This window comes from Pseudomonas sp. Tri1, from assembly GCF_017968885.1.
GTDB lineage: Bacteria > Pseudomonadota > Gammaproteobacteria > Pseudomonadales > Pseudomonadaceae > Aquipseudomonas.
This window is the reverse complement of record NZ_CP072913.1, coordinates 1078358-1135065: the sequence shown is the minus strand read 5'-3', so window position 1 is coordinate 1135065 and position 56708 is coordinate 1078358. Positions and strand designations below refer to the sequence as shown.

Here is a 56708-nt window from a genome sequence, read left to right as displayed (position 1 = left end):
ACGGTAGCGACCGGCGATACTCAGCTCCTTGGTGATCTTGTAGCCCAGGCGCATGCCCAGTTTGTAGGTGGTCGACTCTTCGTCGCTCTCCATGGCGAACGAGGGCGTCAGCGTCCAGCGGTCATCAATCTTGTGCTGGTAGTTGACGGTAAATTCATGGCCGCTGCCGACGGTGTTGTCGAAGGCGACGTCTTCGCGATCACCGGCGGTCTTGTATTTGAGTTCACCTTCCAGCCCCACGCCATTGTCCAGCCGCATGCCGAACTTGGCGCGGTCGGCGTGCATGCGGGTTTGTTCCGCATACTGATGGCGTACGTTGATATAGCCGGTATCGGCCACAGCAACGACTGAAGTGAACAAGGAAGCGAGGGACAGAACGACGAGTGTCTTTTTCATGTTTTTATTCTTGTTAGTTGAATGATTAGTTGGGTTGAACGCCAAATCACAGGCGAGCGCGTGCGCGGCATTGAAACCTGCGGTTCAACGTCTTCTTCGGGTTAAAACAAGTGCAACAAACTCATCACTTCAGACAGCAATAGGTATTCGCTGTATGTCCCGACTGGCCTGCACCAGCAAACGGGTGTACCCATGGGTGGCGCCATCGCTCGTCAGGAGATGACTGTCGAGCGTTTCCACCACCCTGCCCTGCTGCATTACCGCCAGCCGATCACACAAATGCGCCACCACCGCCAGGTCATGGGTGACCATCAGGTAGGTCAGCCCTTCCTGGCGGCGCAAGTCGGCCAGCAGATTGAGGATTTCCGCCTGCACCGAGACATCCAGTGCCGAGGTCGGCTCATCCAGCAGCAGCACCCGGGGACGCAGGATCAGCGCACGGGCAATCGCCACACGCTGACGCTGGCCACCGGATAACTGATGGGGGTAACGGAAGCGGAAGCTGTCGTTCAAGCCGACCTTGCGCAGAATCTCGCTGACCTTCTGGGTACGCCCGTCGATGCCGTGGATGCGCAGCGGCTCCTGCAACGCGGCATCGACGGTGTAGCGCGGATGCAACGAGGCATACGGGTCCTGGAACACCATCTGCACGGTGCGGTAGTGGTTCAGCGGCAAGTTGCGGGTCACGGCTTGGCCGGCGACCTGAAGTTGTCCGCTCCAATGCTGGTACTGCCCGGCCAGGCAGCGCAACACGGTGGTCTTGCCCGAACCGGACTCCCCCACCAGGCCGAATGCCTCGCCTTCGGCCACGCTCAAATCGACGTCGTGCAGTACCGCGTTCAGTGCCGCGCCGGTGCCAAAACTGAGGTTCAGGCCGGCGATTTCAATCATGCTCATGACAGGCTCCTCAAGCATTCAACCACTGTGGGTCACGCTGCAACACCGGCAGCGTGGCGCGCGGATGGTCCAGGCTCGGCAATGCGGCCAATAGGCCTTGGGTGTAGGGATGGGTGGCGTTATCCAGGTCGGCGGCGGCAATCGACTCGACCACGCGGCCGGCGTACATCACCAGCACGCGGTCACAGAAATGCCGCACCAGGTTCAAATCGTGGCTGATGAAAATCAGCCCCAAGTCGCGCTCGCTGACCAATTCCTCCAGCACATTGAGCACCTGACGGCGCACCGACACGTCCAGGGCCGAGGTCGGTTCATCGGCGATGATCACCTGGGGATCGGTGATCACCATCATGGCGATCATGATCCGCTGGCCCATGCCACCCGAGACTTCGTGGGGGTACAGGTCATAAACCCGCCGGGGGTCGCGAATGTGCACCTTGGCGAGCATGTCCAAGGCGCGTTCGCGGGCTTCGCGATGGGGCACCTTGTGATGGGCCAGATAGGCCTCGGCGATTTGTTCACCGACCCGCACCACCGGGTTCAGCGAGTACTTGGGGTCTTGCATGATCATCGACATGCGCGCGCCGCGAATCGCCTGGATCTGCTTTTCGCTGGCAGCCAACAGGTCGATATCGGCGAAGCGCAACGTCTTGGCGGTGACCCGCGCCGTCGGAGGATGCAGACGCAAAAGGCTGCGACCCACGGTGGATTTGCCCGAGCCGGATTCACCGACAATGGCGAGTTTTTCCCGGCCCAGGGTGAACGACACATCACGCACGGCCAGGGAAGTTTTGCCGGCGTTGCGGAATTCCACACACAAGTCCTGTACGGCAAGTTTTATCTCAGTCACGGGGCTGCTCCTCAGGATTGGCTGCGCGGGTCGAGGACGTCGCGCAAGCCGTCGCCCAACAGGTTGAAGGCCAGGCTGACCAGCATGATCGCTGCACCGGGCGCCGCCACCAGCCACCAGCTTTCGAGCATGTAGCGCCGCCCGGTGGAGATCATCGCGCCCCACTCCGGCAGCGGTGCCTGGGCGCCGAGGCCGAGGAAGCCCAGGGCGGCAGCGGTGAGGATGATGCTCGCCATGTTCATGGTCAGGCGGATGATCACCGACGACAGGCACATCGGAATGATGTGGCGCAGAATGACCCGGGTACTCGACGCGCCCTGAAGCTGCACCGCGACGACAAAGTCAGCGTTGCGCAGCGGCAGGGTTTCGGCGCGGGCGAGCCGGGCAATCGGTGGCCAGGCAGTCAGTGCAATGGCGATCACCGCATGCTCCAGGCCCGGGCCGAGGGCGGCGATGAACGCCAACGCCAGGACCAGGCTGGGGAACGAGATGAAGATGTCGGTGATGCGCATGAACAGGCTGTCGACCCAACCGCCGAAGTAGCCGGACACCGTGCCGACCAACAGGCCGATAGGACCGACAATCACCGTCACCAGCAAGACGATGTACAGCGTGATGCGCGAGCCATACACCAGCCGGGCGAAGACATCGCGCCCGTATTCGTCAGTGCCGAACCAGTGCGCGCTGCTCGGCGCCTGCAACGCGCCGGCAAGGTTCTGCAACAGCGGATCGTGGCCAGCGATCCAAGGCGCGAAAGCCGCGACCAGCATCAGGGTCGAGACGACGACCAGGCCAGCGAAGGTCATCGGGTTGCGCAGCAGGAAACGCAGCAGGCGCAGGGTGCTGGCGGCCATCGCTGCGGTACTGGAAGCGGGCAGCGCGGCGGCGCCGGGTGCGCTGGAAGCCAGGGGCAGGTTCATTAGCGAGTCCTCGGGTCGAAGATCTTGTACAGCGCGTCGCTGATCAGGTTCAGCGTCACGAAGATGAGGCCGATCAGCAGCACGCAAGCCATCACCGCGTTCATGTCACCGAGCAGCAAACTGCTGGTCAGGTACTGGCCGAAGCCCGGCCAGGCAAACACCGTTTCGATCAACACCGCGCCCTCCAGCAGACCGCCGTAGGCCAGCGCGACGATGGTCAACAACTGCACGCGGATGTTGCCGAAGGCGTGGCCCCAGACAATGCGCCGCTGGGACAAACCCTTGACCCGGGCGGTGATGATGTACTCCTGGGACAGTTGCTCGAGCATGAAGCTGCGGGTCATGCGGCTGATGTAGGCCACCGAGTTGAAACTGAGGATCACCGCCGGCAGCAGGATGTGGCGCAACGCACTGCGAAAGGCCTCCCAGTCGCCGGACCAGGCCGTGTCGATCAACAACAGCCCGGTGTGTTTCGGGATCAGCCCGTCATAGGCCAGGCCGATCCGCCCGACGCCACCGGCCCAACCCAGCCAGGCGTAGAACACCAGGAAAGCCATCATGCCGATCCAGAAAATCGGCGTGGAATAACCGAACAGGGTGATCAGTCGCGCAATATGGTCCCCGGCGCGGCCCTGGTGGGTGGCGGCGTAGACACCCAGCGGCAAGCCAGCCAGCACACCGAACAGAATCGCCAGGGTGGCCAGTTCCAAAGTGGCCGGGAAGACCCGGGCGATGTCGGTGATGACCGGATTGCCGGTCAGCAAGGCCATGCCGAAATCACCGTGCAGCAGGTCGCCGAGGTAGATCGCGAACTGCGTCCACAACGGTTTATCCAGGCCCAGTTCTTGGTACACCTGGGCATAGGCCGAGGCGTCGGCGTCCGGGCCGACGATGGCCAGCACCGGGTCCAGGGGCATGACGCGACCGATGAAAAAGGTCAGTAGCAGCAACCCCAGCAGCGTCACCGCCACCGAGCCACCGCGCCGGGTCGCCGAAGCGGCCCGGGTGGTCCAGATTGAAAAGGATGCAGTCGACATGTTCTTTCCTGCCTTGGCCCTGTGGCCGTCGATTTCAGCGCTGCTTGTAGACGTCCCGAAGACGTGTGGTGGCGGCGGTGTGGCCGATGTAGTTGCGCACATCCGCATGGATCACCACCTCGTCGACCATCTGTGAGACCGGCATGATCGCCCCGGCCTGTTGGTCGTAGAGGGTCTGGATCTGCGCGTAGATCTCGCGCTGGCGTTCAGGGTCACGCTCACGCTCGGCCTGCTCGATCAGTTGATTGAGCTGCGGATTGAAGAACGAAGTGCGCCAGCCCTGGAAGTTGCTCAGCTTGGCTTCGGTGCGGTTGTCCGGGTTGTAGACCAGGGCGCGCAGGCTCGAATGCGGATGACGCTCCGCCCCGCCACCGCCGCGACCGACGAGGATGTCGAACTGGCGGTCGCGCATCGCTCCATAGATCTGGTTGCCGGTGCCGGTGATGATCGTCGCCTGGATACCGGCCTGAGCCAGTGTCGCTTGCAGGCTGGTGGCGATGTTGATGAACGGCGGATCGGTCAGCGAACGGATGCTCACCTTGAAGCCTTCGGCATGCCCCGCCGCCGCCAGCAGCCGCTTGGCCTCGGCCACGTCCAGGCGATAACCCGGATCGTCCAGGCGCGCCGGCAGCCCCAGTTGCAGCGGCCGCTGATTGATCACGCCGTAGTGCGGCATCACCACATCATTGATGCCTTGGTAGTCGATCAGCAGGCGGATGGCCTGACGCACGCGGATGTCCTGGAACAACGGTTGCTGCATGCTCATCGCCACGTAGTACAGCGTACCCCGGGCGATGCTCTGGATGCGCACCTCATCGACCTTGCCCAACGCTTTGATGTCGGTGGCGGCCATGCCCCGGGCGACGTCCAGGTCACCGCGCTCGACCATCAGACGCAGCGCCTGGGACTCGGTCATGTTGCGCATGATCACCCGCCGCAACTTCGCAGGGCCGCGCCAATAGTCGTCATGACGACTCATCAGAATCACGTCGTTGGCGCGCCAGATGTCGAGCTTGAAGGCGCCGGAGCCAGCCGTGTGAGTCGCCAGCCACGCCGCGCCCTGGTCGTCGCCGACCTGATGCTGCAACGCGACGCTGCGATCGATGATGAAGGCGCTGGGAGAGGTCGCCAGGGTATTGAGTACCAGCGTCGGGTCGGTGCTGCGCGGCAGGTCCATGACAAAGGTGTGCGGCCCTTCGGCGCGCATCAATTTGACGACGTTGTCGGCGGTGAAACCGTAGGCTTTCCAGGTCGAAGCCAGGGCGCGGTTGAGGGTGACCACACGCTGCAATGACCAAGCCACGTCTTGTGCAGTGAGTGGAGCTCCGGAGTGAAAACGCACGTCATCGCGCAACTGGAAGGTCAGGCGCATGCGGTCGGGGCTGACTTCCCAGGTTTTCGCCAGGGCGGGGATCAGCGTGTCTGGCTGCGCCGCGTCCTGCTCCAGGAGCATGTCATAGACGTTGGCGTTGACTTCGGCGACCTCCAGGCCGGTCGCCGCGGCGGGGTCCAGGGACAGCAGGTTGATCATGCTCATGCCCACCACCAATTGGTCGGCGGGCGTTTCGCCTTGGGCCAGGCTGACGGGCACCTGCGCTATGCACAGGGCCACGGTGACACACAGCAGCCTGGTCAGGCGCTTGGGCCAGAGATTCATGGTTCAGTCCTTTCTTATATTTATAAAGACTTTGTCGCCCGGGTAGATATCACCTTCAGGCGTGGCGCGCGATCAATGTCGAGACAGGGTGTTGGCTTCGATGTACGCGAAGTTGATGTCCTCGCCCAAACCAGGCCGATCGGACAGGTGCACAAAACCGTCGGCATCCATTGGATCGACGATGCTATTGAGGTGCGCCGGGACTTCTTCGTAGTCAAGGAACGGGTGCAGCAGGCCGCGCTCGTACCAACGACAGTTGCTGATGGCACCGACCACCGCCAGGTTCGCAGCGCCATTGCCGTGGACTTCGCAATCCATGCCGAACGACTCGGCCAAGTGCGCCACCTTCAGGCACGGCCCGATCCCACCGACCCCAGCCACGCCGGCACGCAGGATGTCACAGGACTTTTGCGTCACCCAACTGGCGCGGCTGTGGAACTTGCCGGCGATGCTTTCCGGGCCCAGCACCGGAATGTCCAGGTTGGCCGCCAGCCAGGCATAGGACTCTGCCGAGTCTTCCATCATCGGTTCTTCGAACCAGGCGAAATTCAATTCCTGTAGCGCCTTGCCGATGGTCAGCGCGTCCATGCGGCTGTACCAGTGGTAGCCGTCGAGCATCAACGCGATGTCGGGCCCGACCGCCTCACGCACGGCGGCGCAGGCCTGGATGTCCATTTGTGGATTCGGGGCGAAGGAAATCGGCGGCATCCAGGTGTGCAACTTGATGGCCTTGTAGCCGCGCTGGACCAGTTTCTCGGCGAACTGAGCGTACTCGTCCGGCGTGGACAAGCCGCCCGGCAAGTCATCGCCGCACATCGTCGAGCCGTACGCCGGGACCTTGTCGCGATAGCCGCCAATCAACTTGTGCACCGGCAACTTGAGCTTACGCCCGGCCAAGTCCCACAACGCCTGCTCCACCAGCGCCAGCGCCCGGTCGGTGAACTGCCCCGCACTGCCGCGCTGCCAGTGCGCCAGGTCTTGCCAGATGCTTTCGCGGTCCATCGGGTCGCGACCGATCAGCACTTTGCGCACGAAGGATTCGATGATGTGCGGACGAATCAACTCAGGCGGGCCGAAGGCATAACCCTCGGAGCCATCGTCGCAACCGATTCGCAGCAAAGCCACCTTGATCATGACCTCATCGCCTGGATGGGCATGGCCGGCGCTGTCCTGGGCACGGCGCGAAGGGGTGGAAAAAACTTCGACGTGAACGCCTGTGATTCTCATGGGGAGGAACACCAATGTTGTTATTGTTTATTTGTATGTCGTCATACAACGTAACGGATTATTCTGACGTTTCCAGCGAACTGTCAACCCCTGTCGCGCAATAAACCGTGCAAACCCATGGGGTTTCTTGAGGAGGGAGGTTATTTTTGCGAGGAGATAATCAAAAAGTCGTCATACCACGCGACAGGAAGTGATACCACTTGCCCCCAAGCGGGCGCAGTCACTCGTAGGGCTGGAATGCAGGACTGTGGGAGCGAGCTTGCTCGCGATAGCGGTCTGTCTGGAACGGTGATGCTGGCTGTGCCACCGCCATCGCGAGCAAGCTCGCTCCTACAGGGGGCTGTGGCAGATGCGAACTTGTGGACAACTGCGATCAAAACGGTGGGAGCGAGCCTGCTCGCGATAGCGGTCTGTCTGGAACGGTGATGCCGGCTGTGCCGCCGTCATCGCGAGCAGGGGATTGGCGGTGGACTTGGACTTTTTGAATACCGCCAGGAAGCGGGTCAGGTCAGGAGATGTCTGGAGATCACCTTGGAGATTTCAACAATGCCCGTCTTGCCGGTGAATTCGAATTTCACCTTGCCCAGGGATGAGAAGTAAATCTCCAGTTCGGAGTCCAGGTCGAAGGTGCCGGAGGTTTCGACCGAGTAGGCGACGATGTTTTTGTAAGGCAGGGAGGTGAAGTCTTTTTTACTGCCGGTGATGCCTTGCACGTTCACCGCGATGATGCGCTTGTTGGTAAAGACCACGCCGTCGCGCATGGATTTGTAGGCGTCGATGACCTGCTCGCCGTCCAGCAGGAGGGCCGTGACGCGTTCGGCGTATTCGTCGTTTTGCTTGAGTTTGAAGAAGCCTTTGTTGTTGAAATCGATCATCGGTAAGTCCCTGTAGAGAAGATGATGGGGTTGCCTGCAGCTCAGCGGGAGGAGATGGACGCAGTAGTGGCACTTCAGTAGCATTCGCCAACTTTATCGATCCTTCAAGGATGACCCATGCTCACCCTGCCCAGCCGCCCTACCCCGTTGTTAGCATTGTCCGCGTTGTTTGTATTGCTCGGCGGTTGCAGCGTCAACGGCAGTTATCCCGACGCTATCGAACCGGACGCCGCCAAGTTGCGGTTCGTCGCCAATACCAGCAACGCCACGCTGGATTATTTCGATGCAGCCCATTGCGACGGGCAGACCACGGGCATTCTCAACAACCTGCTGTTGAGCGATACCGCACGGCGGGTGGGAATGAGCGTTCCCGCGCCCACGGACGCCAAGGGCTATCTGGAGGTAAAGCTCAAGCCCGGCGAGCAGATTTACCTGCGCACCAACATGAACACCGGTTATGCCGTGTGCGGCAAGGGCTTCAACTTTACGCCCGAGGCCAATGCGGAGTACGAGGTGACCTTCAAGTCCGAGAAGAACTTTTGCCTGACTCAGTTGCAACGCTTGCAACGGATCGACGGCAAGGACGTGCGCACGCCGATTCCGGTCTTGAAAAAAGACTTCCCCGCCTGCGCCGGTCGCAGTCCGCTGTTTCCCAAGACCTACCCGGACACCCCCCATCGCCTGGAACTGATGAACCGGGTCATCGATAAAAGCCTGGTCGTCACCGTGAAGACTGATCCGGCCAAGGAAAAAGTCGAGAGTTATTCGCCAGAGAAACTGGACACGTTGATCAGCGAACGCAAGGCCAAGCTCGGCTTCGAGCTGCCGGCGGACTACTGGACGCTGTACCGGGAAAACCTGAAGACGTTTGGCGATGACATGGCACAGAACAAAGCGCGCTCGATGGAACGCTTCAAGGACGAATACCAGACCCGCCTGCGCCAGTTGAAGGACGAGCAGTTGGAACTGTGGGCACTGCCCAAGACCGCCAATGCCAAGCCAGAGAAAGCCGAGATTGATCTGGACGTCGCGATGATGGTGGAGTACTTCCGGATCGGGAATGGGGTGACGGTCGAAGCGGTAGGTCATCACCTGGAGAGGATGGCGCAGATGGATGAGCGCTACGGGGTATGTGCGCGGTTTGCCGAGTGCTGGAAGCGCAACTAGCAAGAGGATGGGCCACCGTCATCGCGAGCAGGCTCGCTCCCACAGGAAGGCGGTGGCTGCGGAAGGTGAACGCCCTGTCAAAGGTTGTGTGCAGACTTTGGCTGCCTGGCTAGATCCGAGGTTTGCGCCGTCGTCTCCAGACAATGCCCACCGCCGCAGCCACGACCGCCACCCCGACATTGCCAAACAACCAGATCGCAAAGTTGCGGCTCTGGTCTGCTTCGCTCTCGTAGAACGGCCCGAAATAACTACCAACGGCCATGAACGCCAAATTGAATGCGCCGACCGCCAACACGATGATCAGGAGAACGAACAAAGTTTCCTTGATGACGTTCATATGACTTTCCAGAACCAGATGTCCTTGGAATCGTGAAAGTCCGAGAACGTGCCTTCGATCGAAAAACCCATTTGTATACGTGGGTAGCTCAGCCAATCCGTCAGGCGACGGCCATTCCACAGATCGATGTGATCGCCGCTGCGGTTGGCTGTGGTTTCGTTTGCCCGACGCCAGAAGTCCTTGAAGAAAATAACGCCCTGCTGCCCGCTCAGCGTCTCTTCGAATTCTTCGCTTTTAATGGTCTTCATGGCCTGCAAGCCAGGGATCTTGGCGCGACTCAAGGCCTTGGCGAGTTCTTCGGCGGCCAATATATGCCCGTCACTCTTGGGGTGTTGCCAGCAATGTCGCACGCTTTTGAGCTGGCTCATGTCTGCACCCGCGCGACGCAGGGCCACGCCGAGGTTGATCGCGCATTGGTCACTGAAGTTCTTGGCGCCATTGGTTCTGCAGGGCGCAGCATCACCAAATATCTGCGGATGGCTTTTCCACAACGTGTCGAATGTAAACATCTGCCCTCTCCATGAGGTTTTTATCCTGGACGCATAGCCTAGCAGACCCCCTCGCCCCATGGATTCGACAAGCGCTGGCGTGAGATTGAGAGCCAGTAGCCATCATCGCCCTTTACGGTTTTCTGCCCCAGGCACGGTTATTGACGGAAACCTTTCGAAATGACCCGTTCTGGATGTTTCAGCCCGACGCAAGGAGGGCTCTAGCGCAACCAGTCGGGATGTACAGCCAAAGGACAGTTTTCCTGTTAACCGCACTCGACAAGTTGTTTTTCTGCCTAGACTCATCATTGTTCCGCCGTGCGCTGTGTTTTGAATGAGCCCGCACGAAAATACTAAAAACAAGAGGAAAACCCGTAATGTTCAAACCTATCTGGAAAGCGCTCGCTTGCACATTGGCCCTTAGTGCGATGAGCACGGCCATGGCGGCAGATCCGGTGGTGATCAAGTTCTCCCATGTGGTCGCCGAACAAACACCAAAAGGCCAAGGCGCGCTGCTGTTCAAGAAGCTGGTGGAAGAACGGCTGAAAGACAAAGTGAAGGTGGAGGTGTACCCCAACTCTTCGCTGTTTGGCGATGGCAAGGAGATGGAAGCCCTGTTGCTGGGGGATGTGCAGATCATCGCGCCGTCGTTGGCCAAGTTCGAGCAATACACCAAGACCGTGCAGCTGTTCGACTTGCCGTTCCTGTTCGATGACATTTCCGCGGTGGACCGTTTCCAGCTGAGCCCCGAAGGCCAGAAACTGCTCAAGTCCATGGAAAGCAAGAACATCACTGGCCTGGCTTATTGGCACAACGGGATGAAACAGTTGTCGGCCAACAAACCACTGCGCGAACCCAAGGACGCCCGTGGCTTGAAGTTCCGGGTGCAGGCCTCGGCAGTACTGGAAGAACAATTCAAGGCGGTGAATGCCAACCCGCGCAAGATGAGTTTTGCCGAGGTGTATCAGGGTTTGCAGACCGGCGTGGTCAATGGTGCGGAAAACCCCTACTCGAACATCTACAGCCAGAAACTGCATGAAGTGCAGAAGTACATCACCGAATCCAACCACGGTGTACTGGACTACATGCTGATCACCAACACCACCTTCTGGAACGGTCTGCCGCCGGATATCCGCAGCGAACTGGAAAAGATCGTCGTGGAAGTCACCACCCACGTAAACCAGGAAGCGGCCCAACTGAACCAGCACGACAAGCAACGCATCCTCGATGCCAAGACCACCGAGATCATTACCCTCACGCCTGAAGAGCGCAACGCCTGGCGCGACAAGATGAAACCCGTATGGAGTAAGTTCGAAGGTGATATCGGCGCAGACCTGATCAAAGCCGCCGAAGCCTCCAACAAGGCCCAGTGATGGGTTGGCCGGCGCGACCTCCTGGTAGCGCCGGCCAGTCGTCCCCCTACAGGAGATGTCGTCCATGAACGCCTTTCGGCGCATTTGGGAACACTTCGAGGAAGGTTTCATTGCCTTCCTTCTGGCCGCCATGACGCTGGTCACCTTCGTCTACGTGGTGCTCAACAACCTCTACAGCGTGTTCTATAGCCTTGGCGACCATTGGTCGGCCGCCAGCGAGACGCTGTTCGCCGCGGGCGACAACATCATGGCCATGGCCCAAGCCATGACCTGGAGCAATTCGCTGACCAAGGCGCTGTTTGGCTGGCTGATTTTCTTCGGTCTGTCGTACGGGGTGCGCACAGCCGGGCATATCGGCGTCGATGCGCTGGTGAAACTGGCGAGCAAACCGGTGCAGCGCCTCATTGGCGCCATCGCTTGCCTGTGTTGCCTTGCCTACGCCGGGCTGTTGGGGGTGGCGAGTTTCGAATGGATCAACACCCTGATGATCGCCCAGATCGGTGCCGAGGATCTCGGCCATTTCGGCATCATGCAATGGCACATCGGCTTGATCGTACCGGTCGGTTTTGCCCTGGTTTTTATCCGCTTCGCGGAAATTCTCGTGCGAATCCTGCGCAATCGCCAGACAGGCCTGGGCCTGGCCGATGAAGCCGCCGAAGCCATCAAATTGACCGAACACGAGGAAGACAAGCCATGACCATTGCCTTCCTGTTCATCGCACTGTTCGTGCTGATGTTCATCGGCGTGCCCATCGCCATATCGCTGGGGTTGGCCGGTTCGCTGACCATCATTTTCTTCAGCCCCGACTCGGTACGTTCCCTGGCGATCAAGCTGTTCGAGACCTCCGAGCATTACACGTTGCTGGCGATTCCGTTCTTCCTGCTGGCCGGTGCGTTCATGACCACTGGCGGCGTGGCGCGACGGCTGATCGACTTCGCCAACGCTTGCGTCGGGCATATTCGTGGCGGCCTGGCGATTGCGGCAGTACTGGCGTGCATGCTGTTTGCCGCGCTGTCCGGCTCGAGTCCGGCGACGGTGGCGGCAGTTGGCTCCATCGCCATTGCCGGGATGGTGCGTTCGGGTTATCCACAGGCATTTGGCGCGGGCATCGTATGTAATGCCGGCACCCTGGGCATTCTGATCCCGCCTTCGATCGTGATGGTGGTCTACGCCGCGGCGACCGAAACGTCAGTGGGCAAGTTGTTCATGGCCGGCGTAGTGCCGGGCCTGCTGCTGGGGTGCTCACTGATGGTGGCGATTTACATCGTGGCCGTGAAGAAGAACCTGCCGGCGCTGCCCCGGGCGACATTCCGTGAATGGTTGACCACCGCGCGCAGGGCGATCTGGGGCCTGCTGCTGATGTTCATCATCCTCGGCGGGATCTACTCCGGAATGTTCACCCCCACCGAAGCGGCGGCGGTGGCAGCGGTGTATTCGGCCTTCATTGCGTTGTTCGTCTACAAGGACCTCACTTTCCGGGAGACACCGAAGGTGCTGCTGGAGTCGGCCAAGCTGAGCATCATGCTGATGTTCATCATCGCCAACGCCATGCTCTTTGCCCATGTATTGACCACCGAGCAATTGCCGCAGCAAATCACCGCATGGGTGATCGACGCCGGGTTGACGCCGATGACCTTCCTGCTGGTGGTGAACATCGTGCTGCTGATCGCCGGCGCGTTCATGGAGCCTTCGGCGATCATCCTGATCCTGGCGCCAATCCTGTTCCCCATCGCCATGAAGCTGGGTATCGACCCGATCCACCTGGGCATCATCATGGTGGTGAACCTGGAGATTGGCCTGATCACACCACCGGTGGGGCTGAACCTGTTCGTCACCTCGGCGGTAACCGGCATGTCCCTCACCGCCACCATCCGCGCAGCCATGCCGTGGTTGATGATTCTGCTGGCGTTCCTGGTGCTGATTACCTATGTACCGTGGATCTCGCTGGTGCTACCGAACTGGCTGGGGATGAGTTAAACCCGACAAACGCATGCTCCGTGGTGCAGGCCCCATTTGCCTGGCCACGAAAGTGTTTGGCCAGGCACTGGCTTGGCGTCTTCGAATACTAAAGGGAAGTTCTGCAATGCTAAAACCTCTATGGAAAGCGCTCGCTTGTACCCTGAGCCTCAGCCTGTTCGCCACAGCCATGGCGGCTGAGCCGATCGTGATCAAATTTTCCCATGTGGTGGGCGAGCAAACACCCAAAGGCCTGGGTGCGATGATGTTCAAGAAGTTGGTGGACGAACGGCTGCCGGGCAAGGTCCGGGTCGAGGTGTATCCCAATTCCACGTTGTATGGCGACGATAAGGAAATGGAAGCGCTGCTGTTGGGTGACGTGCAGATCATTGCGCGGTCACTGGCCAAGTTCGACCAGTACACCAAGTCGGTGCAGTTATTCGACTTGCCTTTCTTGTTTGACGACATCGCCGCCGTGGACCGTTTCCAGCAAAGCCCCGCGGGCCAGAAGCTGCTCAAGTCCATGGAAAGCAAGAACGTCACCGGCCTGGCTTATTGGCATAACGGCATGAAGCAATTGTCGGCCAACAAGCCACTGCGGATGCCCGAGGATGCTCAAGGCCTGACGTTCCGGGTGCAAACCTCCGCCGTATTGGAGGAGCAGTTCAAGGCAGTGGACGCCAAAGGGCAGAAGATGATTTTTTCGGTGGTGTATCAGGGGTTGCGCACCGGTCTGGTCGACGGTACGGAAAACACTTACTCGAACTTCTACAACCAGAAGTTGCACGAGGTGCAGAAGTACGTCACTGAATCCAACCACGGCATCCTCGACTACATGCTGATCACCACCTCCGATTTCTGGAACAGCCTGCCGCCGGATATCCGCACGGAGCTGGACAAGATCGTCGCCGAATCGACTATCTATGCAAATCAGCAAGCCGAGCAGTTGAACCAGGAAGACAGGCAGCATGTGCTCGACGCCAAGACCACCGAGATCATCGCCCTCACACCGCAGGAACGTGCTGCATGGCGCGACAAAATGAAGCCAGTGTGGGTGAAGTTTGAAAAGGAGATTGGCCCGGATTTGATCAAGGCGGCTGAGGCTTCCAACAAAACCCAGTGATGTGACAGGGGCGGGATCAACGCCCCTTATTCCACCCTCCCCTGCGACAAAGCACATTGCGTTATGATCCCCGCCTCTCCCTGAACAGAGCTTTTCCCTGCGAATGCTGCCGTCCACTCCCGACACCACCACCCTCCCCTCTGTCCTGGCCGGCCCGATATTGCGGCGGCTGGAGCCCACCCGGCTGGTGATGTGGCTGGTGGGCACGCGAGCATTGGCATTGACGTTGCGCCTGGACGGCGTGGGCGATCTTGAGCTCAATGCACAGCGCTGCACGGTAGTGCCGGTGGGGCAACAGGCGTTTGTGCATCTGATCGATGTGCGGCTCGACAGCCCCCTGCCCCAAGATGTCTCGATTGACTACGACTTGCTGGTGGACGGCGTCCCCATCGCTGAATGGGCACCACATCTGTTGTATGGCGAGGCGCGGTGTCCGAACTTCGTGCTGCATGCGCGCATCGATCAGTTAGTCCACGGTTCCTGCCGCAAACCTCATTACCCGGCCAACGACGGTTTGCTCTGCATCGATCGGCTGTTGGCCCAGGAGCCGACACAGCGGCCGGCGCTGTTGATGATGAGCGGCGACCAGGTCTATGCCGACGATGTTGCCGGGCCAATGTTGCGAGCCATTCACGCATTGATCGAGCACCTGGGGTTGTTCGAGGAATGCCTGGATGGCGCGGTGGTGGAGGACAGCGCCAAGCTGTATCGGCACCCCGCCAGTTATTATCACCGAGCCGATTTGTTACCCGCGCTTGAGAGCAACGAAACCCTGCGCGAGCGATTTTTCGGCGGCGCGCGTAAGCCGATTTTCACCAGCAGCAGCGCCGACAATCACCTGGTGACCTTCGCTGAAGTCATGGCGATGTACCTGCTGGTGTGGTCGCCGGTGCCGTGGACATTGATCGCCCCGCAACCGCCGGAACTGACCGCTGAGCGACGCCAGCGCTACGACCTGGAACAGCAACGCATCGAGGGCTTCAAGGCTGGGCTGGACGGTGTGGCGCGGGTGTTTGCGCACCTGTCGTGCCTGATGATTTTCGACGATCACGATATTACCGATGACTGGAATCTTTCCGCGCAGTGGGAGGAAACGGCCTACGGCCATCCGTTCTCCAAGCGCATCATCGGCAATGCATTGATTGCCTACATGCTCTGCCAGGGTTGGGGTAACAACCCGGATGTCTTTGCCGACGTGATCGAGCAAACCGTGGCCCTGAGCGACACCGCCCGGGACCGCTACCTCGACAGCGCCCCCCAGGACCAATTGATCGACACGCTGCTGGGTTTCCAGCAATGGCATTACGTGTTACCGAGCACCCCGGCCCTGGTGGTGCTCGACACCCGCACCCGCCGCTGGCGCAGTGAGAACAACCTCAAGCAACCTTCCGGCCTGTTGGACTGGGAAGCCCTGAGCGAGCTGCAACAGGAGCTGCTGGATCACCCCTCGGCGATCATCGTTTCACCGGCGCCGATTTTCGGTGTGAAGCTGATCGAGACCGTGCAGCGCGTGTTCAGTTGGTGCGGTTATCCGTTGCTGGTGGATGCGGAAAACTGGATGGCCCATCGTGGCGCGGGCCAGGTGATCCTGAACATTTTCCGACACTCGCGTACACCGGGTAATTACGTGGTGCTGTCGGGCGATGTGCATTATTCCTTCGTCTACGAGGTATTGATCCCACACCGCAAGGGCGGCCCGCGCATCTGGCAGATCACTAGCAGCGGCATCAAGAATGAATTCCCTGCGGCGCTGCTGGAATGGTTCGACCGCCTGAACCGCTGGCTCTACTCGCCGCGCTCGCCCCTGAACTGGTTCACCAAGCGCCGGAGCATGCGCATCGTCCCGCACATCCCGGAACACGCCGAGGCTGGGGAACGCTTGTGGAACTCAGCGGGGATCGGCCAGGTGTTCTTCAATGAACAGGGGCAGCCTACGCAGATTTATCAGCACAACGCCGACGGCAAACCACCGACCCGCATGCTGCCACCCAAATCGCCCCCAACCTGATCCAGAATCACCGCCTCAGACAGACCGCTATCGCGAGAAAGCTCGCTCCCACAGGGGATTTGGGTCGAGCACAAATTTCCTGCTCACTGGAGAGCCAGGGTGGGAGCGAGCTTGCTCGCGATGACGCCGGCCCATTCAACATCACCGCCCCAGGCAGCCACTATCGCCAGCAAGCCCACACGGTTGATTGCGACTGGAACTAACAGCCAAAAAAAAGCGGGGGCCCTGTTTCCAGGCCCCCCGCTTCATTTGCCGCCCAGCGGTTATGGGTATTGCTGGTAAGTCTGGCCCTGCTGCTGCGGCGCCTGGTATTGCTGGCCGGGAATGGCCTTGAGGTTGACCTCGACGCGACGGTTTTGCGCACGACCATTGACGTCGGCGTTGCTGGCCACCGGGTTATCCGGACCGGCGCCACGGGCCGACAGGTTGGCGCCGCTCACGCCTTGGGACGTCAGGTAGGTCGCCACGCTCTGGGCACGACGCTGGGACAGGTCCATGTTGTGCTGACGGCTACCGGTGCTGTCGGTGTAACCGACGATTTCGATCTGGTTCTGGTTGAACTCCTTGAGGGAGTTGGCCAGGTTATTCAGCGGTTGGTAGAAGCTGGAGGCGATGTTCGCCGAATCAGTGGCGAAGGTGATGTTGCCCGGCATGATCAGTTTGATCTGGTCGCCCTGGCGCTGCACTTCAACGCCGGTATTGGCCATGCTTGCGCGCAGTTTCTTTTCCTGCTGATCGGCGTAGTAGCCGTAACCGGCTGCGGAAGCCCCCACTACCGCAGCACCGATCAATGCCCCTTTGCCACGGTTATCGTGACCGATGGCCGCACCGGCCAATGCACCGGCCAGGGCGCCGAGGCCGCCGTACTTGGCGGTTTTGCTCATGCCCGAAGACTCGGTAGAGGCCTGTCCCTGGTTGTCGTAGGGGTTAGGCGACGCACAGCCGGACAACAGGGCCACAGCAGTAGCGACAACGATCAAGCGACGCGAGGTGAACATGGAATGCTCCTGGTTTTTCAATTCTGAGTGCAAGGCCTTCTGACAATGGACCCTGGCTGGCGTTGGAACGCGACCAGCGGCAAAAATTCCGTGCCGCTGCGCTGCGTTTACTCAACCTTTACAAAGCAAAAACCCGCACCGTTCAGGGTTTGAGCACTGTACGACGATGACAGTCCCCCGGCTCCAGTTTTTTCCCCGTCGCCGAACAAACCTCAAGCATCGCCACCGGTTCATCACGCTCATTGTCCAGCAGTACCGAGTGAGTTTCTCCCGCGCTGAACAAATGCCGCTCGCCCCACTGGCGCAGCGAAACCACGATCGGAAACACCTCGCGCCCCTTCTGCGTCAAGGCGTACTCCTTGTAGGCGCTGCCATCGGAAGCGGGTCTCGTCTCGAGCACACCGACCTCCACCAGCGCCTTGAGACGCGAAGCCAGGATGTTCTTCGCCAGCCCCAGGTTCTTCTGGAATTCGCTGAACCGCCGCACCTCATCGAACGCGTCCCGAATGATCAACAGCGACCAACGGTCGCCGATCACCTCGACGGCCCGGGCCACGGGGCACTCATGGCTGGCCGGGGATGTTTTTTCAGTCATGTGCTGGCCTCTTTGCGATGAAAAAACAGGTTGCATATTAAAACCAGAATAGCTAAAAAACAACTTTGTGGTTTCAAATCAAAACCTGATTTAATAAAGGAAGCACCCTATGCCCTGTGAAGCACAAGCGATTGCGGCGCAATCCGATGAGGCTGTCCGGCAAGCGTCTGCCGCCCACCCAGCCAGGCTGTCTCGGTCGCTGACGTTGTTGTTTTCCCTGACCTGCGCGTTGGCGGTGGCAAATGTCTACTTCGTCCAGCCACTGCTCGATTCGATTGCCCACAGCCTGCACGTTGCGCCGCGGCTCATCGGCATCGTTGTGACCGCGACCCAGATCGGTTATGCCCTGGGCCTGGTGTTCATCGTTCCTCTGGGCGACTTGATCAATCGCAAGGGCCTGATGATCACCCAGACGCTGCTGTCGGCCTTGGCGCTCACCGCCGTAGGGTTTGCCACGCACTGGTCGATGCTGCTCGGCGCAATGGTCATGGTGGGTTTGATGGCTGTGTTGGTCCAGGTCATCGTGGCCTACGCAGCGGCCCTCGCCTCGCCGCAGCAGCGCGGGCAAACGGTCGGCACGGTGACCAGCGGCGTGGTGCTGGGGATCCTGCTGGCCCGGTTCACATCGGGGCTCATTGCAGACCTGGCCGGGTGGAGGGCGGTGTACTTTGTATCGGCCGGGCTGATGCTGGCGTTGGCGATGGTGCTGGCACGAACAGTCCCTTCGACCCGCCAACCCCGGCTCGACCATTCATACCCTGCGCTGCTGTGGTCGACGCTCACATTGTTCGCCACGGAGCGCACCTTGAGGGTCAGAGGTGTCCTGGCCTCGCTGATCTTCGCCGCGTTCAGCGTGTTATGGACCGCCATGGTGCTGCCCCTCAGCGCACCACCCCTGTCACTGTCCCATACCCAGATCGGCCTGTTTGGCCTGGCGGGCCTAGCCGGTGCCCTGGCCGCTTCGAAAGCCGGGCGCTGGGCCGACCGGGGTCTGGGCCGGCGCACCACAGGCATGGCCCTGACGTTATTGACATTGTCATGGCTGCCCACGGCGTTTATCCAAACCTCGTTGGTGGCCCTGGCAGTCGGCGTCATCGCTCTGGACTTCGCGGTACAGGCGGTCCATGTCACCAGCCAGAGCCTGATTTTCGCCGCCCGCCCCGATGCCCAGAGCCGTCTGGTGGGTGCCTATATGTGTTTTTATTCCATCGGCAGCGCCTTGGGGGCCGCCGCCGCGACCCTGGTTTATGCGCAATGGGGCTGGGTCGCGGTATGCCTGTTGGGTGCGTCGATCAGTGCAAGCGCCTTGGCGTATTGGGCCTGGACCGATTTCAGGCCTGCGCCAGGCAGCGGCTCACGCCCCTGACAATCATCTCCACCTCCCGCCCATCAATCGTCAGCGGTGGTAGCAAACGAATGGTCTTGCCCCGGGTGACATTGATCAGCAAGCCGTGATCCCGGGCGGCGCAGAGGGTCAGGTCGCGCACCGGCTGTTTGAGTTCAACGCCGATCATCAACCCGAGGCCGCGAATCGCCAGCACGTTCGGGTTGTCCGCCAGCTCGGCCCGCAACCGCTTGAGCAACTGTTCACCCTGCTGCCTGGCGTTGTCCAGCAAGCCTTGTGCCTCGATGATCTGCAACACTGTGCAACCGACCCGACAGGCCAGCGGATTACCACCAAACGTGCTGCCATGGCTGCCGGGCGTGAATAGCTCGGCAGCCTTGCCCCGGGCCAGGCAGGCACCGATGGGCACGCCATTGCCCAGGCCTTTGGCGAGGGTCATGACGTCCGGCACAATGCCTTCGTGCTGGAACGCGAACCATTGGCCGGTGCGGCCGATACCGGTCTGGATCTCGTCGAGCATCAGCAGCCAGGCGCGCCGGGTGCACAGTTCACGCAAAGCCTTGAGATAGCCCGGCGGTGCAAGTTGCACACCGCTTTCGCCCTGGATCGGTTCCATCAGTACCGCAACGATGCGTTCGCCGTGGGCTTGCTGGATCTTTTCCAATGCCGCGAGATCACCGAACGGCACCTTGACGAAATCCCCCGGCAACCGATTGAACCCCAACCGTACCGCCGGGCCGTCACTGGCAGACAACGTGCCCAAGGTGCGCCCGTGAAATGCATTCTCCATGACCACCACCAAAGGCTGTTCGATCCCCTTGTGCCAGCCGTAAAGACGCGCCAGTTTCAGCGCGGTTTCGTTGGCTTCGGCGCCGGAGTTATTGAAGAACACCCGCTCCAGCCCCGAGAGCTGCGTGAGTTTCTGCGCCAGCCGTTGTTGCCAGTCGATGCTGTACAGGTTGGAGGTGTGCAACAACAGGCCGGCCTGTTCGCTGATGGCGGCCACCAACCGGGGGTGGGAATGGCCGACATTGGTCACCGCCACGCCCGCCACCGCATCGAGGTATTCGCGGCCGTCCTGGTCCCACAGGCGCGTCCCCAGGCCATGAGTGAAATTCAGCGCCAGGGGTTGGTAAGTGGACATCAGGCAGGCAGCGGTCATGGCATCAAGCTCCATCGGGTGGTTTTTTCCAGTATGGTTGGCCACCCTTGCTGGATAAACGCTGCTTTACTTCAATCATTTAAAAGCCGAGCTTGATAATGGACCTGTTCCAGGCAATGACCGTTTATGTGAAGGTGGTTGAAACCGGCAGCCTGACGGCGGCGGCCCAGGCCTGCGAAATGTCCACGACCATGGTGGGTAATCATCTTCGCGCCCTGGAGCAACGCCTCGGCGTGCGCCTGATCAACCGTACGACCCGGCGCCAGCGCTTGACCGAGTTCGGCTCGGCCTACTACCAGCGCTGCCTGGAAGTCCTGGGGCTGGTGGCCGATTCCGAACGCTTGGCCGAGCAGACCCAGGGCGAGCCCACTGGCAGCTTGCGCATCACTGCGCCGCTGACCTTCGGCACCGAACGCCTGGCGCCGGCCCTGGCCGAATTCAGCCAACGTTACCCGCAGGTCAAGCTCGACGTGGTGCTGACCAACCAGCGCCTGGACCTGCTCGATCACGGCTTCGACGTTGCTATCCGCCTCGGTCATCCCGACCCGAAAATGATCGCCCGCCCCTTGATGGACTACACCCTGACCATTTGCGCCTCCCCTGCTTACCTGGCGCGGCGCGGCACACCGGAAAAACCCGCCGACCTGCAACAACACGACTGCCTGTCGTTCGCCTATTCCGCAGGCGACGAATGGCGCTTCGCCCAGGACCATTGGCCGATCAAGGGCCCGGACGGCGAAATCAAGGTCCCGGTGAATGGACCGATGCTGATCAACAGTTCCTCGGGCCTGCACCGCGCCGCCCTGGCCGGCATGGGCGTGGTGATGCTGCCCGATGCGCTGGTGGAACAGGACCTGAAGGACGGCCAACTGGTAGCGTTGCTGCAGGACTATCAACTGCCCCATCGCCCGATGAGCCTGATGTACGCCCAGGATCGTTACCGTTTGCCAAAGTTGCGCAGCTTTGTCGAGTTTGCACTGGGGAAATGGGGCAAAGCTCAATCCGTAGCCGAATGATGTTGTGGCGAGGAATAAATCCCCTCGCCACAACGGCTGCCTTCGCTTGGGGGGCGCTGCCGACGCTAGTGACCCCGCGCGCCATCGGCTACTCTTGAGCCTTGGACGAGCATTTTGATATCAAGGTTGATTGGGGAAACGACGATGGGAGATGCCTCGGACATCGATATGCTGCGGTTCGATCTGTCCGATCTGGATGAAGACGTACTGCACACCATTCTGGAACTGGTCAGCGACGGCATCTGGGACTGGAACGCCAACACCGGGTTCGTCTACCGCAACCCCGGCTGGTACACGATGCTTGGCTACGCGCCCCATTCATTGAATAACACCGTGCTGACCTGGGAGAGCGTGATCCACCCCGAAGATTACCCACGGGTCATGACCTTGTTCGATGACTATCTGGAGCACCGATCCCCCAGCTACCTGGCCGAATACCGCTGCCGCACGCGCGACGGCTCCTACATCTGGATCGAGGATCGCGGCTACGTGATCGCACGCAATCCTGACGGCACGGTAGCCCGCATGATCGGTGCCCATCGCAGCATCGACGACAAGAAGCGCTTGTTCGAACAACTGGAGCGGCGCAACAAGTCCCTGGAAGCCGTCATCGAAGAACGCACCCGCGAACTGTCCAGGGTCAACCAGCAGCTGCAGATCCAACTCGACGAAAACCGCCGGCTCGCCGAAACCGACGCGCTGACGCTGGTCGCCAACCGCTATCGCCTGGAGCAAGCGCTGCCACTGGCCTGCGAGCGTGCCCAGCGCTTTCGCGAACCTTTGTCGCTGATCGCCATGGACGTCGATGATTTCAAAGACATCAACGATTGTTACGGCCATGCTTTCGGCGACGCGGCATTGGTGCAAGTGGTGCAGGCGGTCAAACGCTGCGAGCGTGACGGTGATTTGCTGGTTCGCTGGGGCGGCGACGAATTCATCATGATTCTGCCCAACACCTCCCTGGCCGATGCCTGCCTGATGGCCGAAACCATTCGCCGTGGATTGTCCGACCTGCTGCCCGTGGGCGATTTTCAGATCACCATGAGTTTTGGCGTAGTGCAGCGCTTGGACGATGAACAGCAAGCGGCGCTGCTGGACCGGGCGGACCAGGCGCTGTATCGCTCCAAGATGGCCGGCAAGAATGTGATCTGCAACTGAAGGCCGGCACAGGACCACCGGCAAAAATGAATGCATCTTTGCGGCGTTTACAGCGGTCATAGGTTGTAACGCTTGCAATCAGGTCCGGGCACTTGTCGACTCGATCCCTCTCCCCTTCACGCCTTTACCTGGGCTGCGCCGGTTGGTCATTGCCCCGGGAGCAATGGCCGGCCTTTCCCGTCGAGGGCACCCATTTGCAGCGCTATAGCGCACGGTTCCCGGCGGTGGAGATCAACAGTTCGTTCTACCGCCCACACCGCCCCGCCACCTACGCAAAGTGGGCCGACAGCGTCACCCCGGGCTTTCGGTTCTCGGTCAAAGTGCCGAAGCAGATCACCCATGAACGGCGGCTGCTCGATTGCGAAGGGCTGATGGATGAGTTTCTGGGGCAATGCTCGCAGTTGGGAGAGAAACTGGGCTGCCTGCTGATCCAATTACCCCCGTCACTGGCCTTCGATGCCGCAGTGGCCGAAGCATTCTTCATGGCATTGCGCGACCATTATCAGGGGCATGCTGTGCTTGAACCCCGACACCCGAGCTGGCTCGCGCCCACGGTGGAGGCACTGCTGCAAGCCCAGCACATCGGTCGCGTAGCCGCCGATCCCTCGCCGTTACCCGGTTGCGATCGACCGGCGGGCTGGCCTGGCGTTCGTTACTACCGGTTGCACGGCTCACCGCGAATTTACTATTCCCCCTACGACGACACCTGGCTGGAACGGCTGGCCGGGCAATTGAAGAGCGAGTCCGACACTGCAACCTGGTGCATCTTCGACAACACCGCAAGTGGCGCGGCGACACCCAATGCGTTGCGCTTGATGGCGCTGATGGGCGATTGAAACCCACCCTCGGCAACAAATGCCAACCTGTCGCCGGTCCGACCGTGACAACACCGCCCGCGTCCAATAGATTAGGCGACCGGAAAAAAGCTCAGTGCCTTTCTCGCCTCATCCCGCTAACAGAAGTAGTGAAATTTCAATGTCCGATTCCAACACCGCTGAATCCGTAACCACCCTGTCGTCCAAAGCGGAATACGAAAACTCCATCAATCTTTCACAGCATCTGCCTCAGGCCAAAACCATCAGTGAGATGGTCCTCGATGCGTTCCAGTCGAACCGCGAAAGCGACCAGATCCGCGAACTGCGCAACGCCATCCGCCAAGCTCATGACGCCTTCGACGACGACAAGGCTTACGAACTGATGGGCCAACTCAAACAGCTCAAGGACGCCGAAGCCGCCGATTTCGCCGCACTGGAAGACCTGAGCAGCCGCTTCTCCATCAGCCGTATCCTCTCCAGCTACAAAGACGACCCGGCCTTCCAGGAACTGGTGTATGGCCTGGCCTTGAAAGTGCTGAACCAGACCCACCAGGCCATCAGCAACCCGAGCGGCAGCAAGGGCAAAGCCTCGCGGGCCAAGAAGGAAGCCGAAGTGTTTGTCATCAGCAAGGATGGCATCAGCGTCACCCTGCCCTTGCGCACACCACGCTCCAAGCTGAACGTCGACCGTGAAGCCTTCGAATTCCTGGGCTTCAACTTCGTAGGCGAAGGCGACGAAGCCGAGCTGGAAAACGAAACCTTCCTGGACAACGACGGCACCGAACAACCGGTGACCCGCAAAAGCATCGTCACCGCCCTGCAACAGCAGAAGGCCTTCGACGGCTACAGCATCGCCCAGCAATAAGCCCAAATCGAGCCCCTGTGGGAGCGAGCTTGCTCGCTCCCACAGACGTCCGAAGTAATACCCATGAAAAAGCCCCGCGCTTCTCTCGAAGGCGGGGCTTTTTTGTGCAACGTCTGAAGCTTAGGGCGCGTAAGTCAGCAGCAGCTCACTTGGCACCTTGAAGTCCAGGGACATCATGACGCTCAGGGCGGTGATGGTGAAGATCGAGAACACGAACAGCTTGCGCGCCCAGACCGTGTCATCCACCGCCTTGTAGCCGGTCCAGGCCATGTACAACCAGTACATGCCCATGGCGGCGGCGACGGCGAGGTAGCTCATGCCGGCGTAGCCGCTGAAGGTCAGCATCAAGGTCGCCACGAGGAAGGCCAGGATGTAGAGCAGGATGTGCTTCTTGGCCACCCGGATACCACGCTTGACCGGCAACACCGGAATCGAGGCCGCCAGGTAGTCGTTGAAACGGAAGATCGCGATGGCGTAAGAATGCGGCATCTGCCACAGGCTGAACATCACCAGCAGCGTCAGCGCCGCCATGTCGAAGCTATTGCTCACGGCGACGTAGCCGATCACCGGCGGCATCGCCCCCGACAGGCTGCCCACCAGCGTGCCGTGAACCGACTTGCGCTTGAGGTACAGGCTGTAGAAGCCGACATAGATGACAAAGCCGATGACAGCGAACAGCGCCGCCAACGGGTTGGCCACCCAGTACAACAGCGCCACGCCGGCCACGCCCAGCACCGTGGCGAACGCCAGGGCCAGTTGCACCGGGATCAGGCCCTGGACCAACGCGCGGTTCTTGGTGCGCTCCATCTTGATGTCGATGTCGCGGTCGATGCAGTTGTTGAACACGCAACCGGACGCCACCACCAGGGACGTGCCGATCATCGCCGCCAGGAAGATGGCCAGATCGACATGCCCCTTGGAGGCCAGGAAAAAACCGCCTGCCACAGAAAGCACGTTACCGAAAATGATCCCCGGCTTGGTGATTTGGATAAAGTGCTTCAGGGACATCCGGATTTTCCTCAGTGCGCCATCATGTTGGTGTGGATGCTGAACATGATCCACAACGACAGGCCTACCAACAGGACGATCACGATCGCGGCAAAGACAAACGCGACCACGTTGTTACGCTGGGCGGCCGAGCGGTCCAGGTGCAGGAAGTACACCAGGTGCACCAGTACCTGGACCACGGCGAAGATCAGTACGATCCACAGGGTCAGGCTTTTGGGCAGCGATGGGTACATCACCAGGCCGAACGGAATGACGGTCAGGATCACCGACAGGATGAAACCGATGGCGTAGGACTTGACGCTGCCGTGGCCGGCGTCGTGGCCATCATGGGAATGTGCGTTAGCCATTTACAGGGTCCCCATCAGATAAACAACGGTGAATACGCAGATCCACACCACGTCCAGGAAGTGCCAGAACAGGCTCAGGCAGCTCAGGCGCGTCTTGTTGGTGGCGGTCAGGCCGTTTTTCTGGACCTGGTACATCATGATCGCCATCCAGATCAGGCCGCTGGTCACGTGCAGACCGTGGGTGCCGACCAGGGTGAAGAACCCGGACAGGAAGCCGCTGCGGTTAGGGCCGTAGCCCTCGGAGATCAACATGTGGAACTCGTTGATCTCCATGCCGATGAAGCCGGCACCGAACAGGAAGGTCATGGCCAGCCAGCCCAGTACCTGGGTTTTCTTGCCTTTGAACAACGCCAGCATGGCGAAGCCGTAGGTGATCGAGCTGAACAGCAGCAGCGCGGTTTCACCCAGTACGTACGGCAACTCGAAGATGTCGTGGCCCGATGGGCCACCGGCGACGTTGTTAACCAGCACCGCGTACGCTGCGAAGATCGACGCAAACAGAATGCAGTCGGTCATCAGGTAGAGCCAGAAACCGAATACGGTCATCTCGCCCGAGTCGTGGTGATGGTCATCGTGCCCATGGTCATGACCATGGGCGTGTCCAACAGTGGTCACTAAGTTCGACATGGTTTAAGCCTGTTCCAACGAGGTTTCAACACGGGTGGCGGTGGCTGGGACTTTCCCGGCCGCTACCAGACGTTTGTGCTGCTCGGCTTCGATGCGCTCGATGACATCCACCGGCACCATGTAGCCCTGATCGTCACGGGCGGCATGGATCGCGAAATACACCACGGTGCCGACCAGGCTGGCGATGGCCAGCCACCAGATGTGCCAGATCATCGCAAAACCGAACACGGTCAGCAGCGCGCCCATGACCACACCGGTGGCGGTGTTGTTGGGCATGTGGATCGGCTCGTACTTGGCCGGGACCGGGTACGCGGTGCCGTTTTCCTTGGCTTCGGTGAACGGGTCGATGACGTCCGCTTTTGGCAGCACGGCAAAGTTGTAGAACGGCGGTGGCGAAGAGGTCGACCATTCCAGGGTATGGGCATTCCACGGGTCACCGTGTTCGCACATGTTCTCTGGCTTGTTGCGATCGCGCACGCTGACATACAACTGGATCAGCTGGCAGGCGATACCGACGGCAATCATCACCGCACCGAACATGGCGACGTACAGGTACGGCACCCACTCAGGGTTGGTGGTGGTGTTCAGGCGACGGGTCATGCCCATGAAGCCCAGTACATACAGCGGCATGAACGCGACGAAGAAGCCGGTGATCCAGAACCAGAACGCCGCCTTGCCCCAGCCTTCGTGCAGCTTGAAGCCGAACGCTTTCGGGAAGTAGAAGGCGAAACCAGCGATGTAGCCAAACACGGCGCCACCGATGATCACGTTGTGGAAGTGCGCGATCACGAACAGGCTGTTGTGCAGCACGAAGTCAGCACCCGGGATGGCCAGCAGTACGCCGGTCATGCCGCCGATGGCGAAGGTCACCATGAAGCCCAGGGTCCACATCACGTGGCTGGTGAAACGCAGGCGGCCCTGATAGATGGTGAACAGCCAGTTGAACAGCTTCACCCCCGTCGGGATCGAAATCAGCATCGTCGCCAGGCCGAAGAAGGCGTTGACGCTGGCCCCCGAACCCATGGTGAAGAAGTGGTGCAGCCAGACCATGAAGCCCAGCACCGAGATCGCGCCGCTGGCGTAGATCATCGAGTGGTGGCCGAACAGTTTCTTGCCGGAGAAGGTCGAGATGACTTCGGAGAAAATCCCGAACGCCGGCAGGATCAGGATGTACACCTCGGGGTGACCCCAGGCCCAGAACAGGTTGACGTACATCATCGGATTTCCACCCAGTTCATTGGTGAAAATGTGGAAATCCATGTAACGGTCAAGCGTCAGCAGTGCCAGGGTAGCGGTCAGGATCGGGAAGGAAGCGACGATCAGTACGTTGGCCCAGGTGCAGGTCCAGGTGAAGATCGGCATGTCCATCAGCTTCATGCCCGGGGTACGCATTTTCACCACGGTGGCCAGGAAGTTGACCCCCGTCAGCGTCGTACCCAACCCGGAAAGCTGTAGCGCCCAGATGTAGTAATCCATCCCCACGCCCGGACTGTATTGCAGGCCCGACAGCGGCGGATAGGCAACCCAACCGGTCTTGGCGAATTCGCCAACGCCCAGGGACAGGTTGATCAGTACCACGCCCGATACCAGCAGCCAGAAGCTCAGGGAGTTCAGGAACGGGAAGGCCACGTCACGCGCGCCGATCTGCAGCGGCACTGCAAGGTTCATCAGGCCGGTGAAGAATGGCATCGCCATGAAGATGATCATGATCACACCGTGAGCGGTGAAGATCTGGTCATAGTGTTCAGGCGGCAGGTAGCCAGGCGAACCCTCGGTGGCCATGGCCAGCTGGGTACGCATCATGATGGCGTCGGCAAAACCGCGCAGCAGCATGACCATGGCGACGATGATGTACATCACGCCGATTTTCTTGTGGTCGACCGAAGTCAGCCACTCGGTCCACAGGTAGGTCCACTTCTTGAAGTAGGTGATCCCCGCGAACAACGCCAGGCCACCGAGCGCGATGATGGCGAGGGTCACCATGACAATCGGCTCGTGGAACGGGATCGCTTCCCAACTTAATTTACCAAACATCGTTTACTCCTCTGCCCCGGCAGCTGAATGCGAGCTCATGTCCATCCCTTCCATGTTGTGAGCCACTTCCTTTTCGTTCTTCTCGTGGTGCATCGGCTTGCCCGGATTCATCCCTTCATATTTGTCGATGATGGTCTGGAACAGGTTCGGCGTAACCGACGAGTAGAGTTCGACTGGGTTGTTCTGGCTCGGTTTGGAAAGGGCTTCGTATTCAGCTTTTTCAAGCTGTTTAGGTGCCTTCTTCACATCGTTGACCCAGGCATCGAAATCTTCCTGGGTCGTGGCGATTGCTTTGAACTTCATGCCGGTGAAACCCGCGCCGCTGTAGTTGGCGGAGATACCGTCGAGTTCGGCGTTCTGGTTGGCGATCAGGTGCAGCTTGGTCTGCATGCCCGCCATCGCGTAGATCTGGCCGCCCAGGCCCGGGATGAAGAACGAGTTCATCACGGTGTCGGAGGTGACCTTGAAGTTGATCGGCGTGTGGGCCGGGAACACGATTTTGTTAACGGTGGCGATGCCTTGTTCCGGATAGATGAACAGCCACTTCCAGTCCATGGAGACCACTTCGATGGTGATCGGCTTGACGTCGGACTCCAGCGGACGATACGGGTCCAGGGCGTGGGTCGACTTGTAGGTGACGTAACCCAGGGCAATGATGATCAGCACCGGAATCGTCCACACCGCCACTTCGATCTTGGTCGAATGCGACCACTTCGGCGTGTACGTGGCATTGGTGTTGGATGCGCGGTATTTCCAGGCAAACAGGAAGGTCATGACGATAACCGGCACAACGACCAGCAACATCAGCAGTGTGGCGGTGATGATCAGGTTTCGTTCATCCAGGCCGACCTGGCCCTTGGGATCGAGCAAGGTCATGTTGCAGCCTCCCAGCAGCAACGTGCCGAGCAGCGGCAACAAGCCTAGTAATCGGGGGTACCTGTTTTTACTCATCTCACGACCTCTAAAGCAGCTTGCGCAATGCAGTTGGGTTTTGATCGCCAACACTTCACCCTGCCAAGGGTTGGCATTTTCTTGGATTGAATAAGGGCTGCCCATCGAACGTCAGTCAGACACCGTTCGACACATCCTGGGCCAGCAGTGAGTTCTTATTCGTTGGTCAAAGGCCTAGTTCAAGCCCAATTCCATTTGGTGCGGGTAGTTGGAGGCACCGACACCTGGGGTCGCATGGGGCGCTGGCGCCCTTCGACCACCTCGTGCTCAAGCCTGAGCCGGGTCGGAAAATCGGTGCGGGCGATTGTAGTGAGCTGAGGCGCTGTAGACCATGTCTCATCCCGAAATAATTTTTATCCGATCCGGCAACAATCTCAGGCCGTTCTCGCAACAGGACGGCATCTTATCGAAATTCATTCTCAACAAGAACCCCAAAAAACATAGGCCTACTACGCCCGATTTAGACAGCTCGAAGGGGGTACCCTGAGGTTATTTTCCTGGAAAGGGCCCATTTTTCGGGGGTTGGGCCGCCTGACGCTGCGCTGTTAAAAATGCCTGCTTCGCGCAGGGCAAGTTTGAACAATCGGAGCAGTTCGGGCGTTTTTTTGTTACAGGATGAGGCGCTTATCAACGCTTGGCCGGCAGTTGAGAGGCAAAATGTGTGACAACATGTCGCACATTGTCGCAGGCTATTCTTGCCCCGGATCAAGGCCGATCCCACCCAACGCTGAAACGCAAAACGCCCCGGCGCTCAAGAAGAGAAACCGGGGCGCTTGCTTGCGTGTTTCAGCGAAGGTGTTTGCGGTTACGAGACACCAGCAACGGCACCAGCACCACGATCAGCACGAAGGCTACCAGCGCCCATTGCGCCAGGGACAGCCCGAGGATTGGCGGGTATGGGGTGGAGCAAAAGCCATCGACCTGGAAGCCCAGCGGGAAGATCTTCGCCAGAGGCAGGTCATCGACAATCGGTTGCAACACATCGATGCCGCAACTGACCGCCGGGAAGAACTGGGTGTACACGTGATGCCCTGCCACAGCGACGCCAGCCAAGGCGCAAAGCACCACGAGGCCTTCGAAAATCGTCAGGCTGCGACGGGTGCGCATGGCTGCGCCGATGAAGGCGAAAATCGCGATCAGCAACAGCGCATAGCGCTGCAAGATGCACAGCGGGCAAGGCGCCTCGCCGAGGGCGACCTGCATGTACAACGCACCGCCGATCAGCGCCAGGCAGATCAGCCCCAGCAACACCAGATAGCGCCGCTCACGGCCCAAGCGCAGCATTTCCTCACTCATTGCGTTTCCCTTTGTAGGCATGGATTGACGCGCAGCCTTGCGATACTCGGCGCGCTATCGGATGGCCGAAGTCTACACGCTGACCATGACAGTGAACGAGCCACTGTCGGCAACATTGGCTGGGAATAAACAGCAAGAGGGTTAAGTGCGGATTAATTTGCACGCCAAGGGGAGTCGGTTAGAGAGGTATCGAGCCTGCCGGCGTCATCGCAAGCAAGCTCGCTCCCACAGGGGCCTTGTGCTGAACGCCAATCTTCCAAGCGCCCCGGAGCTAATGTGGGAGATTCTATGTTGCAGGGGAACCCTGCAACCGTGAATTTGGTTGGTATTCGCTCTGATTTTTCATCAGGGCGAATGCTACCCGACACAACTTGCGGGCAAGGATAACCAAGGCCTGAGTTCTGGCCAGGCCTCGTGCCAAGAAGGCCTCATAGTAAGGTTTCCAGGCAGGAGACCGACAGGCCGCCATCGCGGCGTTGTGCGCCAGGCGTCGTAGCTCCCCGTCCCCTTTTTTGCTCAAGTGACGAGGACTGTGCTTCTTCCCTGAGTCTTTTGGACGCAAATCCATCCCCAAGAAAGCAATGAATGCATCGCCACTGACAAAGTGACCGCGCATGAATGCGGTCGCCAAGCCAATGGCCGTCAGTTCACCAATCCCTTCAATGGCTTTGCAGCGGTTGATGTTTTCAGTGATCCCTACCGCTTGGCTGGCCTCACGCATTAGCTTCTGAATGGCCTGATCGGACTCTTTGAAGACCTCCAACTGCCGGGCCAAGATGTCCTTTAGGCACGGTTCGTTCGAAAAACTCAGCACGATACTGACACGGGCCTTGATGAGTGCCGCACGTTTTCTAAGCAGGTTTTTTAACACTTTGTAGGCTTCTGGAGGTGGGCTCCAGATACGCAGCCTTGCTTGCTCGTTCGTTAGATAACGAGCCAGCAAACGCGCATCACAAGGATCAGTTTTAGCCCGCAGCCCAATACTTTCACGGTAATGGGCCACCCGATAAGGATCCACAACGTAAACATGAAACCCCATTCCATGGGCCAGCTCAGCTGTGTCCAGGTGATAAAAACTGGTGGCTTCCAGCGCAATCGAGCTTTGGGCTGGTAGCGTTTTGAGCCACCGGCCAAGAGCTTCGCGATTGTTGGCGATGGCTTGAGTGATTTTCAGGTCTTCGCGGTAAACGACGATTTCGGCCTTCGCTACATCGATACCAATAACCGTTGGTGAGTTAAGGATTGTCATGACGAATCCTCGGAGCTAGGGTTTAGGTGCTTGTCGGGGTCTACCTTTGCGCTGGCTTGCCTCTATCGTCGGTTTTACCGATGAATTCCTTATCGGCGCTTTAGGTAGAAAGGGCGGAACGAGAAGTCTCCCACGGTCCGTACTGGCTAGAGTCGGAATCGAGCTTTTAGTCCCGCCCACCCCTTCAAGTCTAAACATACAAGCGAGCTTGCTCGCGATGAAGGCAGCCCGGCTTCCGGGCGCGTCGCTGCTTTTATTCCAGCGCCGCCGCCGGGCCGAAGAACTCGTAGCGACTCTGCTGGTCCGGCACGCCCAAGGCCTTGAGGTGGCGTTTGACGGCGCCCATGAAACCCTTTGGCCCAAGGAAGTAGGCATCCAGGTCACGCTGTTCCGGCAGCCATTGTGCCAGTTGCTCTTGGCTCAGCAGTCCCACCTTGTCGGCCGCCGGACTCAAGCCGTCGTCTTCGTCGTAGCAGTAGAAACGCTTGAGCTGTGGGTGCCGCTCGGCCAGCTGATCGATCCAGTCGCGGAAAGCATGGACACGGCCATTGCGCGCGCAGTGGATGAAATGCACCGGCCGCTCGGTTTGTAGCGCCGCCTGCAACATGGCCAGGGTCGGAGTGATGCCGACACCGCCACTGATCAACACCAGCGGCTTGTCGCTGTCCGTCAGGTAGAAATCCCCGGACGGCGGGAACAGCTGGATGCTGCTGCCAACCTGGAAGTGATGATGCAGGTGGTTGGACACCCGTCCACCGGCCTCACGCTTGACGCTGATACGGTATTGACCGTTGTCCGCCAGGGCCGACAGCGAATAGTTGCGCCGCACTTCCTCGCCATCGAGCATCAACTTCATGCCAATGTATTGGCCCGGTTCGGCCACCAGAATCGGCCCTTTGTCCGCTGGTTCGAAGTAGAACGAGGTGATCTCCGAGCTTTCCTGCACCTTATCCACCAGGATGAACTCGCGCTCGCCCCGCCAGCCACCCGGCGCCTGAGCCTTCTTGTCGTACATGCCGGTTTCGGCACCGATCAGAATATCGGCCAACTGATTGTAGGCAGCGCCCCAGGCTGCAATCACTTCAGGCGTGGCGATTTCTTCGCCCAGCACTTCGGCAATCGCCCGCAACAGGCACGAGCCGACAATCGGGTAATGTTCTGGCAGGATCTGCAAGGCAACGTGCTTGTTGACGATTTTCGCCACCAGGTCGCCCAGTTGGTCGAGCTGGTCAATGTGCCGGGCATACATCAACACACCGTTGGCCAGCGCACGGGGCTGGTCGCCACTGGCCTGGTGAGCCTGGTTGAACAGCGGGCGCACCTGCGGGTATTCGGACAGCATCATGCGATAGAAGTGAGTAATCAGCGCTTCACCACCGCTTTCCAGCAATGGAACGGTGGAGCGAATGATGGCGCGTTCTTCTCGACTGAGCATAGAGTGACTCCTGACGTATTACAGCTAACAGTACGTAGCCCTTATCAGATTCCATGCCATAAATTTTCATGTTTAATATCAATAAGTTAAAAACATCGTAGTCATAAAGACACGACGGGGCTTATAGTCTTTACGACTACATGGAGTCATTATGACTGCAACTTCCCTGCTGACCTCGCTGCTGCCGCTGGTGGCCGATCTCTCCCGAGAACTGCCTGAAGGCGAGCGTTATCGGCGCCTGCTCGGTGCCTTGCGCGCCCTGCTACCCTGTGACGCGGCGGCGTTGTTGCGCCTGGACGGCGATTGCCTGGTGCCGCTGGCAGTGGACGGCCTGAGCACCGATACCCTTGGGCGACGATTCCGGGTGAGCGAACACCCGCGCTTCGAAGCCCTGCTGGCCACCCCGCACCCCACCCGATTCGCGGCCGACAGCCACTTGCCCGATCCCTACGACGGGCTGGTTGAAGGTCTCGATGAGCATCTGGAGGTTCACGACTGCATGGGCTGCCCCTTGTTCGTCGATGAACGCCCTTGGGGCCTGCTCACGCTCGACTCGCTGGATCCGGGACGCTTCGAACCCATCGACCTGAGCGCCCTGCAAGCCTTCGCCAGCCTCGCCGCCGCGACCGTCAGCGCCGCCGAACGCATCGAACGCCTGGCCTTGAAAGCCGAGGACGAACACCAACGAGCCGAGATCTATCGCCAGGCCAGCGGCCAGCAACAGCGCGACATGGTCGGCCAGAGCAAGCCCCACAAGCGCTTGGTGGAAGAAATCAAACTCGTGGGTGGCAGTGACTTGACGGTGTTGATCACCGGCGAAACCGGTGTTGGCAAGGAGCTGGTCGCCCAAGCCATCCATGCGGCCTCCCTGCGCGCCGAACAGCCACTGATCAGCCTCAACTGCGCCGCACTGCCCGATACCCTGGTGGAAAGCGAACTCTTCGGCCACGTACGCGGCGCGTTCACTGGAGCCACGAGCGACCGACGCGGCAAGTTCGAACTGGCCGATGGCGGCACGTTGTTCCTCGATGAAGTGGGCGAACTGTCGCTGACCGTCCAGGCCAAGCTGTTGCGCGTATTGCAAAGCGGACAGTTGCAACGCCTGGGCTCGGACAGGGAACACCGGGTCGATGTACGGCTGATCGCGGCCACCAACCGCGACCTCGCCGAGGAAGTGCGCAACGGACGTTATCGGGCCGACTTCTACCATCGTTTAAGCGTGTACCCGTTGCAAGTGCCAGCGCTGCGTGAGCGCGGGCGGGACGTGCTGCTGCTCAGCGGCTTCTTCCTGGAACAGAACCGTTCGCGCATGGGCCTGGGCAGCCTGCGCCTGAGCAGCGACGCCCAGGCCGCGCTACTGGCCTACGACTGGCCGGGCAACGTGCGCGAACTGGAGCACTTGATTGGCCGCAGCGCCTTGAAAGCCTTGGGCAGGTGCGCGGTGCGCCCGAAGATACTCAGCCTCAGCGCCCAGGATCTGGACTTGCCTCAAGCCGCGCAGGAAAACCCAGCGTCTTCGCCCACCGGCCCTGCGCCTGTCACGCAAGGGCTCACGGGAGACTTGCGCGACGCGGTGGACGACTTCCAGCGCAGGCTGATCGGCGCCAGCCTGGAGCGTCACCAGCACAACTGGGCCAGCGCCGCCCGGGAATTGGGGCTGGATCGGGCGAATCTGGGGCGAATGGCCCGGCGGTTGGGGCTCAAGTAACAGCGCAGCGCTCTCCTGTGGCGAGGGAGCTTGCTCCCGCTCGGCCGCACAGCGGTCGTAAAATTCGATGCCCCGCCGCAAATCAAGAGGAGTGCTTCGCACTCCTGCGGGAGCAAGCTCCCTCGCCACAAAAGCCACCTCTTCATGAGGACCTTGTTACAACGATCCCGGCCGTCGACAGTTTTCGTCCTAAAGCCTGCCCCCGACAAGTCGATAACCCAATATCACAAGCTGTTTTGGCGATCCCAGCGCTCGCCCCACCTTTTTCCACAGAAGGTTTTTATGTCCTCCAACAAAGCCCGCGCAGATTCACTTTCGCTTCTGCTATTTACCTTGCGCAGCGGCAAGCTGATGGCGATCAACCTGCTCAAGGTCAGCGAAATCATCCCCTGTCCGCCACTGACCAAGCTGCCGGAGTCGCATCCGCACGTCAAAGGTATCGCGACCCTGCGCGGCACTTCGCTGTCGGTGATTGACCTGAGCCGCGCCATTGGCGAGCGACCACTGGAAGATCCCGACGGCGGTTGCCTGATTGTCACTGATGTCAGCCGCTCCAAGCAGGGTTTGCATGTGCAGGCAGTGAGCAAGATCGTGCATTGCCTGACCACCGACATCAAACCTCCCCCTTATGGTTCCGGCGGTGTGCGCTCGTTCATCACGGGTGTGACCTCGGTGGATGGCACGCTGGTGCAGGTGCTGGACATCGAGAAAGTCATCCATGGTATCGCCCCGGCACAGATCGAAACCGCGCCCACCGAGTTGAGCATGGAAGACGCCGAGGTGCTGGGTAATGCCCGGATCCTGGTGGTCGATGATAGCCAGGTGGCGCTGCAACAATCGGTGTACACCCTGCGCAACCTGGGCCTGCAATGCCACACGGCCCGCAGCGCCAAGGAAGCCATCGAGTGCCTGCTCGACCTGCAAGGCACCGACCAACAGATCAACCTGATCGTCTCAGACATCGAAATGTCGGAAATGGACGGCTACGCCCTCACCCGGACCCTGCGCGAGACCCCGGACTTCGCTCACCTCTACGTATTGCTGCACACCTCGCTGGACAGCGCGATGAACAGCGAAAAGGCCCGCTTGGCCGGTGCCAACGGGGTGCTGACCAAGTTCTCCTCGCCGGAACTGACCAAGTGCCTGATCACGGCAGCCAAGGCCGTCGCCGAGCAGGGGCATTGATCCGTGCCTGACGATCGATCCCACGCGCCGGCATGGGGTCGATCGTCACCCGGCAAACCTCAGGCATACTCCTGTCCTGGCTTCCCAGAACAAGGACACTCCTGATGAAACCCCACGCACTGATCCTCCTTGGCCTCACCGTCCTGGCCTTCCAAGCCCATGCCTCCAGCCCCGACGCCTGGGCCGCCCATGACAAAGCCACGCTCGCCAGTTGCATCAAGGCCAGCGGCTTGAAAAGCGCCGAACCGGTGGGCACCGCTGCGCAGTTCGATGACCGGGTGGGCTACACCGCGCTGTTGCTGCAGGGCCAATACCCGCAGAAACATATGAAAGGCGCGACCGGTACCGAGTTGTGTCTCTACCGCAAGAAAACCAAAACCGCCTACGTGACCGAGTGGGACTCGATCCGTCCGGCCAATGAAGCCCAATGAGTGGCGCATAACTTGCTTCGCAGGCTGATCACGGCGTTTTTCTGTCGCCGTTTTTTAGCCTTCCGCAACCGGTCGCTCAATGAACACAACGTTTTCCTGCGTAGGGTGCGGCAAATGCTGCACCGATCACCACGTTCCCCTGACCCTCGATGAGGCCCGCATGTGGGCGGACGATGGCGGCCAGGTGATTGTCCTGGTGGAAGCCTTCCTGCCCAATGGCCTCGGCCTGCCGGCGGCGCAACGCGAACACGCAGAACGCCGTTCAGCAGTGGTCCGCAGCGGCACTAGCGAAGCCCTCGTGGCGATCACTTTCGCCGCCTACAACGCCGGCCGTTGCCGAAATCTTGACGATGAAAACCTGTGCCGCATCTACGAGCGCCGGCCATTGGTGTGCCGCATTTATCCGATGGAAATCAACCCGCACATCCCCCTCAATATCGCCGTGAAAGAATGCCCGCCGGAATCCTGGGAGACCGGGCCGCAACTGATCCTCGGCGGTGAACTGGTCGATCGGGAACTGGCGCGGCTGATCGAACGCTCACGCCAGGCCGATCGTGAAGAAATCCAGGTCAAGGAGCGCATCTGCGCTGCGCTGGGCATTCACACCACTGCGCTGAAGGGCGACGGGTTTACCGCCTATCTGCCAGACATGACAGCCTTCGCCGCGGCCCTCGATCAGGTCCGCTCGCAACCGCTGGCGCAACAAGCCAGTGAATGGCAGTTCCATCTCTCCGGTGACGACATAGCCAGCCAGGTATTGGCCAGCGGCGCGCGCGTGGTCACTGAAGTACCGGTCAACTACGCCTTTATTTCACTGCGGGCGGCGTAGACATCCAAAGGTTGAAGTAGAGCCCCTGTGGGAGCGAGCTTGCTCGCGATAGCGGTCTGTCAGCTGCCGCTATGTGACCCATGCAACGCCATCGCGAGCAAGCTCGCTCCCACAGAGGAATTGCTGTAGCCACAAAATCGAAAACCATCACAGATCACGCCCCCTCTCGCCTTACCCTCGCCAGGAATGTTAGCGTGCTTGGTATTCCTTGCCCGATGAGCCTTCCGCGATGAAAAAAACCGTACTTGCCTTTAGCCGTATCACGCCCAAGATGGTCGAGCGCCTGCAACAGGATTTCGACGTGATCGTGCCGAACCCGTCGAACGGCGACATCAACGCGCAATTCAACGAAGCCTTGCCCCACGTCCACGGGCTGATCGGGGTCGGCCGCAAGCTTGGCCGTGAGCAACTACAAGGCGCCGTGAACCTGCAGGTGGTGTCCAGTGTGTCGGTGGGCTACGACAACTACGACCTGGCCTACTTCAATGAGCGCGGGATCATGCTCACCAATACCCCCGACGTGCTCACCGAAAGCACCGCCGACCTGGCCTTCGCCTTGCTGATGAGCAGCGCCCGGCGCGTTGCTGAACTGGACGCCTGGACCAAGGCCGGGCAATGGCAGGCGACGGTGGGCCCGCAACTGTTTGGCAGCGATGTACACGGCAAGACCCTGGGCATCGTTGGCATGGGCAATATCGGCGCGGCCATTGCCCGGCGTGGTCGGCTAGGGTTCAACATGCCGATTATCTACAGCGGTAACAGCCGCAAGACCGAATTGGAAAACCAGTTGGGCGCCCAATTTCGCGAGCTGGATCAGTTGCTGGCTGAAGCGGACTTTGTCTGCCTTGTGGTGCCATTGAGTGAGAAGACCCGTCACCTGATCAGCCAGCGAGAACTGGCCTTGATGAAACCCAGCGCTATTTTGGTCAACATTTCCCGGGGCCCGGTGGTGGATGAACCGGCGCTGATCGATGCCTTGCAGAACAACCGTATCCGCGGCGCCGGGCTGGATGTCTACGAGAAAGAGCCGTTGGCCGAATCACCGCTGTTCCAGCTGAAAAACGCCGTGACCCTGCCCCACATCGGCTCGGCGACCCACGAAACTCGCGAAGCCATGGCCAACCTTGCTGTGGATAACTTACGCAGCGCTTTGCTGGGCGAGCGACCGCAGAACCTGGTCAACCCGCAGGTCTGGAAATAACCCACCTGGCAGGCCCTGTCGGGTGGGTCTGCCATTGCTTTCGAGTCAGCGAGCGCCCAAGACCACATTGGCTGTCGCTGGTCGCGGCTTGCGAAACACCAGCACGTTACCCAGCATGACCAGGACCAATCCCACCAACGCCGGCGCGGTCCACTGATAGCCTTCGACAAACGCCGAGACGTTCAGCGCCACCACCGGAAACAGTACCGTGCAATACGCCGCCCGCTCCGGGCCCATGCGCCCCACCAGCGTCAGGTAAGCGGTAAAGCCGATCACCGAACCCGGAATCACCAGGTACAACAACGAGCCGAGGTAACGTGCGTTCCACTCCATGTCGAACGGGATGCCTTTGAACGCGCACCACACCGCCAACATCGTCGCGCCATAAGCCATGCCCCAGGCATTGGTGGTCAACGGCTTGAGGCCGGCCTTCTGTTGCAGGCTCGAGAGCACGTTGCCCGCCGAGAAACACAAGGTACCCAGCAGCGCCAAGGCCAACCCGAGCAGTGTCTGCGGACTCGCGCTATGGCCGGCCAGCTCCGGCCAGAACAGCAGCCCCAGCCCGAGCAGCCCCAGGGCACCGCCCAGCAGCACGTTACGCGCAATGCGCTGGCCAAAAAATACCCGGGCATTGAAGGCGTTCCAAAGCGTGGCGGTGGAAAACACCACGGCGACCAACCCGCTGGGAATCCATTGGCTGGCGGTGAGGAAACACATGAAGTTGATGCAAAACAGGCACAGGCCCTGGGCCACACAAATCAAATGGCCGCGCCGGTTCATCACCTGCAGGCGGCGGCTGAGCAAGAGCATCGCAAACAGAATCAGGGCCGCGAGGCCGAAGCGATAGACAATCGATACGGGGATGGCAACGACGCCCAATTGCAGTTTCAGCGCGATCCAGGTCGTGCCCCAGATGAGTACGGTAAGCAGGTACAACGAGAGGTTCATGGCGATGACTCCTGACAATGGCGTCCAGTGTCACGCCGCCACCCCACCGGCGCTTGCGTAAACTTGCGGTTTTGTCGGCTTGCAGGCTGGCATAGGCTGATCGACGGAGTAGGATGCGAAGCGTTGGAGAGAACCGATCATGTCCTCACTGCAGACCCTGCAAGTCTTCCAAGCCCTCAACAGCTCGCCCAATGCTCGTCTGGAGCACAGCGCCGAGCTCGGGGACGGCATGGCGGCCGCTTTGTGGAGCAATCATCACGATGCCCAGGACTACGAGGCGCCGACCCACCATACGCTGTCGTGCTACATCGCCGGCGGCACCGGCACGTTTCGCCGCGAACGGCCGGACACCACCGGGGCTCCGGACAAACTCTGCGTCCTGCCCGCCGGGCATGAATCGGCCTGGGTCATCAACGGCGACATTCGCCTCGCTCACCTGTACTTCAGCCCCGAACGATTCGCCCTCGGCTGCGTCACGTTGCTGGACCGCGAACCACGGCAGGCACAACTGCGCGAGGCGACGTTCCTCGACGACCCGCAACAGGCGCAGCGCTTTCGCCAGTTGATCGCGCTGAACTGGGACGAACCCGGCGAACGCCTGCTGACCACCAGCCTGGCCCATGAGCTGCTCAACCATCTGCTGCTCAGCCAGGTTGGCCTACGCCAAGGTCTGCGCCTCAAGGGCGGCCTGGCCGCGCACCAGCGACGGCTGCTGGTGGACTACATCGACAGCCACCTGGCCGACGCCATCAGCCTCGGGCAATTGGCGGCGTTGTGCGCGCTGTCCGAATATCACTTCGCACGGATGTTCCGCGAAAGCTTCGGACTTCCGCCCCACCAGTATGTATTGGCAAGGCGCCTGGTCTACGCGCGGCACTTGTTGCGCAGCACGTCACAACCGCTGGGCAATGTGGCGTTGGCGTGTGGATTTGCCAGCGCCAGTCATTTTACCAATCGTTTCCGCCAAGCCCTGGGCGCGACGCCCGGGGAGTATCGGCAGGCGTTTTTGCGCTAGGACAGTACTGCCCCGGCGATCGCCATCGCGAGCAGGCTCGCCCCCACATTGATCGCCTGCTTCCAGGCACCGCTCACTTGCTCACCACACCGGATCGACAAAAACAAAACGGGCCTGCAATTGCAGGCCCGTTTTCAGTCAGGAATTTAATGAATGAGGTTTCAGCCGTGAAGCGAAGCCCGTTCGTTCTCCAGGAATTCTTCTTCCAGCATCGCATCGGCCAAGGCTACAGAATCGCTCGGTGCCGCAACGACAGCACGTTTGCCACGCAACTTGCCGAACAAGTGCTCCAGGGCGTTTTCAAGTTTGGTGGCCGCCCCTTCGATCGCCAGTTCCAGCGTATCGGCCTTGTGCGTCACGGAAATCGGCTGATGGCCCTTTGGCCGAGCCTCGAGCTGGCAACGCAGGTCATGGGGACCAGGCTTGTCGCCGTTCTCATCGCGTAAATGAACCTCGACCCGTGTCAGGTCCTCTTCATAACGTTCGAGCGTGCTTTCGATGGTAGTACGTACCCACTCCTCCAGTCGGATGCTGCTTTGAATATGGTTATCGCTGTTGACTTGGATTTGCATAGTTCATCCCTTATTTCAGCTAGCTCGCCGGGGGCCATCGACGTTGATGCAACGGCCCCTTGAGTACAGAGTCGGGCTGGCGGAAGAACAATTCAACCCCTGCAAAAAGATAAATATTGATTTGCAAATAAAGCCGGACAACGAGCAAAAGCGCTGTTAAGGTCGGGAGTTGCCTCGCCTTGCTTATCCCCGCAAATCCCCTTCTCGCCCTGCACCGTCTACGAACATCCGTGCGTTCTTGCCCCGAAACGGGCAGCCGCGACAAGCGCATTCCAGAGCGTGCGCCGCTCAAACGCCGCGATCATTGTCCGACAGTTTTTCCGGCATGCCCCTTGCTAACACTCTGTAGGTGCTCGCGCAGGCTGCGGTCCTTGATCTGTCTGCCTGCCCGGCCCTGCAACCTTGAGATGGACACGATCATGGAATGGCCGATGGTCCGGTGTTGCGAACTAATCCCGATCATGGCCGGTCAACAACTGCACGTTCAATCAAGCGGTGACGCATCATGGACAACCCTTTTCAGATCATTACCGACGCTTTCGCGCCGCACTATCAAATCAACCTGAGCATCCAGGGCCTGGATGGCAGCATTATGCTGACCCTGTCCAAGACCGGACGCGTCGTCGCCAAGCGCATGATCAGTGCCCAGCAGCGCAACGATCCGGAACGGCTCAAACGCCTGGTGCAGAGCATTCAGTTCGGCATCGCCATCGAACAGGGTCACAGCGCCGTGGCAATCCTCGAAGCCATGACCGGCGGTGACAACATCAAGCTGCCACCACCGCACTTACAGGGCTCGGCGTCCTCCGCTGCCGGCCTCTAGATTTCGCCCTTCTCCACCTCGGCATGCTCACTGGAGCCCGCGCCAACCTTACGGTGCGGGTGCTCGATCTTGACCGAGGGGAATTGCGACGAGGCGTAGCGCACCACCAGGATCGAAAACGCCAGCAGCAAGATGCCACCGCACAGGTAGATGATCCCCAGGTCCGGCGGGCTGTGGTGCGAGACGTTGGAAATCAGCAGGCGCGTCAGCGCCGTGATCGCCACGTAGATCAGAAACCGCACCGGCATATGGTTGGTCTTGAAGTAGATCCCGACCATAGCCCCTAATTCCAGGTAGATGAACAGCAAGAGGATGTCATCGATCTTGATGTGCCCCGCCTCGATCATCTGCAGGAATTCCATCACCGCCGCCCACGCGGTCACCGCGCCAATGGCGAACAACGCCAGGTAGTGGAACGTCTCGACGAACAGGTTGCCCAGGGATTCGGCAAGCTGATGCACGTTCTGACGCAGGGTCTCGGCCCAGTTGATTTTCACGATGTAGTTTCCTTAGGTCGACTTGACCAAATGATGCGGGTTGGACGTGACGGTTGTTCTGCATGCAGAAAAAAGGCCAGCGGCTAAAGTGAGATGGCAATGAGCTGGTATCCGACACTTTGCTCCCGCGACAAACCTCAAAACCGGTCTACATTAAAAAGCCACTATCCAAAGGCAGAGGATTCGCTTATTCTTTTGCCTGTATATAAATACAGTAGTCGCAAAGACAACCAACGTGAAGGCATGTGAGGTGGTGAATGGCCGTCGAAGTGGTATACCGCAGCAGCCGAGATCTGGAGCGCTTGTTCATGGATAAAGCCGAAGCTGACCGTCATGACAAAATGCTGGAACTCGCCGAATTACTGGCCGAGGTGTTGCAAAAAGCCGTTCCATCGCTGAGTGAGCAACAGGTGGAGGAAGCCGGGATCTACATGGCGAAGAATCGCGATGTGTTTGCCAAGGCATTCAAGAGCCAGCCGGACGCCTTGTCCGAATTGCTCAATCCGTCGGACGAATAACCAAAAGATCGCAGCCTCCGGCAGCTCCCACAGGGAATTACACCGTGTGGGAACTGCCGGAGGCTGCGATCTTTTTTAGTAATATCGGCGCGGGTCGGAATCGATCAGGCTGGCCAGTTTGGTCAGGGCAAAACGCAGTTCGTCCTGGCTGGTGGGCGACATCAATACCAACCGCACACAACGGGTGCTACCGGAGCGTTCAGCCTGGAACTGAGTGCCGCTGAGCACCAACACACCGTTGGCCCGGGCGAGCATGGCGAACTCATCGCTGGTCCAGGGCTCGGGCAGCGTCAACCAGAGGTGATACGAATAGGGCTGGGCCTTGAGCTCGACATTGGCAAAGATTTCCCGAGCAATCGCTTGTCGCCCAGCGGCCTCGTTGCGCTGGATACGGACCAGTTTCTTGTCCAGGCCTTCGGTGATCACATTGCTGGCCAGTTGCGCGGTCAATGGCGACGGCATCCAGACGCTACTACGCACCATCGAGGTCAAGCGTGACAGCAATTTCGGCGGACTATAGAGATAGCCGATGCGAAGCGCCGGCATGATCGACTTCGACAAGCTGGTCAGGTACACCGAACGCTCCGGCGCAAATGCCGCGAGCGGCTTGATCGAAGGATCGGTGGCAAGAAAGCCGTAAATGTCATCGTCCAGGATGATGAAATCGAACTCTTCGGCCAGTGCCGCTATTTGGGCCCGACGCTTTTGCGACATGATCGCCGCCGTCGGGTTCTGGCAGGTCGCTACACAGACCAGCATCGCCGGCTTCTCTCGCAGGCACAGCTCACGCAGAGCTTCGGGAATGATGCCCTCATCATCCATTGGCACGCCACGCAAGCGCCGCTCAAGACCATGGGCCAGGGAAATGATGCCGGGGTAGCAAAGCTCCTCGCAAAGCACCAAGTCACCGGCGCTGGTCAGGGCGCTCATTGCGACCATCAAACCATGCTGGGCCCCGGCAGTGATCACCACTTGCTGCCATTGCGCATCTGGCAACCAATGACGCAACCACTGCGCGCCCGCTTCGCGATGCGCCGGATGACCGCCGTCTGGCGCGTAATCCAGGGCCCGAGCGAAATCAGTGCTCTTGGCCATGCCCACCAGCGAGTCGCGCAACCAGTGCTCCAAGGTTTCGCTGGACGGCTTGATGATGGAAAGGTCGAGCAATTCGGCCTGCCCCAGATTCAGCGGCACGACGCTGGCGCTTGCCGGTTGTTCCCGCGGCTTCTGGCCGAGGACATAAGTGCCGCGCCCCACCTCCCCTTGCACCAGCCGACGCCGATGGGCCTCGCTATAGGCCCGGCTGATGGTGCCTGGGGTGACATTCAGAGTGGTGGCCAGCTCCCGCAGAGTGGGCAGGCGATCACCTTCGTTCAACACACCGTCGCTGATATCGCGCGCCAACGCATCGGCAATCGACAAATACATCGGCTGGTTGAACTCGCTTAGCTGGGGAACCCACATGAATGCTCGCTGCCATCGTAGAAATGATGAATATCCGCAGCATATCACAGGGGGCAAGACGCTAAATAAATCGATCAGGCTTAAAAATTGAATCGATTGAGTCGATCTGCAATCACATGCATCGGGCACAATAAAAACAACTAAAAAATAATATTTATATAAATCATATAGTTAATAAAAAATAAACGGCCACCCAGACAAAACAACCTTTTCTCAGATTGAATCAACTCAATCCTTTCAAATACACTGATAGAGAATCGAATCAATCGACTCAATTCATCCCTGATCACCGCGCGACCTGCCGCGCCAAGTCGAGACATCATGGACACACTCAGAAAGGATCTATCCCTGTCAGCCGTGATTGCGGGCCTTATCGCCGTGATCATTTCCTATGCCGGCCCGCTGATCATCGTGTTTCAGGCGGCCAAGCAAGCGCAACTGCCCAACGACGTGGTGTCTTCGTGGATCTGGGCCATTTCCATCGGCAGCGGGGTCACCGGCTTGCTCTTGAGCTGGCGCCTGCGGGTTCCGGTGATCACCGCATGGTCGACACCTGGCGCGGCGTTGCTGGTGTCGATGCTGCCCAGCGTCACCTTGCCCCAGGCCATCGGCGCCTATGTGGTGGCGTCGGTGATCATTGCCGTGGTCGGTTTGTCCGGAGCATTCGACAAGCTAATGAATCGCCTGCCCAAAGGCATCGCCGCCGCCATGCTCGCCGGCATTCTGTTTCGCTTTGGCGCCGAGCTGTTCACTTCGATCAAGCTGCAACCGGCGTTGGTGTTGGCGATGATCGCGGCGTACCTGATCTTCAAACGCTTTTCGCCACGCTACGCGATTCTGTCGGTATTGATTGTCGGCTGCGCGGTGGCCGCCGCGTTCGGTGAGCTCAACAGCAATTCGATCACCATTGCTGTAGCCCACCCGGTTTTCATCGCCCCTCAATGGAGCTGGCACGCGATCATCAACATTGGCCTGCCGTTGGCACTGGTGACCCTGACCGGCCAGTACGTACCGGGCATGGCGGTATTGCGCACCGCGGGCTATACCACGCCGGCGCGCTCAATCATTTCGGTCACTGCAATTGGCTCCGTCTTGATGGCACCCTTCGGCTCCCATGGCTTGAACCTGGCAGCTATTACCGCAGCGATCTGCACCGGGCGCGAAGCCCACGAAAACCGTGACAAACGCTACATCGCCGGGATTGCCTGCGGGGTGTTCTACATTCTGCTGGGCATCTTTGGTGCGACCCTGGCCTCGGTGTTTTCCGCACTGCCGAAGGAACTGATCGCATCCCTCGCCGGCCTGGCCTTGGTCGGCGCGATCAGTGCCGGCCTGACCGGCGCCATGGCCGATGAGAAACAACGGGAAGCTGCGCTGTTCACATTCCTGGTAACCGCGTCGGGCATGAGTTTCCTCGGCCTGGCTGCCGCGTTCTGGGGGCTGATCTTCGGCCTCGCGGCGCATTTCGTGCTGAGCTACACCCGGGAAGGCAAAGCCGCCATCGCTGAGGGTAGCCGACCATGACCGCTCGCCTTTGCCCGCGCCTACAGCCGTATGCAATTACCCTGTAGCGACTGGCGAAGGCGGCGACATGTCTTATCGATACAACAAACGCTCCGCCAACTCATCGGCCACTCGGGCCGGTGAGCGCTTCTCCGCCTGGGCATGGGCGAAGACTTCGGTGAGTCGAGCACCGATCTTGGACAGGTGCGCCGTGATGGTCGGCAGCTCTTCGCCGCGATGCTTGAGGGCCACGTAGATCAGGCCGCCGGAGTTGATCACATAGTCCGGTGCATACAGTATCCCGCGCCGCTCCAGTTGATCGGCCACTTGCAGGTTGCTCAACTGGTTATGGGCCGAGCCGGCAACGGCCGAGCAGCGCAGTTGCGCCACGCTTTGACTATTGAGCACACCGCCCAGGCCGCAGGGGGCCAGGATGTCGCACGGAGTGCTGAGCAAGGCATCGTTGGCGATTGGGTGCGCGCCCAGTTGCTCCATTGCCAGTTGCACCTTGCCAGGGTCAATGTCGCTGACCAGCAGTTCGGCGCCCGCCGCGTGTAACTGTTCGGCCAGGGCATACCCGACATTGCCCAAGCCCTGGATCGCCACCCGCAGGCTTTCCAGGTTATCGCTGCCCAAACGGGCCATGGCCGTGGCTCGAATGCCGGCAAATACGCCCATCGCCGCGTGGGGTGCCGGGTCCCCCGAGGCCGTGGTGCTGGTGACATGCCGGGTTTGCTGGGCGATGCAATCCATGTCGGCCACCGAAGTGCCGCTGTCGATGGCGGTGATGTAGCGACCATCCAATTGCTCGATGCAGCGCCCAAAGGCTTCGAACAGCGCGGCCCGGCTTTCGACATGGGCCGGACGCATGATCACCGCCACCCCGCCACCCACCGGCAGGCCAGCCAGGGCGGCCTTGTAGCTCATGCCCTGGGCCAGGCGCACGGCGTCGACCACGGCACTTTCGTCGTCGGGGTAGGCAAGGTAACGACAACCTCCCAGGGCGGGCCCCGGACGGCTGCAATGAATGGCAATCACCGCCTTCAACCCGGTCGCCGGGTCTACGCTTAGGTGCAGCGATTCAAGGCGGGAGCTTTGCATGAGAGCAAACATCGTAAGGCTCCCGAATCACTTTTGTTTGTTTCGCCAGTATAGGCGTGCAGTCGAAATTTGCTGGAGCACGCCGGAATAAGTCGCCGGGGCTGTCAGTCTATTTCGGCATAACCTGTAACAGCGTCTGTCCGAGACTGGACGAAAATCCAAGGCAGAGCTAAAACGAGGCATAGCCCGGAGAGTTTGATGAAACCGCGCCAAGCCTTTTTTGACTGTTTACACCGTTCGCCACCGGCGCTGTTCGAAGCGGCATTGTGGATCGCTGCCGAACATGATCGCGACGTGGACGTACCGGCCTTGCTGAAGGATTTCAAGGAGCTGCAGCAGCGGGTCAGCCATGACCTGCCGATGCTGCCGGTCAGCGAGCTGGGCCAGCCCTTGTTACGACGGCTCAATGACCTGGGGTTCGCCCAGGACGATTTCACGCCACTGCGCCCTCGTGCGGCGTTGCTGAACCAAGTGCTCACCCGCAAGCGCGGACAGCCCCTGGCGCTGGGCCTGATAGCCCTGGAGTTGGCCCGAGGCCTGGAAATTCCGATGGTCGGTGTCAATTTCCCCGGCCACTTCCTGCTGAAAGTACCCGGGGCCGACCATCTACTCGACCCGTGCGGTGGCCGGCGGCTGTACCCCAATGACTGTCGGGAATTGCTGCAACGCCAATATGGCGCGAACATGCCGCTCAAGGCCGAGCACCTGGTCACCGCCGAACCGATGCAGATGCTCCAGCGCCTGTCGCGCAACCTTCGGCAACTGCATCTGGCGAACGATGATTACATCGCGGCGCTGATCGACGCCGAGCGGGTGCTGGAACTGGGCAACGCCAGCGCCGCCGATTACCTGGCCCGAGCCAGCCTGTACCAGCGGCTCGATTGCCCGAATGCCGAACGCTTTGATCTTGAACACGCCCTGATGCTCAGCGACGACCCGATCCAGCGGATCCGGCTGACGGAGCGGCTGGGGCATCTGCCGCCGAATTCGATTGTGCATTGACCTGTCGTGAGATCCGCACATCTTTGTCAGCTGTTGAATCGTCATCGCGAGCAAGCTCGCTCCCACATTGACCCAAGTGTACGCAGATCAAATGTGGGAGCGAGCTTGCTCGCGATGGCGGTGGATCGGCCAACCTCAGTATCAAGCAGGTGTATCCGGCTGATTGGCCGGATGCGCCTGCTGGAATGCCCCATGCGCAGCCGCCAACGCCGCAACGCGACGGATCCGCGGATACGCCTGCAAAGACACATTGAACCGCTCGGCGGCGTACAACTGTGGAATCAGGTAAACATCCGCCACCCCTGGCGCGGCGCCGAAGCAATAACCTTGGTCGCCAATCAACTGCTCTACCGCCGCCAACCCCTGGCTGATCCATTGCCCGATCCACTCCGTCACCTGGGTTTCATCGTGCCCCCACAGCCGTAGCTTGTTGAGCACACTGACGTTGTGCAGCGGATGAATATCGCAACCGATCAACGCCGCGACGCCTCGCTCATGAGCCCGAACAGCCAGGTCTGTGCTGAGCAGCGGCACTTGGGGATAACGCTCTTCCAAGTATTCGATGATGGCGGGCGACTGCACCAGCAACGCCCCTTCGTCAGTACGCAGCGCCGGTACCCGTCCCTGAGGATTGATCGCCAGGTAGGCCGGCTGGCGATGCTCGCCCCCAGGCACAGCGATCAGGTTGACCGGCAGGGCCTGGTAATCCAGGCCCTTGAGCGCCAGGGCGATGCGCACCCGATAGGACGAGGTGGAACGGTAGTAGGTATAGAGTTCCATGCCCTGCCCCTCAACGCGCCGGCAGGATCTTGCCGCGGCATTCGCCAAAGCCGATGGAGGCCGCTCCGTCACCCCGGCAACGGGCTCGCAGGATGACTTCGTCACCGTCCTCGAGGAATTTACGCACTTCGCCAGAAGCCAGCTCGATCGGTTTTTTACCCCCCTCGGTGATTTCCAGCAGGCTGCCGAACTGACCGCTTTCAGGTCCCGACAAGGTGCCCGAACCAAACAGATCACCGGCCTGCAACTGGCAGCCGTTGACGCTGTGGTGAGCGACCATCTGGGCCACGGTCCAGTACATGTAGCGGGTATTGCTCAGAGTCAGGCGATGGGCCGGCAGGTTCTGCTCGCGCATGGTTTCGGTCAGCAGCAAAACCTCCAACTCGATATCGAATGCCCCAGTAGCCTGGTCACGCTTGTCCAGCAGATACGGCAGTGGCTGCGGATCGCCCTCCGGACGCGCCGGTTGCGGGCGACGGAACGGCTCAAGGGCTTCGGCCGTCACGACCCATGGCGAAATACTGGTCAGGAAACTCTTCGACAGAAACGGCCCCAGCGGCTGGTATTCCCAGGCCTGGATGTCCCGGGCCGACCAGTCGTTGAGCAGACAGAAACCACCAATGTGCTCGGCGGCATCGCCGATAGCGATGGGTTCGCCCAAGGCGTTGCCCTTGCCGATCCAGATGCCCAGCTCCAGCTCATAGTCCAGTCGCGCACACGGGCCGAAGGTCGGCTCGGTCTGGCCGGCCGGCAGGGTCTGGCCCTTGGGGCGGCGCACATCGGTGCCGGACGGGCGAATGGTCGAGGCGCGACCGTGGTAACCGATGGGGACGTATTTGTAATTGGGCAGCAGCGGGTTGTCGGGACGGAACAGTTTGCCGACATTTTGCGCGTGCTCGATACCGACGTAGAAGTCGGTGTAGTCATTGATCTTGGCCGGCAAGTGCATCTGGCAGTCGGCTGCGCGGACCAGCAGCTTCGCGCCCTGGGCTTCGACCTTGCCCCGCAGCGAGCTGTCTTCGCGCAGCAGTTCCAGCAAGCGTTCACGCAAGGCCACCCGGGCGCTGCGGCCCAGGTCGAAGAACGCATTCAACTGGCCGTCCTTCATCGCCTCGACGGCTTCGCGCGCCGCGCCGTCAAACAGGCCCGCCTGCAAAGCGGCCTGCAAATCGAAAATCTGCTCGCCAATGGCCACGCCGCTACGGGGCGCGCCGCCGTCGGTGCTGAAGATGCCCAGCGGCAGGTTCTGCAGGGGGAAGTCGGCATGGCCGTTGGCGGAGGCGACCCAGCTACGGGCAGGGGAACGTTGAGTCATGGGTTATCTCCGGGTCGGGTCGAACGTGACAGGCAGCGACGCCCAACAAGCATCGTAGTCGGTTTGCAGTTGCGGGCAGTCCAGGGCGAAACGGCTCGGGCGCAGGACCTGGCTGGTTTCGAACATGAAGGCCATGGTGTTGTCGATTTTCGCAGGTGCCAATTCGGCATTGATCGCCTTGGTGCAGGTCTCACCGTCCGGGCCATGAGCACTCATGCAACTGTGCAAGGAAGCGCCGCCCGGCAAGAAACCTTCGGCCTTGGCATCGTAGGCGCCCTGGATCAGGCCCATGAATTCATTCATCAGGTTGCGATGGAACCACGGCGGACGAAAGGTGTTTTCCGCCACCATCCAGCGTGGCGGGAAGATCACGAAATCGAGGTTGGCCAGGCCGGGGACGCTGGTGGGCGAGGTCAATACGGTGAAAATCGACGGGTCCGGGTGGTCGAAGCTGACCGTACCGATGGTATTGAAGCGGCGCAGGTCGTATTTGTACGGCACATTGGTGCCGTGCCAGGCCACCACATCGAGGGGTGAATGATCCAGTTCACAGGCCCACAACTCACCGAGGAACTTCTGCACCAGCGTGGTCGGCTGGGCGAGGTTTTCGTAGTGAGCGACCGGGCTCAGAAAATCCCGCGGGTTGGCCAGGCCATTGCTGCCGATTGGCCCCAGGTCCGGCAGGCGCAGCGGTGCGCCATGGTTCTCGGCCAGGTAACCACGGGCCTGCGCATCGAGCAGTTCGACGCGAAACTTCAGGCCCCGGGGCAGCACTGCAATTTCCAGCGGCGCCAGTTCCAGCACGCCCAGTTCGGTGGCGATCCGCAGCCGGCCCAGCTGCGGCACGATCAGCCATTCTCCGTCAGCGTTGAAGAACACCCGCTTCATGGAACGGTTGGCACAGTAGTGATAAAGGCTGATGCCAGCCGGTTTGTCGGCGCCAGCATTGGCTGCCATACGTACCAACCCATCGACGAAATCAGTGGGTTCGGCGGGAAGTTCCAGAGGGTTCCAGCGCAGGCGATTGGGCGTGACCTCACCCAACGGGCCGCCCGCTATCTGTTGGTCAAGCTTGACGAAGGCCGGGTGATTGGCCGAAGGCCGAATACGATACATCCAGGTACGCCGCGCTTCGCTGCGGGTCATGGTGAACGCGGTGCCGGAGAACAATTCGGCGTAGAGACCGTATGGGGCTTTTTGCGGGGAGTTCTGGCCGACAGGCAGTGCGCCGGGTAGCGCTTCGCTGGCAAATTCGTTGCCGAAGCCTGATTGGTAAGCCAGGTCCGACGCTGGGGAATCGAGATGCATGGGGCCTCCTGAATACAGGACTGAGTGCGGCCCGTAGCTCCATGAAGAAGCTTGAGGCGCACCGGGTTATTTTTATCGTAATTCAATTACGCATAACGTAATTTGCTAGGCAGCGACCGTCAAGCTATAAAGACGCCCACTCGCCTCTGGACCCAGCGCTTCCATGGAAAACCCGCCCAACAACGGTAAACAGAAAGTTCGCTCGGCCGAAGTCGGCACCGACATTCTCAAGGCCCTGGCCGAACTCTCCCCTTCCACGTCACTGTCGCGCCTGGCCGAACACGTGCAGATGCCGGCGAGCAAGGTCCATCGGTACCTACAGGCCTTGATCGCCAGCGGGTTTGCCGAGCAGAACACCGCCACCAACCACTACGGCCTGGGCCGTGAGGCCTTGCGCGTGGGCCTGGCCGCGTTGAACGGCATGGACGTGCTGCAAGTGGCCGCCCTACCCCTGGCCGAGCTGCGCGACGACTTGAACGAAACCTGCTTTTTGGCGGTGTGGGGCAACCACGGCGCGACCGTGGTGCGGATCGAGCCCGCCGTACGGGCTGTAACCGTGGTCACCCAACTGGGCTCGGTATTACCACTGCTCAGCTCGTCCACAGGGTTGGTCTTCAGCGCCTATCTGCCGGAGCGCGAGACCATCGGATTGCGTGAGCAGGAAGTGAGCGGCACCAGCAGCCATGCCCTGGCCGACGACAAGGTTTACGCCGCCCTGTGCGAACAGATCCGCCATCGCGGTCTGCATCACGTGCACGGCTTGCTGATGCCTGGTGTGGATGCCTTGTCCGCCCCGGTCTTCAATGCCGTTGGCCAGGTGACCGCAGTGATGACCATCGTCGGTCCGACCTCACTGTTCCACGCCGATGAAAACGGCCCGGCGGCGCAGCGATTGCTGGCGGCGAGCCGGGCCGTGAGTTGGCGGATGGGGTATGAGGCAGGTCCAGGATCAGATCAGCAAATCCGGGACAATCCTGATCAATAAATCATTGAGGTGAGCGGGCGCCAGCCGTGGATGGAGATCACGTTCTTCACCGCTGAAGGCGACCATATAAATAGCCTGGTGATCACCTTTGCAGTGATAGGGAATGTCGTTATTGCTGAAATGCTCCAGTAGATAGTCGATCAGTGCTTGAGAAGATGACACCACTCGCTCACCGGTGTCATGGGTTACAAAACCGGTGACGTAGACTTTATCCAGATCGACCCCGGGCAAGTGCACTTTCAATGCGCCATGAAGTTCCTCGACGGACAAAGTCCTGATGGAACGCCGGGATAAATCCATTGCCGGTTTTGCCGTCAGGCTGGTGACGATATCCGCTACGATTTTTTCAAACATGATTAAATCCAGCGCCTTGATACGGTCTTGCGCGGCAAAGGAATAACGCTTGCTGAAAACGTTACTGATGCCTTGCGCATAATTGGGCACCTGCTGTTTCTCAACCCAGGCCAGCGCCTCATCGAACAGGGTTTCGGATACGCCCACTTGAGGATTTGGAAAGTCCGCCAATGTATTCAGATAACTACTGAACGGGTCGACGCCCAGCGCTTCCAGGTAGCGACCCAACAGTACCTGCACGGCAAAATCCACGCGAGTTTTCTTCAATGCGAGCAGTTTTTCAGAGTAAGAAGAAAATAACTGAGTATTCATAAACATCCTTGTCATGTCATGGTCGAACTTCCTGTTCGATCCGTCGGCTCAGTTATACATCAGCCAATCCCGTTACTGTAAAGAGACAAATGTAAGAGCGCGTAAAGACCGCCACTCGTTATTCTCGATCTAACTCATCACCCCCATGACTTTAGCCTTCGCCACCGCTTGAGTACGCCGCTGCACCCCCAACTTGCTGTGTATCCGACGCGCATGGGTTTTTACCGTGTGCAACGATATGAACAGTTGTTCGGCAATTTGTTGGTTTGAATGACCTTGAGCAATCAATTCCAACACTTCAAGTTCCCGGTGACTGAGCAACGTCTCTTCAGCGCTTGGCGCCAGCGGCTCGATGGGCGCGGCCGACTGGGTCCAATGCAACAGGTCGGGTTGGCGCAAACGCAACTCACACAACGCTTGCTGCGCCCGATAACAAGCGACTCGTTTGAGGCCCTCCTGCATGAGCGTGTGAACCTGGGCACGGTCGGCAGACAACCAGACCACTTCAGCCAGCGCCAACTGCAATTCGGTTTCCAGGCCATGCATTTCCAGCTGCCGCGCCTGGGCGATCATAGTCTCCAGGCGAGCTTGCGGGTCCCGCTCCCGATGCAAGTAGACCTCGGTCAGCACCAGCAGGTATTCCAGGCGCGGAATCAACTCCAGTGTCGCAGGAGGCGCATGCTTGGCCTGCGGTCCGTGAAAATGCCGCAACACGCGGGTCAAGGCCTCATGGGCCAGTTCCGGGCGCCCTTGCTGCAACCAGAACTGGCAGCTGGTTTGCAGCAACACGCCGCGGTACACCGTGTCGGGGATGTGCCGCTGCTGCATGATCCGCTCGGCATCGCGCAGTTGCATGAACGCTTCGCCGTAGTCGCCTTGGTTGGCGGCCAGGGTCGCTTTACCGAGAAAGCCATAGAGCACTTGCTTGTCCTGGCTGTGCAGGCCGGTTTCCAAGCCGGCTTGAAACTGCTCGGCGGCCAACTCTTCAAACCCCATGCGCAATGCCAGGCGCCCGCGTCGCAGGGCAATACGCCCCGACAACGCGGAAAAATCCTGGCCTGGCCTATCGAGCAATGCCTGGACTGCGTCCAGCAGATGATCGGCCCGATGGGGAGCGCCGCGCTGTTCCAGCACCTGGGCGTGATCCAACTCCAGCAACCCTTCAAATACCAGCGAGCCATGGGCCCGTGCCAGGCATAACGCCTGCCGGTTGATCCATTGGGCAGAAGCCAATTCACCTTTGAGCAGCGCTTGCTGCGTCAGCCCTGACAGGCAAAGCAGCCGTAGGGCCCAGGCTTCGGGATCCAGGCTGGTCTGGGCCTGGAGGAAATGCTCGCGTGCCGGCTCGCCATCACCCGCGAGGTGCAACAGCCACCCCCGCAACACCTGCCAGCGCGCCAGCACCTGTCGCTGCTGGCAAGCCTGGGGCTGTGGCACGAACCTAGCCAGTTGTTCGATGCACGCCGAGGCCTGATCGAAGCGCCCGGCGAACAGCAGGGCGGCGGTCACCAACCCGACCGACTGCGGCGTGCCGAGCATCAACGCTTCGCCTTGTTGGTCATGCAGGTTCAGCAACAGCACGACGTTGTTGCGCTGCAATACGTGCTCGAAGCTCAGGTGCTGCAAAAAGCTGACGGCGGTCTCAAACTCCTCAGCCAACATGGCTTGCTCGAATGCCATTTGCCAGTCCTGCTCGGCAGCAAACCACTGACAGGCCCGTCGATGCCAGGAGCGCCCCTGCAGCCAAGGCTCGTCACGGACCAGGCGGGCCAGGGGTGGAAAAATGTGCAGCCAGTCGCAAGACTGCTCCCACGGCTCGATAAAACACCCCAGGTCCAGCAACAAAGGCAGGCATTCGGCGCCCACCGTGTCGCCGAACAGGTGCTCGCAAAGTCGGGCATTGAAGCGCGGTAAATGGGCCAGCACGCGCCAGGCCTGCGCGAGGTCCGGGGTCAACGTGCTGAACAGCTCGTACTCAAGGTAATCATGCAAGGTCCCTGCCCGCCCCGGCGATGCGTGACGGCGCGCCCATTCACAGCGTTCAAGCAGGGCGATGCGTACCCCGGCGCACCAGCCACCACTGCGCTGTATCACTTCTCGGGCCGTGCGGGCTGCCTGGGGAGTGGGCAGATGACGGAGCAATTGCTGGACATCGTCGAGGGTGAAAACCAGGGCCTGGGTGTCGAACTCGTGCAGCTCGTCGTCGAGCAACAAACGCGGCCAATTGCAGTGCGGACGGCGGCGACTATTGATCCACAAGTGCAGCGCCGGACTGCTGACGTTCAACAGACGGTCGAGGAACTGGTCCAGTTCGGGATTCGGTACCCGGCAATAATCATCCAGGAACAGCCAGGTCGGCGTCTGCAAGCGCGCCAGATGTGCCAACAGCCCGGTTTCATCCAGCGTGGGCAAGCCAAGGGTATGCGCCAAGCGCTCGCACATCTGCGGCGTGTCCAGCGCCGCGCCGCCCAGGGGCAGCCAGTGCAGCCGACATCCGGCGGGGGCCTGGAGGAAACATTCGGCGAACAACGCACTCTTGCCGCTGCCCGCCGGCGCGCAAAGCAGTTTTACCCGCGCCCCGGAGGTCAGCAAAGGCTCGCTCAAGGACCGCCGTGGTACATGCGTCGAGGACAGGCGAGGCAACAATCCAGGACGATCCGGACACGGAGTCATGGCGGTCATGTGCGAGGATCCTGTTTATTATTGTTTCATCACCCTAGTCCTGTGTTGCTCACCTTTGGAGAAGTATTCAGCGCGTTGATTGGCGCCCATAAAAAATGACCGACAGGTTCACTGCCGGTCATCATGATTTCCTTCAGCCAGGCACCACTCTGTGGCGGGGACTCACCCCCTCGCCACAGTTGTCATTCCAACCGCCAGTCCTTAACGCACCCCCTCCGAACGCAGCGCCGCCGGCGTGTAGTCCGCCGCCCTGGCTTCGAAACCGTACTCGTAGCTGTGCTTCTCTTCGTTCTTCATCCCCAGCGCGATGTAGCGACCGGCGATGATGTCGTAGAGTGCTTCGAGGGTGTAGCCCGGGTTCTGGTGGTCGTAGTAGAACTGCGCATGACCTTCGGCCACCCGCCACAATTGGCCGCGACCGTCGTAGTGGTCCACCAGCGCCGCCTGCCAACTGTCTTCGTCGAAGTACATGTGGCGCTTGGCGTAGATGTGCCGTTCGCTGGGCTTGACCGTGCCAACCACTTCCCAGACCCGGTGCAATTCATAGCGGGTCAGGTCCTGGTTGATGTGGCCGGCCTTGATCACATCGTCGTACTTGAGGTTTGGCGAATCGAGCTTGTAGCTGTTGTACGGGATATACATTTCCTTTTTGCCGATCAGCTTCCAGTCGTAGCGGTCCGGCGCGCCGGAAAACAGGTCGAAGTTGTCCGAGGTGCGCAAGCCGTCGGCGGCGGTACCCGGGCCGTCGTAGGCCACTTGCGGAGCACGACGCACACGGCGCTGGCCGGCGTTGTAGATCCAGGCCAGGCGCGGCTCCTTCACCTGGTCGAGAGTCTCGTGCACCAGCAATACGTTACCGGCCAGACGCGCCGGGGCGGTGACCGACTGCTTGAAATAGGTCAGCACGTTACTGGCCTTTTCCGGATCGGCGTCCTTGATCAGAAATGGCACGGCGATTTCTTC

The 56708-nt window shown here is 60.1% G+C and carries 54 protein-coding genes (2 of these 54 running past the window's edge); 22 read left to right on the top strand and 32 right to left on the bottom strand.

Annotation, left to right across the window (positions count from 1 at the left end; genetic code table 11):
- The 8 genes from J9870_RS04880 to J9870_RS04845 all read right to left on the bottom strand — a co-directional run.
- On the bottom strand, window positions 1-396 hold the 5' portion of the coding sequence (locus J9870_RS04880) for an oligogalacturonate-specific porin KdgM family protein (RefSeq protein WP_210642937.1). The gene continues 327 nt to the left of window position 1, outside the view; the window shows 396 of its 723 coding nt (coding positions 1-396); its start codon is at window positions 394-396; its stop codon lies off the left edge, out of view.
- A 129-nt stretch (window positions 397-525) separates the two neighbouring features.
- Window positions 526-1293, bottom strand: coding sequence for an ABC transporter ATP-binding protein (locus J9870_RS04875; RefSeq protein WP_210642936.1), 768 nt, complete (start codon window positions 1291-1293; stop codon window positions 526-528).
- Between the two features lie 10 nt (window positions 1294-1303).
- Window positions 1304-2143, bottom strand: a complete 840-nt coding sequence (locus tag J9870_RS04870) for an ABC transporter ATP-binding protein (RefSeq protein ID WP_210642935.1) — start codon at window positions 2141-2143, stop codon at window positions 1304-1306.
- A gap of 11 nt (window positions 2144-2154) precedes the next feature.
- A complete protein-coding gene (locus tag J9870_RS04865) occupies window positions 2155-3063 on the bottom strand; it encodes an ABC transporter permease (RefSeq protein WP_109753577.1) in 909 nt (302 codons plus the stop codon).
- On the bottom strand, window positions 3063-4100 hold the full coding sequence (locus J9870_RS04860; RefSeq protein ID WP_210642934.1) for an ABC transporter permease: 1038 nt from the start codon (window positions 4098-4100) through the stop codon (window positions 3063-3065). Before J9870_RS04860 ends, J9870_RS04865 begins: the two co-directional genes overlap by 1 nt.
- A 34-nt stretch (window positions 4101-4134) precedes the next feature.
- A complete protein-coding gene (locus J9870_RS04855) occupies window positions 4135-5757 on the bottom strand; it encodes an ABC transporter substrate-binding protein (RefSeq protein ID WP_210642933.1) in 1623 nt (540 codons plus the stop codon).
- Window positions 5758-5829: 72 nt separating this feature from the next.
- Complete coding sequence (locus tag J9870_RS04850; RefSeq protein ID WP_210642932.1) at window positions 5830-6984, bottom strand: mandelate racemase family protein; 1155 nt, start codon at window positions 6982-6984, stop codon at window positions 5830-5832.
- A 503-nt stretch (window positions 6985-7487) separates the two neighbouring features.
- Window positions 7488-7859: a PH domain-containing protein gene (locus J9870_RS04845; protein ID WP_210642931.1), complete on the bottom strand. Its 372-nt coding sequence runs from the start codon at window positions 7857-7859 to the stop codon at window positions 7488-7490.
- 117 nt (window positions 7860-7976) lie between these two features.
- On the opposite strand from J9870_RS04845, the gene J9870_RS04840 reads away from it, so the two are divergent.
- Window positions 7977-9026, top strand: coding sequence for a hypothetical protein (locus J9870_RS04840; RefSeq protein ID WP_210642930.1), 1050 nt, complete (start codon window positions 7977-7979; stop codon window positions 9024-9026).
- A gap of 109 nt (window positions 9027-9135) precedes the next feature.
- Here J9870_RS04840 and J9870_RS04835 read toward each other — a convergent pair whose 3' ends face one another.
- Both J9870_RS04835 and J9870_RS04830 read right to left on the bottom strand, forming a co-directional pair.
- The gene (locus tag J9870_RS04835) at window positions 9136-9363 is read right to left on the bottom strand and encodes a hypothetical protein (protein WP_210642929.1); all 228 of its coding nucleotides are present in this window, start codon (window positions 9361-9363) and stop codon (window positions 9136-9138) included.
- A complete protein-coding gene (locus J9870_RS04830; RefSeq protein ID WP_210642928.1) occupies window positions 9360-9872 on the bottom strand; it encodes a type VI secretion system amidase effector protein Tae4 in 513 nt (170 codons plus the stop codon). The genes J9870_RS04835 and J9870_RS04830 overlap by 4 nt, the downstream gene beginning before the upstream one ends.
- Window positions 9873-10279: 407 nt before the next feature.
- Between J9870_RS04830 and dctP the strand changes: the two genes are divergently transcribed.
- From dctP to J9870_RS04805, 5 genes are all read left to right on the top strand, one after another.
- The gene (gene dctP, locus J9870_RS04825; protein ID WP_246883135.1) at window positions 10280-11224 is read left to right on the top strand and encodes a C4-dicarboxylate TRAP substrate-binding protein DctP; all 945 of its coding nucleotides are present in this window, start codon (window positions 10280-10282) and stop codon (window positions 11222-11224) included.
- A 64-nt stretch (window positions 11225-11288) separates the two neighbouring features.
- Window positions 11289-11921: a TRAP transporter small permease gene (locus tag J9870_RS04820; RefSeq protein WP_210642926.1), complete on the top strand. Its 633-nt coding sequence runs from the start codon at window positions 11289-11291 to the stop codon at window positions 11919-11921.
- Window positions 11918-13201 carry a C4-dicarboxylate TRAP transporter large permease protein DctM gene (gene dctM / locus J9870_RS04815; protein ID WP_210642925.1) on the top strand — a complete coding sequence of 428 codons (1284 nt, stop codon included), beginning with the start codon at window positions 11918-11920 and terminating at the stop codon, window positions 13199-13201. The genes J9870_RS04820 and dctM overlap by 4 nt, the downstream gene beginning before the upstream one ends.
- Before the next feature lie 106 nt (window positions 13202-13307).
- A complete protein-coding gene (locus tag J9870_RS04810) occupies window positions 13308-14303 on the top strand; it encodes a TRAP transporter substrate-binding protein (protein ID WP_210642924.1) in 996 nt (331 codons plus the stop codon).
- Between the two features lie 103 nt (window positions 14304-14406).
- The gene (locus tag J9870_RS04805) at window positions 14407-16311 is read left to right on the top strand and encodes an alkaline phosphatase D family protein (protein WP_210642923.1); all 1905 of its coding nucleotides are present in this window, start codon (window positions 14407-14409) and stop codon (window positions 16309-16311) included.
- A gap of 263 nt (window positions 16312-16574) precedes the next feature.
- Here J9870_RS04805 and J9870_RS04800 read toward each other — a convergent pair whose 3' ends face one another.
- Together J9870_RS04800 and J9870_RS04795 are read right to left on the bottom strand one after the other, a co-directional pair.
- Window positions 16575-17309 (bottom strand): OmpA family lipoprotein, encoded by a 735-nt coding sequence (locus tag J9870_RS04800; protein ID WP_018604257.1) that lies wholly within the window; start codon window positions 17307-17309, stop codon window positions 16575-16577.
- 142 nt (window positions 17310-17451) lie between these two features.
- Window positions 17452-17904, bottom strand: a complete 453-nt coding sequence (locus J9870_RS04795) for a helix-turn-helix domain-containing protein (protein ID WP_210642922.1) — start codon at window positions 17902-17904, stop codon at window positions 17452-17454.
- 109 nt (window positions 17905-18013) lie between these two features.
- On the opposite strand from J9870_RS04795, the gene J9870_RS04790 reads away from it, so the two are divergent.
- Window positions 18014-19270, top strand: a complete 1257-nt coding sequence (locus J9870_RS04790; protein WP_210642921.1) for an MFS transporter — start codon at window positions 18014-18016, stop codon at window positions 19268-19270.
- Here J9870_RS04790 and J9870_RS04785 read toward each other — a convergent pair.
- Entirely contained in the window at window positions 19236-20411 is a 1176-nt protein-coding gene (locus tag J9870_RS04785; protein ID WP_210642920.1) for an aspartate aminotransferase family protein, read from the bottom strand. The two genes, J9870_RS04790 and J9870_RS04785, sit on opposite strands and share 35 nt — an antisense overlap.
- A gap of 98 nt (window positions 20412-20509) precedes the next feature.
- Between J9870_RS04785 and J9870_RS04780 the strand changes: the two genes are divergently transcribed.
- The 4 genes from J9870_RS04780 to J9870_RS04765 all read left to right on the top strand — a co-directional run bounded on the left by J9870_RS04780 (window position 20510) and on the right by J9870_RS04765 (window position 24265).
- On the top strand, window positions 20510-21427 hold the full coding sequence (locus tag J9870_RS04780; RefSeq protein WP_210642919.1) for a LysR family transcriptional regulator: 918 nt from the start codon (window positions 20510-20512) through the stop codon (window positions 21425-21427).
- Window positions 21428-21571: 144 nt separating this feature from the next.
- Window positions 21572-22585: a sensor domain-containing diguanylate cyclase gene (locus J9870_RS04775; RefSeq protein WP_210642918.1), complete on the top strand. Its 1014-nt coding sequence runs from the start codon at window positions 21572-21574 to the stop codon at window positions 22583-22585.
- Between the two features lie 92 nt (window positions 22586-22677).
- Entirely contained in the window at window positions 22678-23421 is a 744-nt protein-coding gene (locus J9870_RS04770; protein WP_210642917.1) for a DUF72 domain-containing protein, read from the top strand.
- Between the two features lie 139 nt (window positions 23422-23560).
- Window positions 23561-24265 (top strand): hypothetical protein, encoded by a 705-nt coding sequence (locus J9870_RS04765; protein ID WP_210642916.1) that lies wholly within the window; start codon window positions 23561-23563, stop codon window positions 24263-24265.
- Window positions 24266-24385: 120 nt separating this feature from the next.
- Here the strand turns inward: J9870_RS04765 and cyoE are convergent, their stop codons facing one another.
- The 8 genes from cyoE to hmpA all read right to left on the bottom strand — a co-directional run bounded on the left by cyoE (window position 24386) and on the right by hmpA (window position 33212).
- The gene (gene cyoE / locus J9870_RS04760; RefSeq protein WP_018604246.1) at window positions 24386-25273 is read right to left on the bottom strand and encodes a heme o synthase; all 888 of its coding nucleotides are present in this window, start codon (window positions 25271-25273) and stop codon (window positions 24386-24388) included.
- An 11-nt stretch (window positions 25274-25284) separates the two neighbouring features.
- Window positions 25285-25620, bottom strand: a complete 336-nt coding sequence (cyoD, locus tag J9870_RS04755) for a cytochrome o ubiquinol oxidase subunit IV (RefSeq protein ID WP_003205394.1) — start codon at window positions 25618-25620, stop codon at window positions 25285-25287.
- Window positions 25621-26247, bottom strand: a complete 627-nt coding sequence (locus J9870_RS04750) for a cytochrome o ubiquinol oxidase subunit III (RefSeq protein WP_003205395.1) — start codon at window positions 26245-26247, stop codon at window positions 25621-25623.
- Between the two features lie 3 nt (window positions 26248-26250).
- Window positions 26251-28281: a cytochrome o ubiquinol oxidase subunit I gene (gene cyoB / locus J9870_RS04745; protein ID WP_057451772.1), complete on the bottom strand. Its 2031-nt coding sequence runs from the start codon at window positions 28279-28281 to the stop codon at window positions 26251-26253.
- Between the two features lie 3 nt (window positions 28282-28284).
- The gene (gene cyoA / locus J9870_RS04740) at window positions 28285-29232 is read right to left on the bottom strand and encodes a ubiquinol oxidase subunit II (RefSeq protein ID WP_210642915.1); all 948 of its coding nucleotides are present in this window, start codon (window positions 29230-29232) and stop codon (window positions 28285-28287) included.
- 786 nt (window positions 29233-30018) lie between these two features.
- A complete protein-coding gene (locus J9870_RS04735; protein ID WP_210642914.1) occupies window positions 30019-30528 on the bottom strand; it encodes a disulfide bond formation protein B in 510 nt (169 codons plus the stop codon).
- A 286-nt stretch (window positions 30529-30814) separates the two neighbouring features.
- Complete coding sequence (locus J9870_RS04730) at window positions 30815-31777, bottom strand: transposase (RefSeq protein WP_210639263.1); 963 nt, start codon at window positions 31775-31777, stop codon at window positions 30815-30817.
- Between the two features lie 253 nt (window positions 31778-32030).
- On the bottom strand, window positions 32031-33212 hold the full coding sequence (hmpA, locus tag J9870_RS04725; protein WP_210642913.1) for an NO-inducible flavohemoprotein: 1182 nt from the start codon (window positions 33210-33212) through the stop codon (window positions 32031-32033).
- Between the two features lie 151 nt (window positions 33213-33363).
- On the opposite strand from hmpA, the gene norR reads away from it, so the two are divergent.
- The 5 genes from norR to J9870_RS04700 all read left to right on the top strand — a co-directional run bounded on the left by norR (window position 33364) and on the right by J9870_RS04700 (window position 38566).
- A complete protein-coding gene (norR, locus tag J9870_RS04720; protein WP_210642912.1) occupies window positions 33364-34920 on the top strand; it encodes a nitric oxide reductase transcriptional regulator NorR in 1557 nt (518 codons plus the stop codon).
- A 282-nt stretch (window positions 34921-35202) separates the two neighbouring features.
- A complete protein-coding gene (locus tag J9870_RS04715) occupies window positions 35203-36105 on the top strand; it encodes a chemotaxis protein (protein WP_210642911.1) in 903 nt (300 codons plus the stop codon).
- A gap of 104 nt (window positions 36106-36209) precedes the next feature.
- Window positions 36210-36536: a hypothetical protein gene (locus J9870_RS04710; protein ID WP_210642910.1), complete on the top strand. Its 327-nt coding sequence runs from the start codon at window positions 36210-36212 to the stop codon at window positions 36534-36536.
- A gap of 79 nt (window positions 36537-36615) precedes the next feature.
- Window positions 36616-37365 (top strand): YkgJ family cysteine cluster protein, encoded by a 750-nt coding sequence (locus tag J9870_RS04705; RefSeq protein ID WP_210642909.1) that lies wholly within the window; start codon window positions 36616-36618, stop codon window positions 37363-37365.
- A gap of 229 nt (window positions 37366-37594) precedes the next feature.
- Complete coding sequence (locus tag J9870_RS04700) at window positions 37595-38566, top strand: D-glycerate dehydrogenase (RefSeq protein WP_210642908.1); 972 nt, start codon at window positions 37595-37597, stop codon at window positions 38564-38566.
- A 45-nt stretch (window positions 38567-38611) separates the two neighbouring features.
- Here the strand turns inward: J9870_RS04700 and J9870_RS04695 are convergent, their stop codons facing one another.
- Window positions 38612-39514 carry a DMT family transporter gene (locus J9870_RS04695; protein WP_210642907.1) on the bottom strand — a complete coding sequence of 301 codons (903 nt, stop codon included), beginning with the start codon at window positions 39512-39514 and terminating at the stop codon, window positions 38612-38614.
- 139 nt (window positions 39515-39653) lie between these two features.
- Here J9870_RS04695 and J9870_RS04690 point away from each other — a divergent pair, with 139 nt between their 5' ends.
- Window positions 39654-40529, top strand: coding sequence for an AraC family transcriptional regulator (locus J9870_RS04690; protein ID WP_210642906.1), 876 nt, complete (start codon window positions 39654-39656; stop codon window positions 40527-40529).
- 161 nt (window positions 40530-40690) lie between these two features.
- Here the strand turns inward: J9870_RS04690 and J9870_RS04685 are convergent, their stop codons facing one another.
- Window positions 40691-41101 (bottom strand): HPF/RaiA family ribosome-associated protein, encoded by a 411-nt coding sequence (locus tag J9870_RS04685; protein ID WP_210642905.1) that lies wholly within the window; start codon window positions 41099-41101, stop codon window positions 40691-40693.
- A gap of 505 nt (window positions 41102-41606) precedes the next feature.
- On the opposite strand from J9870_RS04685, the gene J9870_RS04680 reads away from it, so the two are divergent.
- Entirely contained in the window at window positions 41607-41924 is a 318-nt protein-coding gene (locus J9870_RS04680) for a DUF3509 domain-containing protein (protein ID WP_210642904.1), read from the top strand.
- Here the strand turns inward: J9870_RS04680 and J9870_RS04675 are convergent.
- Window positions 41921-42421, bottom strand: a complete 501-nt coding sequence (locus tag J9870_RS04675) for a phosphate-starvation-inducible PsiE family protein (protein WP_003205409.1) — start codon at window positions 42419-42421, stop codon at window positions 41921-41923. The two genes, J9870_RS04680 and J9870_RS04675, sit on opposite strands and share 4 nt — an antisense overlap.
- A gap of 257 nt (window positions 42422-42678) precedes the next feature.
- On the opposite strand from J9870_RS04675, the gene J9870_RS04670 reads away from it, so the two are divergent.
- Complete coding sequence (locus J9870_RS04670; protein WP_003205410.1) at window positions 42679-42939, top strand: YebG family protein; 261 nt, start codon at window positions 42679-42681, stop codon at window positions 42937-42939.
- Window positions 42940-43014: 75 nt separating this feature from the next.
- Here J9870_RS04670 and J9870_RS04665 read toward each other — a convergent pair whose 3' ends face one another.
- Entirely contained in the window at window positions 43015-44403 is a 1389-nt protein-coding gene (locus J9870_RS04665) for a PLP-dependent aminotransferase family protein (protein ID WP_210642903.1), read from the bottom strand.
- A gap of 321 nt (window positions 44404-44724) precedes the next feature.
- On the opposite strand from J9870_RS04665, the gene J9870_RS04660 reads away from it, so the two are divergent.
- Entirely contained in the window at window positions 44725-45927 is a 1203-nt protein-coding gene (locus J9870_RS04660; protein ID WP_210642902.1) for a benzoate/H(+) symporter BenE family transporter, read from the top strand.
- A gap of 72 nt (window positions 45928-45999) precedes the next feature.
- Here J9870_RS04660 and J9870_RS04655 read toward each other — a convergent pair whose 3' ends face one another.
- Entirely contained in the window at window positions 46000-47019 is a 1020-nt protein-coding gene (locus J9870_RS04655; RefSeq protein WP_210642901.1) for a Glu/Leu/Phe/Val dehydrogenase, read from the bottom strand.
- A 186-nt stretch (window positions 47020-47205) separates the two neighbouring features.
- Between J9870_RS04655 and J9870_RS04650 the strand changes: the two genes are divergently transcribed.
- The gene (locus tag J9870_RS04650) at window positions 47206-48009 is read left to right on the top strand and encodes a transglutaminase family protein (protein WP_210642900.1); all 804 of its coding nucleotides are present in this window, start codon (window positions 47206-47208) and stop codon (window positions 48007-48009) included.
- 141 nt (window positions 48010-48150) lie between these two features.
- On the opposite strand, the gene maiA is transcribed toward J9870_RS04650, so the two are convergent.
- Genes maiA through hmgA form a run of 3 tightly spaced genes read right to left on the bottom strand, consistent with a single transcriptional unit; the run spans window position 48151 to window position 51412 of the window.
- Window positions 48151-48789, bottom strand: a complete 639-nt coding sequence (gene maiA / locus J9870_RS04645) for a maleylacetoacetate isomerase (RefSeq protein WP_210642899.1) — start codon at window positions 48787-48789, stop codon at window positions 48151-48153.
- 10 nt (window positions 48790-48799) lie between these two features.
- Window positions 48800-50104: a fumarylacetoacetase gene (gene fahA, locus J9870_RS04640; RefSeq protein WP_210642898.1), complete on the bottom strand. Its 1305-nt coding sequence runs from the start codon at window positions 50102-50104 to the stop codon at window positions 48800-48802.
- A gap of 3 nt (window positions 50105-50107) precedes the next feature.
- On the bottom strand, window positions 50108-51412 hold the full coding sequence (hmgA, locus tag J9870_RS04635) for a homogentisate 1,2-dioxygenase (protein WP_210642897.1): 1305 nt from the start codon (window positions 51410-51412) through the stop codon (window positions 50108-50110).
- Between the two features lie 163 nt (window positions 51413-51575).
- Here hmgA and J9870_RS04630 point away from each other — a divergent pair, with 163 nt between their 5' ends.
- Window positions 51576-52397: an IclR family transcriptional regulator gene (locus tag J9870_RS04630; protein ID WP_210642896.1), complete on the top strand. Its 822-nt coding sequence runs from the start codon at window positions 51576-51578 to the stop codon at window positions 52395-52397.
- Here the strand turns inward: J9870_RS04630 and J9870_RS04625 are convergent.
- From J9870_RS04625 to J9870_RS04615, 3 genes are all read right to left on the bottom strand, one after another.
- The gene (locus tag J9870_RS04625) at window positions 52362-53063 is read right to left on the bottom strand and encodes a hypothetical protein (RefSeq protein ID WP_210642895.1); all 702 of its coding nucleotides are present in this window, start codon (window positions 53061-53063) and stop codon (window positions 52362-52364) included. The genes J9870_RS04630 and J9870_RS04625 overlap by 36 nt on opposite strands.
- Window positions 53064-53192: 129 nt before the next feature.
- Window positions 53193-55745 (bottom strand): LuxR C-terminal-related transcriptional regulator, encoded by a 2553-nt coding sequence (locus J9870_RS04620; protein WP_210642894.1) that lies wholly within the window; start codon window positions 55743-55745, stop codon window positions 53193-53195.
- Window positions 55746-55946: 201 nt separating this feature from the next.
- Window positions 55947-56708: the 3' portion of a DUF1329 domain-containing protein gene (locus J9870_RS04615; RefSeq protein ID WP_210642893.1), read on the bottom strand. It continues 606 nt past the right edge of the window; the window shows 762 of its 1368 coding nt (coding positions 607-1368); its start codon lies off the right edge, out of view — the gene reads right to left on this strand; it ends in the stop codon at window positions 55947-55949.

What these genes read in the sequence shown, in the direction of transcription:
- J9870_RS04875 (WP_210642936.1), bottom strand. Translation starts at nt 1,293, where the DNA reads ATGAGCATGATTGAAATCGCCGGCCTGAACCTCAGTTTTGGCACCGGC.
- J9870_RS04865 (WP_109753577.1), bottom strand. Translation starts at nt 3,063, where the DNA reads ATGAACCTGCCCCTGGCTTCCAGCGCACCCGGCGCCGCCGCGCTGCCC.
- J9870_RS04860 (WP_210642934.1), bottom strand. Translation starts at nt 4,100, where the DNA reads ATGTCGACTGCATCCTTTTCAATCTGGACCACCCGGGCCGCTTCGGCG.
- J9870_RS04855 (WP_210642933.1), bottom strand. Translation starts at nt 5,757, where the DNA reads ATGAATCTCTGGCCCAAGCGCCTGACCAGGCTGCTGTGTGTCACCGTG.
- J9870_RS04850 (WP_210642932.1), bottom strand. Translation starts at nt 6,984, where the DNA reads ATGAGAATCACAGGCGTTCACGTCGAAGTTTTTTCCACCCCTTCGCGC.
- J9870_RS04845 (WP_210642931.1), bottom strand. Translation starts at nt 7,859, where the DNA reads ATGATCGATTTCAACAACAAAGGCTTCTTCAAACTCAAGCAAAACGAC.
- J9870_RS04840 (WP_210642930.1), top strand. Translation starts at nt 7,977, where the DNA reads ATGCTCACCCTGCCCAGCCGCCCTACCCCGTTGTTAGCATTGTCCGCG.
- J9870_RS04835 (WP_210642929.1), bottom strand. Translation starts at nt 9,363, where the DNA reads ATGAACGTCATCAAGGAAACTTTGTTCGTTCTCCTGATCATCGTGTTG.
- J9870_RS04830 (WP_210642928.1), bottom strand. Translation starts at nt 9,872, where the DNA reads ATGTTTACATTCGACACGTTGTGGAAAAGCCATCCGCAGATATTTGGT.
- dctP (WP_246883135.1), top strand. Translation starts at nt 10,280, where the DNA reads ATGAGCACGGCCATGGCGGCAGATCCGGTGGTGATCAAGTTCTCCCAT.
- J9870_RS04820 (WP_210642926.1), top strand. Translation starts at nt 11,289, where the DNA reads ATGAACGCCTTTCGGCGCATTTGGGAACACTTCGAGGAAGGTTTCATT.
- dctM (WP_210642925.1), top strand. Translation starts at nt 11,918, where the DNA reads ATGACCATTGCCTTCCTGTTCATCGCACTGTTCGTGCTGATGTTCATC.
- J9870_RS04810 (WP_210642924.1), top strand. Translation starts at nt 13,308, where the DNA reads ATGCTAAAACCTCTATGGAAAGCGCTCGCTTGTACCCTGAGCCTCAGC.
- J9870_RS04805 (WP_210642923.1), top strand. Translation starts at nt 14,407, where the DNA reads ATGCTGCCGTCCACTCCCGACACCACCACCCTCCCCTCTGTCCTGGCC.
- J9870_RS04800 (WP_018604257.1), bottom strand. Translation starts at nt 17,309, where the DNA reads ATGTTCACCTCGCGTCGCTTGATCGTTGTCGCTACTGCTGTGGCCCTG.
- J9870_RS04795 (WP_210642922.1), bottom strand. Translation starts at nt 17,904, where the DNA reads ATGACTGAAAAAACATCCCCGGCCAGCCATGAGTGCCCCGTGGCCCGG.
- J9870_RS04790 (WP_210642921.1), top strand. Translation starts at nt 18,014, where the DNA reads ATGCCCTGTGAAGCACAAGCGATTGCGGCGCAATCCGATGAGGCTGTC.
- J9870_RS04785 (WP_210642920.1), bottom strand. Translation starts at nt 20,411, where the DNA reads ATGACCGCTGCCTGCCTGATGTCCACTTACCAACCCCTGGCGCTGAAT.
- J9870_RS04780 (WP_210642919.1), top strand. Translation starts at nt 20,510, where the DNA reads ATGGACCTGTTCCAGGCAATGACCGTTTATGTGAAGGTGGTTGAAACC.
- J9870_RS04775 (WP_210642918.1), top strand. Translation starts at nt 21,572, where the DNA reads ATGGGAGATGCCTCGGACATCGATATGCTGCGGTTCGATCTGTCCGAT.
- J9870_RS04765 (WP_210642916.1), top strand. Translation starts at nt 23,561, where the DNA reads ATGTCCGATTCCAACACCGCTGAATCCGTAACCACCCTGTCGTCCAAA.
- cyoE (WP_018604246.1), bottom strand. Translation starts at nt 25,273, where the DNA reads ATGTCCCTGAAGCACTTTATCCAAATCACCAAGCCGGGGATCATTTTC.
- cyoD (WP_003205394.1), bottom strand. Translation starts at nt 25,620, where the DNA reads ATGGCTAACGCACATTCCCATGATGGCCACGACGCCGGCCACGGCAGC.
- J9870_RS04750 (WP_003205395.1), bottom strand. Translation starts at nt 26,247, where the DNA reads ATGTCGAACTTAGTGACCACTGTTGGACACGCCCATGGTCATGACCAT.
- cyoB (WP_057451772.1), bottom strand. Translation starts at nt 28,281, where the DNA reads ATGTTTGGTAAATTAAGTTGGGAAGCGATCCCGTTCCACGAGCCGATT.
- cyoA (WP_210642915.1), bottom strand. Translation starts at nt 29,232, where the DNA reads ATGAGTAAAAACAGGTACCCCCGATTACTAGGCTTGTTGCCGCTGCTC.
- J9870_RS04735 (WP_210642914.1), bottom strand. Translation starts at nt 30,528, where the DNA reads ATGAGTGAGGAAATGCTGCGCTTGGGCCGTGAGCGGCGCTATCTGGTG.
- J9870_RS04730 (WP_210639263.1), bottom strand. Translation starts at nt 31,777, where the DNA reads ATGACAATCCTTAACTCACCAACGGTTATTGGTATCGATGTAGCGAAG.
- hmpA (WP_210642913.1), bottom strand. Translation starts at nt 33,212, where the DNA reads ATGCTCAGTCGAGAAGAACGCGCCATCATTCGCTCCACCGTTCCATTG.
- norR (WP_210642912.1), top strand. Translation starts at nt 33,364, where the DNA reads ATGACTGCAACTTCCCTGCTGACCTCGCTGCTGCCGCTGGTGGCCGAT.
- J9870_RS04715 (WP_210642911.1), top strand. Translation starts at nt 35,203, where the DNA reads ATGTCCTCCAACAAAGCCCGCGCAGATTCACTTTCGCTTCTGCTATTT.
- J9870_RS04710 (WP_210642910.1), top strand. Translation starts at nt 36,210, where the DNA reads ATGAAACCCCACGCACTGATCCTCCTTGGCCTCACCGTCCTGGCCTTC.
- J9870_RS04705 (WP_210642909.1), top strand. Translation starts at nt 36,616, where the DNA reads ATGAACACAACGTTTTCCTGCGTAGGGTGCGGCAAATGCTGCACCGAT.
- J9870_RS04700 (WP_210642908.1), top strand. Translation starts at nt 37,595, where the DNA reads ATGAAAAAAACCGTACTTGCCTTTAGCCGTATCACGCCCAAGATGGTC.
- J9870_RS04695 (WP_210642907.1), bottom strand. Translation starts at nt 39,514, where the DNA reads ATGAACCTCTCGTTGTACCTGCTTACCGTACTCATCTGGGGCACGACC.
- J9870_RS04690 (WP_210642906.1), top strand. Translation starts at nt 39,654, where the DNA reads ATGTCCTCACTGCAGACCCTGCAAGTCTTCCAAGCCCTCAACAGCTCG.
- J9870_RS04685 (WP_210642905.1), bottom strand. Translation starts at nt 41,101, where the DNA reads ATGCAAATCCAAGTCAACAGCGATAACCATATTCAAAGCAGCATCCGA.
- J9870_RS04680 (WP_210642904.1), top strand. Translation starts at nt 41,607, where the DNA reads ATGGACAACCCTTTTCAGATCATTACCGACGCTTTCGCGCCGCACTAT.
- J9870_RS04670 (WP_003205410.1), top strand. Translation starts at nt 42,679, where the DNA reads ATGGCCGTCGAAGTGGTATACCGCAGCAGCCGAGATCTGGAGCGCTTG.
- J9870_RS04665 (WP_210642903.1), bottom strand. Translation starts at nt 44,403, where the DNA reads ATGTGGGTTCCCCAGCTAAGCGAGTTCAACCAGCCGATGTATTTGTCG.
- J9870_RS04660 (WP_210642902.1), top strand. Translation starts at nt 44,725, where the DNA reads ATGGACACACTCAGAAAGGATCTATCCCTGTCAGCCGTGATTGCGGGC.
- J9870_RS04655 (WP_210642901.1), bottom strand. Translation starts at nt 47,019, where the DNA reads ATGTTTGCTCTCATGCAAAGCTCCCGCCTTGAATCGCTGCACCTAAGC.
- J9870_RS04650 (WP_210642900.1), top strand. Translation starts at nt 47,206, where the DNA reads ATGAAACCGCGCCAAGCCTTTTTTGACTGTTTACACCGTTCGCCACCG.
- maiA (WP_210642899.1), bottom strand. Translation starts at nt 48,789, where the DNA reads ATGGAACTCTATACCTACTACCGTTCCACCTCGTCCTATCGGGTGCGC.
- fahA (WP_210642898.1), bottom strand. Translation starts at nt 50,104, where the DNA reads ATGACTCAACGTTCCCCTGCCCGTAGCTGGGTCGCCTCCGCCAACGGC.
- hmgA (WP_210642897.1), bottom strand. Translation starts at nt 51,412, where the DNA reads ATGCATCTCGATTCCCCAGCGTCGGACCTGGCTTACCAATCAGGCTTC.
- J9870_RS04630 (WP_210642896.1), top strand. Translation starts at nt 51,576, where the DNA reads ATGGAAAACCCGCCCAACAACGGTAAACAGAAAGTTCGCTCGGCCGAA.
- J9870_RS04625 (WP_210642895.1), bottom strand. Translation starts at nt 53,063, where the DNA reads ATGAATACTCAGTTATTTTCTTCTTACTCTGAAAAACTGCTCGCATTG.
- J9870_RS04620 (WP_210642894.1), bottom strand. Translation starts at nt 55,745, where the DNA reads ATGACCGCCATGACTCCGTGTCCGGATCGTCCTGGATTGTTGCCTCGC.